The organism is Flavobacterium sp., from assembly GCF_013822155.1.
In the GTDB taxonomy this organism is placed as follows: domain Bacteria; phylum Bacteroidota; class Bacteroidia; order Flavobacteriales; family Flavobacteriaceae; genus Flavobacterium.
This window is the reverse complement of the sequence record NZ_PNJW01000016.1, coordinates 1-50,754: the sequence shown is the minus strand read 5'-3', so window position 1 is coordinate 50,754 and position 50,754 is coordinate 1. Positions and strand designations below refer to the sequence as shown.

The 50,754-nt window shown below is 33.7% G+C and carries 42 protein-coding genes and 1 riboswitch; of the genes, 13 read left to right on the top strand and 29 right to left on the bottom strand.

What is annotated here, in order from left to right:
• Positions 1–83: 83 nt before the first annotated feature.
• Entirely contained in the window at positions 84–1,319 is a 1,236-nt protein-coding gene (locus C0512_RS06165) for an FtsX-like permease family protein (RefSeq protein WP_290859774.1), read from the bottom strand.
• Positions 1,320–1,322: 3 nt separating this feature from the next.
• Here C0512_RS06165 and C0512_RS06160 point away from each other — a divergent pair, with 3 nt between their 5' ends.
• Positions 1,323–2,597 carry a DUF1343 domain-containing protein gene (locus C0512_RS06160; protein ID WP_290859773.1) on the top strand — a complete coding sequence of 425 codons (1,275 nt, stop codon included), beginning with the start codon at positions 1,323–1,325 and terminating at the stop codon, positions 2,595–2,597.
• 1 nt (position 2,598) lies between these two features.
• On the opposite strand, the gene C0512_RS06155 is transcribed toward C0512_RS06160, so the two are convergent.
• The gene (locus C0512_RS06155) at positions 2,599–2,988 is read right to left on the bottom strand and encodes a PH domain-containing protein (RefSeq protein WP_290859771.1); all 390 of its coding nucleotides are present in this window, start codon (positions 2,986–2,988) and stop codon (positions 2,599–2,601) included.
• Position 2,989: 1 nt separating this feature from the next.
• Positions 2,990–3,484 carry a YkgJ family cysteine cluster protein gene (locus tag C0512_RS06150; RefSeq protein WP_290859769.1) on the bottom strand — a complete coding sequence of 165 codons (495 nt, stop codon included), beginning with the start codon at positions 3,482–3,484 and terminating at the stop codon, positions 2,990–2,992.
• A gap of 72 nt (positions 3,485–3,556) precedes the next feature.
• Here C0512_RS06150 and C0512_RS06145 point away from each other — a divergent pair, with 72 nt between their 5' ends.
• Entirely contained in the window at positions 3,557–4,273 is a 717-nt protein-coding gene (locus C0512_RS06145) for a class I SAM-dependent methyltransferase (RefSeq protein ID WP_290859767.1), read from the top strand.
• Here the strand turns inward: C0512_RS06145 and C0512_RS06140 are convergent.
• Both C0512_RS06140 and C0512_RS06135 read right to left on the bottom strand, forming a co-directional pair.
• The gene (locus C0512_RS06140; protein WP_290859765.1) at positions 4,266–4,640 is read right to left on the bottom strand and encodes an energy transducer TonB; all 375 of its coding nucleotides are present in this window, start codon (positions 4,638–4,640) and stop codon (positions 4,266–4,268) included. The two genes, C0512_RS06145 and C0512_RS06140, sit on opposite strands and share 8 nt — an antisense overlap.
• A 3-nt stretch (positions 4,641–4,643) precedes the next feature.
• On the bottom strand, positions 4,644–5,276 hold the full coding sequence (locus tag C0512_RS06135) for a 7-carboxy-7-deazaguanine synthase QueE (protein ID WP_290859763.1): 633 nt from the start codon (positions 5,274–5,276) through the stop codon (positions 4,644–4,646).
• Between the two features lie 119 nt (positions 5,277–5,395).
• Here C0512_RS06135 and C0512_RS06130 point away from each other — a divergent pair, with 119 nt between their 5' ends.
• The 3 genes from C0512_RS06130 to C0512_RS06120 all read left to right on the top strand — a co-directional run bounded on the left by C0512_RS06130 (position 5,396) and on the right by C0512_RS06120 (position 7,773).
• A complete protein-coding gene (locus tag C0512_RS06130; protein ID WP_290859776.1) occupies positions 5,396–6,934 on the top strand; it encodes a helicase HerA-like domain-containing protein in 1,539 nt (512 codons plus the stop codon).
• Between the two features lie 67 nt (positions 6,935–7,001).
• On the top strand, positions 7,002–7,370 hold the full coding sequence (locus C0512_RS06125) for a DMT family protein (protein WP_290859761.1): 369 nt from the start codon (positions 7,002–7,004) through the stop codon (positions 7,368–7,370).
• Positions 7,371–7,410: 40 nt separating this feature from the next.
• The gene (locus C0512_RS06120) at positions 7,411–7,773 is read left to right on the top strand and encodes a cupin domain-containing protein (RefSeq protein WP_290859760.1); all 363 of its coding nucleotides are present in this window, start codon (positions 7,411–7,413) and stop codon (positions 7,771–7,773) included.
• A gap of 2 nt (positions 7,774–7,775) precedes the next feature.
• Here C0512_RS06120 and C0512_RS06115 read toward each other — a convergent pair whose 3' ends face one another.
• Positions 7,776–9,122, bottom strand: coding sequence for an NAD(P)/FAD-dependent oxidoreductase (locus tag C0512_RS06115; RefSeq protein ID WP_290859758.1), 1,347 nt, complete (start codon positions 9,120–9,122; stop codon positions 7,776–7,778).
• A gap of 149 nt (positions 9,123–9,271) precedes the next feature.
• Between C0512_RS06115 and C0512_RS06110 the strand changes: the two genes are divergently transcribed.
• The 4 genes from C0512_RS06110 (at position 9,272) to C0512_RS06095 (ending at position 13,027) form a co-directional block, all read left to right on the top strand.
• Complete coding sequence (locus C0512_RS06110; RefSeq protein WP_290859756.1) at positions 9,272–9,907, top strand: flavin reductase; 636 nt, start codon at positions 9,272–9,274, stop codon at positions 9,905–9,907.
• Positions 9,908–9,909: 2 nt separating this feature from the next.
• The gene (locus C0512_RS06105) at positions 9,910–10,071 is read left to right on the top strand and encodes a DUF2256 domain-containing protein (RefSeq protein WP_290859754.1); all 162 of its coding nucleotides are present in this window, start codon (positions 9,910–9,912) and stop codon (positions 10,069–10,071) included.
• Positions 10,068–11,360: a DASH family cryptochrome gene (locus C0512_RS06100; RefSeq protein WP_290859752.1), complete on the top strand. Its 1,293-nt coding sequence runs from the start codon at positions 10,068–10,070 to the stop codon at positions 11,358–11,360. Before C0512_RS06105 ends, C0512_RS06100 begins: the two co-directional genes overlap by 4 nt.
• A gap of 134 nt (positions 11,361–11,494) precedes the next feature.
• On the top strand, positions 11,495–13,027 hold the full coding sequence (locus C0512_RS06095) for a cryptochrome/photolyase family protein (RefSeq protein ID WP_290859750.1): 1,533 nt from the start codon (positions 11,495–11,497) through the stop codon (positions 13,025–13,027).
• Here C0512_RS06095 and C0512_RS06090 read toward each other — a convergent pair.
• From C0512_RS06090 to C0512_RS06025, 14 genes are all read right to left on the bottom strand, one after another.
• Positions 13,020–15,410 carry a penicillin acylase family protein gene (locus tag C0512_RS06090; protein ID WP_290859748.1) on the bottom strand — a complete coding sequence of 797 codons (2,391 nt, stop codon included), beginning with the start codon at positions 15,408–15,410 and terminating at the stop codon, positions 13,020–13,022. The genes C0512_RS06095 and C0512_RS06090 overlap by 8 nt on opposite strands.
• Positions 15,411–15,522: 112 nt before the next feature.
• Entirely contained in the window at positions 15,523–16,611 is a 1,089-nt protein-coding gene (locus tag C0512_RS06085; protein ID WP_290859747.1) for an agmatinase family protein, read from the bottom strand.
• A gap of 35 nt (positions 16,612–16,646) precedes the next feature.
• On the bottom strand, positions 16,647–17,936 hold the full coding sequence (gene kynU, locus C0512_RS06080) for a kynureninase (RefSeq protein WP_290859745.1): 1,290 nt from the start codon (positions 17,934–17,936) through the stop codon (positions 16,647–16,649).
• A 157-nt stretch (positions 17,937–18,093) separates the two neighbouring features.
• A complete protein-coding gene (queA, locus tag C0512_RS06075) occupies positions 18,094–19,143 on the bottom strand; it encodes a tRNA preQ1(34) S-adenosylmethionine ribosyltransferase-isomerase QueA (protein ID WP_290859743.1) in 1,050 nt (349 codons plus the stop codon).
• Positions 19,144–19,300: 157 nt separating this feature from the next.
• Positions 19,301–20,581, bottom strand: coding sequence for a 3-phosphoshikimate 1-carboxyvinyltransferase (locus C0512_RS06070; RefSeq protein ID WP_290859741.1), 1,281 nt, complete (start codon positions 20,579–20,581; stop codon positions 19,301–19,303).
• Positions 20,581–20,907 (bottom strand): multidrug efflux SMR transporter, encoded by a 327-nt coding sequence (locus C0512_RS06065; RefSeq protein ID WP_290859739.1) that lies wholly within the window; start codon positions 20,905–20,907, stop codon positions 20,581–20,583. The genes C0512_RS06070 and C0512_RS06065 overlap by 1 nt, the downstream gene beginning before the upstream one ends.
• Position 20,908: 1 nt before the next feature.
• Positions 20,909–21,235, bottom strand: coding sequence for a nucleotide pyrophosphohydrolase (locus C0512_RS06060; protein WP_290859737.1), 327 nt, complete (start codon positions 21,233–21,235; stop codon positions 20,909–20,911).
• Complete coding sequence (locus tag C0512_RS06055; protein WP_290859735.1) at positions 21,235–23,214, bottom strand: DUF3857 domain-containing protein; 1,980 nt, start codon at positions 23,212–23,214, stop codon at positions 21,235–21,237. The genes C0512_RS06060 and C0512_RS06055 overlap by 1 nt, the downstream gene beginning before the upstream one ends.
• A 1-nt stretch (position 23,215) precedes the next feature.
• Positions 23,216–25,234 (bottom strand): DUF3857 domain-containing protein, encoded by a 2,019-nt coding sequence (locus tag C0512_RS06050; protein ID WP_290859734.1) that lies wholly within the window; start codon positions 25,232–25,234, stop codon positions 23,216–23,218.
• An 8-nt stretch (positions 25,235–25,242) separates the two neighbouring features.
• A complete protein-coding gene (locus tag C0512_RS06045; protein ID WP_290859732.1) occupies positions 25,243–27,138 on the bottom strand; it encodes a DUF3857 domain-containing protein in 1,896 nt (631 codons plus the stop codon).
• 117 nt (positions 27,139–27,255) lie between these two features.
• A complete protein-coding gene (gene dtd, locus C0512_RS06040) occupies positions 27,256–27,708 on the bottom strand; it encodes a D-aminoacyl-tRNA deacylase (protein WP_290859730.1) in 453 nt (150 codons plus the stop codon).
• Between the two features lie 21 nt (positions 27,709–27,729).
• Entirely contained in the window at positions 27,730–28,698 is a 969-nt protein-coding gene (rsgA, locus tag C0512_RS06035) for a ribosome small subunit-dependent GTPase A (protein ID WP_290859728.1), read from the bottom strand.
• Between the two features lie 26 nt (positions 28,699–28,724).
• Entirely contained in the window at positions 28,725–29,807 is a 1,083-nt protein-coding gene (locus tag C0512_RS06030) for a bifunctional 3-deoxy-7-phosphoheptulonate synthase/chorismate mutase type II (protein WP_290859727.1), read from the bottom strand.
• A gap of 54 nt (positions 29,808–29,861) precedes the next feature.
• On the bottom strand, positions 29,862–30,695 hold the full coding sequence (locus tag C0512_RS06025) for a prephenate dehydratase (protein ID WP_290859725.1): 834 nt from the start codon (positions 30,693–30,695) through the stop codon (positions 29,862–29,864).
• 266 nt (positions 30,696–30,961) lie between these two features.
• Between C0512_RS06025 and gldA the strand changes: the two genes are divergently transcribed.
• Positions 30,962–31,861 (top strand): gliding motility-associated ABC transporter ATP-binding subunit GldA, encoded by a 900-nt coding sequence (gene gldA, locus C0512_RS06020; protein ID WP_290859724.1) that lies wholly within the window; start codon positions 30,962–30,964, stop codon positions 31,859–31,861.
• Positions 31,862–31,975: 114 nt separating this feature from the next.
• Here the strand turns inward: gldA and C0512_RS06015 are convergent, their stop codons facing one another.
• The 6 genes from C0512_RS06015 to C0512_RS05990 all read right to left on the bottom strand — a co-directional run bounded on the left by C0512_RS06015 (position 31,976) and on the right by C0512_RS05990 (position 40,899).
• Positions 31,976–33,922: a YCF48-related protein gene (locus C0512_RS06015; RefSeq protein WP_290859722.1), complete on the bottom strand. Its 1,947-nt coding sequence runs from the start codon at positions 33,920–33,922 to the stop codon at positions 31,976–31,978.
• Positions 33,923–34,283: 361 nt separating this feature from the next.
• Positions 34,284–35,021, bottom strand: coding sequence for a head GIN domain-containing protein (locus C0512_RS06010; RefSeq protein WP_290859721.1), 738 nt, complete (start codon positions 35,019–35,021; stop codon positions 34,284–34,286).
• Positions 35,022–35,024: 3 nt separating this feature from the next.
• The gene (locus tag C0512_RS06005; protein WP_290859719.1) at positions 35,025–36,110 is read right to left on the bottom strand and encodes an acyloxyacyl hydrolase; all 1,086 of its coding nucleotides are present in this window, start codon (positions 36,108–36,110) and stop codon (positions 35,025–35,027) included.
• 78 nt (positions 36,111–36,188) lie between these two features.
• Positions 36,189–37,145, bottom strand: a complete 957-nt coding sequence (gene metF, locus C0512_RS06000; RefSeq protein ID WP_290859717.1) for a methylenetetrahydrofolate reductase [NAD(P)H] — start codon at positions 37,143–37,145, stop codon at positions 36,189–36,191.
• 74 nt (positions 37,146–37,219) lie between these two features.
• Positions 37,220–39,910, bottom strand: a complete 2,691-nt coding sequence (gene metH, locus C0512_RS05995) for a methionine synthase (protein ID WP_290859715.1) — start codon at positions 39,908–39,910, stop codon at positions 37,220–37,222.
• Positions 39,910–40,899 carry a homocysteine S-methyltransferase family protein gene (locus C0512_RS05990; RefSeq protein WP_290859713.1) on the bottom strand — a complete coding sequence of 330 codons (990 nt, stop codon included), beginning with the start codon at positions 40,897–40,899 and terminating at the stop codon, positions 39,910–39,912. Before C0512_RS05990 ends, metH begins: the two co-directional genes overlap by 1 nt.
• 71 nt (positions 40,900–40,970) lie before the next feature.
• A riboswitch (SAM riboswitch) is annotated at positions 40,971–41,075 on the bottom strand.
• Positions 41,076–41,432: 357 nt separating this feature from the next.
• On the opposite strand from C0512_RS05990, the gene metK reads away from it, so the two are divergent.
• Positions 41,433–42,683: a methionine adenosyltransferase gene (metK, locus tag C0512_RS05985; protein ID WP_290859711.1), complete on the top strand. Its 1,251-nt coding sequence runs from the start codon at positions 41,433–41,435 to the stop codon at positions 42,681–42,683.
• Positions 42,684–42,739: 56 nt separating this feature from the next.
• Here metK and C0512_RS05980 read toward each other — a convergent pair whose 3' ends face one another.
• Together C0512_RS05980 and C0512_RS05975 are read right to left on the bottom strand one after the other, a co-directional pair.
• Entirely contained in the window at positions 42,740–45,466 is a 2,727-nt protein-coding gene (locus tag C0512_RS05980; protein WP_290859709.1) for a carboxypeptidase-like regulatory domain-containing protein, read from the bottom strand.
• 27 nt (positions 45,467–45,493) lie between these two features.
• Positions 45,494–46,411, bottom strand: coding sequence for a GLPGLI family protein (locus tag C0512_RS05975; RefSeq protein ID WP_290859708.1), 918 nt, complete (start codon positions 46,409–46,411; stop codon positions 45,494–45,496).
• Between the two features lie 118 nt (positions 46,412–46,529).
• Between C0512_RS05975 and C0512_RS05970 the strand changes: the two genes are divergently transcribed.
• On the top strand, positions 46,530–47,321 hold the full coding sequence (locus C0512_RS05970) for a hypothetical protein (RefSeq protein ID WP_290859707.1): 792 nt from the start codon (positions 46,530–46,532) through the stop codon (positions 47,319–47,321).
• Positions 47,321–47,935 (top strand): deoxynucleoside kinase, encoded by a 615-nt coding sequence (locus tag C0512_RS05965; RefSeq protein ID WP_290859706.1) that lies wholly within the window; start codon positions 47,321–47,323, stop codon positions 47,933–47,935. The genes C0512_RS05970 and C0512_RS05965 overlap by 1 nt, the downstream gene beginning before the upstream one ends.
• A 76-nt stretch (positions 47,936–48,011) precedes the next feature.
• Here the strand turns inward: C0512_RS05965 and C0512_RS05960 are convergent, their stop codons facing one another.
• Complete coding sequence (locus C0512_RS05960) at positions 48,012–50,552, bottom strand: sodium-translocating pyrophosphatase (protein WP_290859705.1); 2,541 nt, start codon at positions 50,550–50,552, stop codon at positions 48,012–48,014.
• Positions 50,553–50,754 lie beyond the last annotated feature (202 nt).

Genomic DNA, 50,754 nt, shown 5'->3' with positions numbered 1-50,754 from the left:
ATATGATAGCTAAATAATAAATATGATAATTAATAAAACTTGTGAGTTGGGAAAGCAAGAGCCTGTTAATGGTAAAAAAAAAATTAATCAAATCGAATCGCTTTGACAGGAGAAATTTTTGTAATAATATAAGAAGGCACCAACAGTACCAAAAAACTTATAATAATAGTTCCAAGGTTTAACAAAAAGATATAAAACCAATTAAAATAAATCGGTGCTTCACTCACGTAATAATTCTCCGGATTAAGTTTGATGACACCAAATTGTTGTTGAATTAACATTAGGGCTATAGCTATACAATTTCCCCAAAGTAATCCACGGAGAATAATATGGAAGGCATTAAAAAGAAATATTTTACGAACGGTCCAGTTATCAGCTCCTAAAGCTTTTAGGATTCCTATCATTTGGGTTCTTTCCAGAATGAGAACAAGTAGTGCTACAACCATGTTTATAGTGGCCACAACTATCATAATTACTAATATTACAATAATATTAAAGTCGAACAATTGCAACCATTCAAATATGTAAAAATACTTGTCAATTATGGTTTTGCTGTCCAACATATACGAGGTCTGCTCATAAACTTCTTCTCCTTTTTGCTCTATTTTGGTAAAATCATCAATAAATACCTCAAAAGCTCCAACTTCGTCAGGCTGCCAACGGTTAATTCGTTGTACATGGCGAATGTCTCCTAATATATATGTAGCATCAAATTCCTGAAATCCGGAATTATAAATTCCTGAAATAGTAAAAACCCGTAAGTTTGGCATTTCATTACTATCTTCTTTCATGAAAAAAGTATTGAACTTATCTCCTACTTTTAGGTAAAGTCGATTCGCCAAATACTGAGAAATGAGCACTTCCGGATTTAAGGCTCCAGAAACGTTGGGTGATTTTCCTTCAACAATATACTCCTTAAGATTTTCCCATTTATAATCACTGCCTACTCCTTTGAAAATAATACCTTCAAAAGCCTTTTCTGTTCGAATTATTCCAGCTTTACTGGCAATAGCTTGAATATGGTTAACTCCCTCGACAGAAGTAAACTTCGGATAAAAATCCTGCTTATTTGAAACGGGTACTTTACTGACTTCTGATTGATTATCATCAAAATTAGAAATAATGATATGACCATTAAATGCTGAAACTTTCTGGCGTATTTTTTGCTGTAAACCAAGACCGGTAGCCACTGAAACTATCATCATGATTATTCCAATTGCAATAGCGGTAATAGCAATTTTAATAATTGGTTTAGATATACTACTTTTATGGTGTTTTGCAGTAGTAAGTCTTTTGGCTATAAAATATTCTAATTTCAAGGTATGTATAATAAACGGATGTTCAAAAATACAGTTTTATTCTTTGTTTTGCTAATTGTTTTGAGCGGATGTTCAGTAAAGAAACAAGTTATTGCAGATAATAATAAAACCATTGTTATCAATGAAGCGGTTTCTACTGTGGATATCATCACAGGAGCAGAAAATTTTTCTGCCTACTTACCACTATTACAAGATAAAAAAGTTGGTGTAGTAACAAATCAAACAGGAATTGTAAACTATAAAATTCCTTATTCTACAACAATAGCAGATGGAAAACCACTACGACCTATTACAAAGCATTTAGTTGATTATTTATTGGACCATGGGATAGCTGTTGAAAAAATCTATGCTCCAGAACATGGTTTCAGAGGAGTTGCAGATGCAGGAGAGCTAATTGTAGATGGAAAAGACACTAAAACAGGCCTACCAATTGTATCTCTTTATGGTGATAATAAAAAACCAAAGCTTGAACAATTAGAAGGAATTGATATTCTACTCTTTGATTTACAGGATGTCGGTGCTCGATTTTATACCTACATTTCATCGCTACATTATGTAATGGAGGCATGTGCGGAAATTAATCTTCCACTAATTATTTTAGATCGGCCAAATCCGAACGGTGCTATTGTAGACGGTCCAATTTTAGAAAAAGAATTTACCAGCTTTGTTGGAATGCATCCCATTCCAGTTTTACACGGTATGACAATTGGTGAATATGGTAAAATGATTAATGGAGAAAAATGGCTAAAAGACAGTATTCAATGCAATTTGACAGTCATTCCTTGTTTACATTATCGCAGGGATATGGCCTATAGTTTGCCTGTAAAACCATCGCCAAACTTACCAAATGACCAAGCAATTAATCTATATGCAAGTTTGTGTTTTTTTGAAGGCACTAATGTCAGTGTTGGTCGCGGAACAGATAAACAGTTTCAAATTTACGGCTCTCCTTTTTTACCACAAGGCAATTTCAGTTTTATGCCATTGCCAAATTTAGGTTCAAAAAACCCACTCCACAACAATGTGGTTTGTCATGGAGAAGATTTGTCTGAAATTAGCCCAGTAAAACGACTCCGGTTAAAATGGTTGATTGAAGCATATGAAAATACTGCTGATAAATCTACTTTTTTTACTTCCTTTTTTACAAAATTGGCCGGAACAAAACTCTTGAGACTTCAAATTGAACAAGGTTTGTCTGAGAAAGAAATACGAAGCACTTGGGAAAAAGGTTTAGAGGAGTTTATAGAAATGAGAAAACCTTACCTTATTTATAATTAGCCTAAACGTCAACAATAATATCTGAGTTTATTTTTAATAGTTCCTTGATAAAATCTTCTCTGTTTTTAGGTGAAATATAAATTTCATCGTATTTATTATAAACTATCGCGATACGATCAAGCGATGCCGCGGGAGAACTCAATGGAATAGTTGTTTTATAAATTCTTTTAATAGTCTTAATTTCTATTTTATAAATCCATAATATTAAAACTTCACCTACAATTTTATATTTAATAGAATGTATTAACCACATTAAAACAGAAATAATTATAAAAAAAACAAGTGAAACTATATACTGTTTTTCAAGAATTCCATCTATTACAGGATACCCAAAAATACCCACAATCAAAGCAATTAACCACCAATCTACTTTTGATTTATATACTTTCATTTTACAAAGGCAATTTTTTCTTCATTTCTTCAACAATGGTAAAAGCAGCCGGACAAATAGCGACATTTTTCAACGTTAAGTCAGAAATTTGGTAAAACTTTTTTCGGTCAGTATGTGGAAATTCCCGACAGGCCTTTGGACGAACGTCATAAATCATACAATAATTTTCCGCATCAAGAAAAGTACATGGGACACTTTTCAAAACATAATCATTCTCATCATCGATTTGCAAATATTGGTCAATAAACTGCTGTGGTTTTTGTTTGAAATGTTTAGCTATTCGTTCGATATCAGCTGATGTGAATAATGGCCCGGTTGTTTTGCAACAGTTAGCACACTTTAAACAGTCTGTTCGTTTAAACTCGGCCTCATGCAAATCCTGCATGACATAATCTAAATTTTTAGGCTGCTTCTTTTTTAACTTATCAAAATACTTTTTGTTTTCGATATGCTTATCTTTGGCAAGTTTTCCGAGTTCGTTTAATGGTGGTTTCAAGTTTAAAGTTTAAAGTTGAGCTGCAAAATTAATCAACATTTAACTTGAAACCTTGAACTTTAAACAAAAGAAATGAAAGACCTTTTTGGAAAAGCCATTTTAGATTATCAAACAGGCAATAATCCTCAAGATTTAATTACAGAAACTTCCATCTCGGAAGCTGATGAAATGAGTGTTGCCTATTTATTTAGAGGATTCGAAAAAATGCCTAAAATGGAACAAAATGCCTTATTATTATCAAACGGTAAAGTTCTAGATGTAGGTTGTGGTGCCGGAAGTCATTCTCTTTATCTTCAGGAAAAAGGCTATGATGTGACACCTATTGACATTTCACCCAATGCTATTAAAGCCTGTCAGTTACGTGGATTAAAAAAAGCTACTGTAAAAGATGTAATGTCAATGAAAGTTGAACAATTTGACACCATTTTATTATTAATGAATGGTGCCGGAATGTGTGGGCGATTGAAAAATATTTCTCGCTTTTTACTTCAATTGAAAAGCCTGCTAACAGAGAATGGCCAAATTTTAGTAGATAGTTCTGATATCATTTATATGTTTGATGAAGATGAAGATGGCGGCAAATGGATTCCCGGTGATACTGATTACTATGGCGAATTAGAATTTAAAATTTCCTACAAAGGTGAAATGGAAAAACCTTTTGATTGGATGTATATTGATTTCAATACCTTACAAAACGCAGCTTTAGCAAATGGATTGGCATGTGAATTACTGGTAGAAGGAGACCATTTTGATTATTTAGCCCGACTAAGCCATCAAAAAATCACTTAAAAACGATAGGGATTTTTAATTCCACACTTACCGGATTACCTAATTTATAAGCCGGTTTCCACTTTGGGAAGTTCTTTAAGGCGTTCAAAATTTCAATCGCCGTCGTTTCATCTTTAAATTGAACCAATCTGATTTTTTTCATTTCTCCCAGTTCATTCACTGTAAAAGCGACAATCAATTTCTCACCTGATTTAATTTTTGTATGATCCAATCGTTTTATTAAATACGAGTAAAACATTTCCATTCCCCCTGGAAATTCCGGTTCTAATATTAAATTATTCAAATATACTTCGTCTTCCCCTTGAATTTGAGAAAAACTTTGAGTTGAAAAAAGTAAAATAAATATAACTGGAAAAATTAATTTCAATTTTTAAGGGATATTAAGGTATTTATGTGTTTGCAATGAAACTCGCCATTTAGGATTCTTCATAACATAATCCACAATTAGCGGCGTCATTTCTTCCCTTTTGCTCCATTCCGGCTGTAAAAAAAGAATAGCTTTTGGATTTGTTTGAGCTGCTTGCTCTTCGGCAAAAATAAAATCGTGTTTATTATAAATGATTACTTTCAATTCGTTGGCAATATCATAGGCACTTTTAACCGGCAATTTATTTTTTTTTGGCGATAAACAAAACCAATCCCAAAAACCTGTTACGGGATAACAACCAGAGGTTTCGATATGAATTTTTATTCCTGAATCTCTTAGTTTTTTTGTTAAAATAGACATGTCCCAAGTTAAAGGCTCTCCGCCTGTGACCACTACCGTATCAGCATATTTTTTTGCGTTTGAAACAATTAAATCTGTTGAAGTAGGCGGATGAAGTTCAGCATTCCAACTCTCTTTAACATCACACCAATGACAACCTACATCACAACCACCGATTCGAATGAAATAAGCAGCCGTTCCTGTATGATATCCTTCGCCTTGAATGGTATAAAATTCTTCCATAAGTGGAAGTTTTTCTCCTTTTTCAACGGCTAATTGGGTTTCTTTTTGAAGCATTTTTAATAAAATTGAGTGCAAAGATAGTTAATTTGAAAATGTAATAATTTGAAAATTTGAAAATGATAGTTTCAGATTTAGAATTGGTTTTGTTACATTTGATTATTAAAACTAATACGATGAGTAAAGTAGAAGAATTCAGTGCCCATATCAATCAAGGATATACTTGTAAAGGTGAATTTATAACCTTAGGAGGAGCAATTTTAAATGGAGAAGCCATTCCAAATACGCATATCAATATTCCCTTAAAAACATTAAATCGTCACGGATTGATTGCAGGAGCAACAGGTACGGGAAAAACTAAGACAATTCAAGTTCTCTCGGAACAATTGTCAAAAAACGGTATTCCGGTGTTGATGATGGATATTAAAGGTGACTTTTCAGGAATCGCGATGCCCGGAATTGAACAACCTTTTATTACTGAACGACATGCAAAAATTAATTTACCCTATGAAACCAAAGCATTTCCGGTAGAATTAATGACCATTTCCAAACAAAATGGGGTTCGTTTACGAGCCACGGTTTCAGAATTTGGACCCGTTTTATTTTCCAGAATATTAGATTTAAATGACACTCAAGGTGGAGTTGTTTCTGTAATTTTTAAATATTGTGACGATCATACATTTCCATTATTAGATTTAAAAGATTTCAAAAAAGTTTTACAATTTATCACCGAGGAGGGAAAAGAAGAAATTGAAAAGGAATATGGAAGAATTTCCACTTCTTCAACCGGTTCAATTTTAAGAAAAGTGATTGAATTGGAACAACAAGGAGCTGATGTTTTTTTTGGGGAATTATCTTTTGATATAGATGATTTGATGCGAATAGACGAAAACGGAAACGGATATGTGAACATAATCCGATTGACCGACATTCAAGATAAACCAAAACTATTTTCAACTTTTATGTTGAGTTTATTGGCAGAAATATACAATACTATGCCTGAACAAGGCGATTCCGGCAGACCTGAATTAGTGATTTTTATTGATGAAGCTCATTTAATCTTTGACCAAGCAAGCAAAGCATTACAAGATCAAATTGAAACAATTGTCAAATTAATACGTTCCAAAGGAATTGGAGTATATTTTATTACTCAAAATCCAATGGATATTCCAAATGGTGTTTTGGCCCAATTAGGATTAAAAATTCAACATGCTTTGAGAGCATTTACCGCTAATGATCGAAAAGCAATTAAAATGACAGCAGAAAACTATCCGTTATCCGAATATTATAAAACAGATGAAATTATTACTCAACTCGGTATTGGAGAAGCTTTTGTTACGGCTTTGAATGAAAAAGGAATTCCTACTCCACTTGTTGCTACGATGCTTCGTGCTCCTATGAGCAGAATGGATGTCTTGACTACACAAGAAATCGATTCGCATATTGCTACATCAAAATTAGCTAAAAAGTATAACGAAGTTATTGACAGAGAAAGTGCTTTTGAACTTTTGACGAAAAAAATTAATGCCGCACAAGAACAAGCTTCAAAGCAAGCCGAAGAAGCAAATAGAGAAAAAGAAGCTCAAAAAACAACTACTACCTCAACTCGTCGTGAACCGGAAAGTCAAACTACAAAAGCAGTTGTAAAAGTACTGACAAGTGCTACTTTTATTCGGGGAGCTTTGGGGATTTTGAGTAAGCTGTTTAAAAAGTAAAAACCTCTCCCCCTCCCGAAGTCTCGGGACTCTCCTTTGGAGAGGGAAGCAAGAAACAAACTAAAAAATGAAGGGATTCTTCACCATCGGATTACTTATACTTTCCAATGTTTTTATGACATTGGCATGGTATGGTCATTTGAAATTTAAAGATTTGAAATGGTTTGAAAATGCCGGATTGATTACGATTGTTTTGATCAGTTGGGGATTAGCTTTATTTGAATATTTTTTTCAAGTGCCTGCCAATCGGATTGGTTATGAAGGCTATGGTGGCCCTTTTTCACTTTTGCAATTAAAGGTAATTCAGGAAGTGATTACATTAGTCATTTTTGTGGTTTTTTCGATGCTTTTCTTTAAAACTGAAACCTTTAAATGGAATCATTTTGTTGGGATGTGCTTTTTGGTGTTGGCGGTTTATTTTATATTTAGAAAATAGAAGAAATAGGAAAGAAAATAGAAAATAGCGTATTGACTTTATGAAAAAATACAAAATTCAAAAATCACCATTCATCGTTCCAACAACCGATGGAAAACTAATCGAAGAACATTTTGGAAAAGCTTCTGATGGCAACAACGAAATTTCCATTGCTCATATGATTGCACCGCCACATTGGATCGAACCTTTTCAAACGCCAGAGTTTGATGAATATACTTATGTTATCAAAGGCAAAAAACAATTTATTATTGAAGACAAAGTAATTGTTTTAGAAGCTGGTCAATCCATCAAAATTGAGAAAGACACACGTGTTCAATATTCCAATCCGTTTGATGAAGTGTGTGAATATATTGCCATTTGTAAACCGGCTTTTAATTTTGAGAAGGTGCATCGGGAAGAGTAAAACTATTTTTGATTCAACAACGAAATAATCTTCTGTTCAACCGCTTCACTATCCCAAATTATTTCAATGTTTTCCATTTGCATCACTTCTTCCATGATTTTGTTTTGGAAATCACCAATGGCTAAAGCTTCGGAATAAGGTTGCAAACTAAACGTTACCCTACTATACAACGGCATCCACAAATCAGGATGTTTGTCTGAAAAACATTTTTCAATTTTCTTCTGTAATAAGAATTTTTCATCGGCCGTTTTGGCACTCATCTCCATGAAATTGCGATAGGAAAGTTCGGCAATGGCATCGGCATTTGGTTTGCGGGATTTTTGGTATTCCTCAAAAATGGTTTCCCAATCGTCGCCGTATTTTGAAATCATTTCACTCAAAACGGTAATATCCTCAAAACCGGCATTCATTCCGTGTCCGTAAAAAGGAACAATCGCATGACACGAATCGCCAATCAACGCAACTTTATCGTTAAATGTCCAAGGGTAACATTGCATGGTGACCAAATAACTTTTAGGGTTTTTGAAGAAATCTTCCACCAAATCAGGAATCACTTCTTTGGTATCAGGAAAATATTTTGCAAAAAAATCAACTAACGTTTTTTCGTCGTATAAACTTTCAAAGGAATTTTCTCCTTCAAAAGGCATAAAAAGTGTACATGTAAATGAGCCATCTAAATTAGCCAATCCCATCAACATGAAATTGCCGCGAGGCCAAATATGCAAAGAGTTTTTGTCAATTTTATACGTTCCATCTGTATTGGCAGGAATGTGTAATTCTTTGTAGCCAATTTTTAAAAATTTTTGCGAATAATCAAACATACTTTGGCGTTGCATGCGGTGACGAATTCTCGAAAACGCACCATCGGCACCAAAAACTTTATCATATTTTAAATCGGTCCACATGCCTCTTTCAGTTTCTCCGATGTGCAAAGTGGCATCGGATAAAGTAACATCCCAAATTCTGTGTTCAAAAAAGAATTCAACGCCTTCGGCTTCTGCTAAATCAATCATTTTTCGGTTCAAAACACCTCTGGAAAGTGAATAAATGGCTTCGCCCTCTTTACCATAATTTTGATAGGTGAGTTTTGAATCCTGCAAATGAATCGCTCGTTTATCGACCGGAATTCCAATTTTTTTTATTTCCTCGGTCAAGCCGATGTCATCCAACGCTTTCCAACCTCTATTTGACATGACCAAATTAATGGAACGTCCGGAAAATTCAACTGTTCGAATATCCGCACTTCGATCAAAAACATGAACCGTGTGACCTAATTTTTTGAGGTATATTGCCAATAAAGTTCCAACTAACCCGGAACCAACAACAGCAATTTTTTGAGGGGTTTGCATAAATGACTTTCAAAAATTCAATTACAAAAATAGCGATTATAATAAGAATTCACGATTTGAGAAACATATATTTCAGTAAAACTAAAAATTTTGTTTAACTTTTATATTATTTAATTAAACAAAAACTATCTTTGAAAAAAATTGCTTTAATGATTCATTTTTCGAAAAATACAATTGAACAGCTACCAAAAATTCCACGATTGAATTTAATCAATAGTTGTACCGGCTATAAATCGGCGAATTTAATTGCAACTAAAACCCTTGAAGGTGTTTCCAATGTTGCCATTTTCAGCAGTATAACCCATTTGGGAAGCGACCCTGCGATGTTAGGATTTATTCTTCGACCGACTACTGTTCCCAGAAATACGTATAAAAATATTAAAGATTTAGGTTTTTTTACGGTCAATCACATCACTGAAACCATGATTGCCGATGCTCATCATTCATCTGCCGGTTATGATGAAAGTATTTCCGAATTTTACAAAACCAGTTTGGAAGAAGAATATTATGACGGGATTTCGATTCCTTTTGTAAAAAATAGTCCGGTGCAAATTCTTTGTAAATACCTCAACGAATATGAAATTAAAGAAAACGGAACCATTCATATTATTGCTTCAATTGAACAAATAATTATCAAAGAAAATCTAATTCAAAAAGACAATTGGCTGCGATTGGATTTAGAAAATGTTGTTACGATTAATGGATTAAATGGCTACTGTGTCCCAAAATTAGTGGATCGTTTTGAATATGCCCGACCAAATGTTCCAACCAAATCAATGTTGTAAAAATGGCTCACAAAAAAGTACATCATCCTGAAAAAATCTGTAAAACCTGTAGATTACCGTTTGCTTGGCGAAAGAAGTGGGAGAAAAATTGGGAGGAAGTTTTGTATTGCGGTGAGCGGTGTAAGAGAAATAAAAATTCCAATTCTAAAAATCCAATTAAATGAACAATCTCGTTTGGTTTCGAAATGATTTACGAGTAAACGACAATGTTTCTCTCTTTCAAGCATGTCAAAAAGAGAGAAACGTTTTGGCTGTTTATTGTTTTGATCCGCGACATTATGAAGAAACGAAGTATGGTTTTAAAAAAACTGAAAAATTCAGAGCTCAATTTTTATTGGAATCCGTTTTTGAACTTTATTATTTTTTAAAAGAAAAAAATATTCCCTTGTTTATTTTTTATGAAAAACCAGAGGAGGTTATTCCGCAATTGATAAATGATTATGAAATATCGACTGTTTTTCTTCAAAAAGAATGGACAACTGAGGAGGTCAACGTCAATGACAATATCAATATCAACCTCAAAAATCAAAATTCAAATGTCAAATGGGTAGAAACTTATGACCAATTTTTGTTTCATCCGGAGGATATTCCGTATGCTGATTTTAGTGAAATTCCGGAAGTTTTTACGGTCTTCAGAAAAAAATGCGAAGCAACTGTAAAAGTCAGCCCAACTGTTTCAATTGAAAAACAACCTGATTCCAATTGGATTCAACCAAATTCTTTCAACATTACTTTAGAAGATTTCGGTTTGGAAAGTTTTGAAATTCATCCTAATTCAGCTTTTTCGTTTCATGGTGGCGAATTAAATGCGTTGAAACGATTGGAGCATTACTTCTTTAAAACAGAAAATTTGTCATCTTACAAACAAACCCGAAACGGATTGATTGGAACCGATTACAGTTCGAAACTTTCCGCTTGGCTGGCAAATGGCAGTATTTCTGCCAGAACAATTTATTGGAAAATTCAGCAATACGAACAAGAAATTTGCAAAAATGAAGATACGTATTGGTTGATTTTCGAATTGATTTGGCGAGATTATTTTAAATATATTTCGTTGAAACACGGAAATAAAATCTTTCAACTCGATGGCATTTTAGGAAAAAAATACGATTGGAAATTCCATCCCAAAGCTTTTCAACAATGGAAAAATGGCAACACCAATGAACCTTTTGTGAATGCCAACATGATTGAATTGCAACAAACCGGTTTCATGAGTAATCGTGGCAGGCAAAATGTAGCAAGTTTTTGGGCAAAAGAATGGAAACAAGATTGGCGAGTGGCAGCGGCTTATTTTGAAAGTATGCTGATTGATTATGATGTACATTCTAATTACGGCAACTGGATTTACAATTCCGGTGTTGGTAATGACCCGAGAGATCGAAAATTCAACATTAAACGACAAGCGGAAATGTATGATGCGAAAGGTGACTATCAAAAACTATGGTTTGAATAAATTTGTTTCAATTTACATTAAACATTTAAAGAAAAGTTGACACGGATTTCACGGATTAACACGGATTTAAAAATTTCACAGAGCTAATCTCAACTTGAAACCTGAAACCTGAAACTTGAAACAAAAGAACAAAAATGAAAACACTTCGACTTCTTCTCGGTGATCAACTGAATCACAACCATTCTTGGTTTCAAAAAACAGATGAAAATGTCATTTATTTAATGGCGGAAATGCGTCAGGAAACCGATTATGTGAAACATCACATTCAAAAAGTAGTAGCTTTCTTTTTAAGTATGCGAAATTTTGCTTCGGATTTGAAAAACAATAATCATCACGTCATTTATTTTGAAATTGATGATGAAAAAAATCCACAAAAATTAGAAGCATTAATTCAACAAACTATCGAGCAATATTCCATTGAAAAATTTGAATACCAATTACCGGATGAATTTCGATTGGATGAACAATTGAAGCAAATTTGTCAAAATCTTTCTATTCCAACAGAAGTTTTTGACACGGAACATTTTTATACGACTAGAACCGAATTAGCCGATTTTTTTCAAGGAAAAAAATTATTGTTGATGGAAAATTTCTATCGAATGATGCGAAAAAAGAACGACATTTTGATGATTGGAAATAATCCAATTGGCAATCAATGGAATTTTGACCACGATAATCGAAAAAAATACAAAGGCGAAGTTCCGATTCCGAATGCGAAATTATTTCCAAAAAATGTAGCCGAAATTATCCGTCAATTAGAAAAAATGGAGGTTCAAACCTTTGGTTCAATTGATGTTGAAAAATTCAATTGGCCAACGTCGAGAGCTGAATGTTTGCAGCAACTCGATTATTTCTGTCAACATTTATTGAAACACTTTGGCGATTATGAAGATGCGATGCACACGGATGAAAAGTTTCTGTTTCATTCGCGATTGTCGTTTGCTATGAATTCGAAAATGCTTTCGCCTAAAGAAGTGATTGATCAAGTGGTCCATTATTATCATCCAAAAGAAACTGAAATTACGCTTTCGCAAGTGGAAGGTTTTGTGCGACAAATTTTGGGTTGGCGGGAATATGTTCGTGGAATTTACTGGAAAGAAATGCCGAATTATGCTCAAATGAATTCATTAGAAAACCACAACAAATTACCTCATTTTTATTGGACCGGAAAAACCAAAATGAATTGCATGCAAAAAGCCATTTCGCAAAGTTTGGAGGAAGCGTATGCTCATCACATTCAGCGATTGATGATTATTGGGAATTTTTCGTTGCTCACGCAGATGCATCCCGATGAAGTCGATGCTTGGTATTTGGGCGTTTACATTGATGCGATTGAATGGGTGGAAATGCCCAACACACGAGGCATGAGTCAATATGCCGATAGTGGAATTTTAGCCACCAAACCTTATGTTTCCTCGGGCAGTTACATTAACAAAATGAGTAATTATTGTGGCAGTTGTCATTATAATGTAAAAGAAAAATTAGGCGAAAAAGCCTGTCCGTTCAACAGTTTATATTGGAATTTTTTGGATGAGAAAAAAGAACATTTCAAAAACAATCAACGCATGGCGATGATGTTGAATTTACTGAATAAGTATCCTGCGGAGGAAATGTATCAGATTAAAAAGAAAGCGAAAGATATTATGAAGAGTTTGTATACTATTTAGATTTTGGTTTAAACACCAACTTCCTTGAACTCGTTTCAATCTCCTTTTTATTCATTTTCATTTTTCTGAATTTGCCTTCATTATACATGGTTGCCTGGTCTTTGTAATGTTCACTTAACGGATTTCCGGATTGTCCTGTTGGTAGAATGCTCATACTGTTTTCAATATCTGAAAAATCGATAATGCGACGAGTCGAAGGACCGGCTTTTACTTGATACTTTCCTTCTTCGGTAAACGTAAACATTAAATTATTGATGACTTCGTTAGACCCATTTATTTCAAACGGACCCACATTAAAATAACTTCGTAACGCAGCTACTTCACCTAAAGGATGTTTGTGTTCTACTGAATGAACTTTATTCCATGTCCACGCATTCAAATCGTTTCCTAATTGTTTTTCAAGCTGCAGAATAGCTTCTTGGAAGGATTTTGTCAAAATATCCGTTCGGGTTTCTAATTTATCTTTTGTAGAAACATCATCCCACCAAGGTGACGATTCATTAGAAGTTTGAAAAGCAATCATTTGCTTCATGATGTGTGTATTCAACAAAACAGAAAATCGGTCTTTTCCTAACTCATCTTCAAAAGTGTTTTTTAAATACAAATACATCCATTTATTGTAAATAGTGGGTGCCACATCACTCAATGCATTGGAACCTTTCCATTTTGATAAAATTGAAATGGCTGCTTTTTCATTTTCAGACAAGACTTCTTGACTGATGGAATTAATCATGTTTTTGGCCACTATTGGAGCCACGGAAGAAGTTTCATCCGTAATCATATTCATAAAATCTTCTTTTGTCCAATCGTTTTTAGGTTCGAGCAATTGCACAATGCGTTTTGCACGATCTTGCGGTAAATAATAGCCCGGATATAAATAACCGTTTATTGGTTCTACTTGATTGTTGGAAGAATAGACATAGTTCCAATCCGGATTGATGGCATAGGGGTTTTGAGAAAACTCGTAGTATTCTTTTTGCTCATCTTTACCGTTTGCTCCATCAAGAATAAAATTGGCGTTGACATTTTCAGGCATTTTATATAATTTCCCGGAAGTAATCCATGCGATGTTTCCTTTGGCATCGCCATACATAATGTTTAATCCGGGAGCAGCAATTAATTCGATACTTTGATGAAAATGTTCTACATCTTTTGCATGCGAAAGGGCATAAACCGCATCTAAAATTTGATTCTTATGGTGCAAATAGGTCCACCACATTGATACGGGTTTGTCCTCTTTCAAACCATCCACCAAACCGTTCATTAAAGGTCCGTGATGTGATTTTTTGATTTTCAAAACCACATCGGAACTGTCTTTTACTTTAATAGTTTTTTCAGAAACTTGATAGTTTTTAAATCCTTCTGGTGTTTGGTATTGGTTTTCATTTTGGGGATTGTTGGTTTCCAAAAACAAATCCATGTCATCGTTTTCAAACATCGTTAAACCATAGGCATAATCGCGATTGTGACCTAATAGAGGAAAAGGCGTTCCAGCTAAATAGTAACCATACATTTCATAATCGGGCGTTATAATATGAGCTTCATACCAAGTGCCAGGTTGCGAAAATCCGATATGCGGATCGTTGGCAAACAATACTTTTCCGCTTTTTGTTTTTTGTGGTCCAACTACCCAACTGTTACTTCCAATGAAAGAAGGAATTGGAGAGTTTTCTAATATTGAAGTGACTGATTTTGAAATTTCAGCATACGCTTCTGACTTTCCTTTGAAACTTTTTAGTTTAGTATGAGCCAACGAGCCATCGATGCCAAAATCTTTTAAATAATCCATTCCGAATTCATCGCGAATATCGGTTAACAGCGGATCTGTTTTTTGAGACATTGCAAAACTGAAAGACATATAACCAAAAATATTATACACATCTTTGATGGTGAATTTTTCCTTAGTAACGCCAACCAATTGAAACTCAATTGGCGTTGGACCTTCTTCTAAAAACTGGTTAATTCCTCCAAGATAAGCTAATGTTAATTGATAACTTTCGCTGTTTTTATCCAACTGAGCAATTGCTTTTTCGGAATCTTCATCAATGCCTAAACCGGTAAAAAATTTGTCATTTTTAAGCATTACTGAACCAAAGAGTTCGGACAATCTTCCCGGAGCAATTCTTCGCATGAGTTCCATTTGCCACAATCGATCTTGAGCATGCACATAACCTAACGTAGTCATCGCATCTTTTTGAGAAGCGGCATAAATATGTGGAATTCCGTATTCATCAAAATAAACGGTGGTTTCTTTTTGGATGGAATTTAAAGCTAATTCTCCATCGTATTTAGGGGTTAAAAAATAACCGTAACTCACAACACCAATGGCTAAAATGACAAAAAGAATAAATATAATGACAACGATTTTTTTGAGTCTTTTCATGACAATTGAATTTGATTTAAAGTTACAAAAAACCATTAAGAAATTAAGTAACATTAAGTTTGTATGACTTAATTTCTTAACAGCTTAATGGTTTAAAATTTTGTATTTGCAATTAACTTCTTGGAAAATTTATTCTGTCACCGACATTCATTTTATTGTTTTTGGCTAAAACGCCACACATGTGAAATAACATTCGTGCACCAACGTTACCGTCCCAATCATCATTTTCTCCGGGAGCCACTTCTACTAAATCAAAACCAATGATTTCTTTTTCGGTTTCGGCTAAACGACTCAACAAATAAGCGGCTTGTTCAAATGAAAATCCACCCGGAACCGGAGTGCCTGTATTTGGACAATACCAAGGATACATGCCATCAATATCAAAACTGATGCAAACTTTTTGTGGTAAAACGGCAATAATTTGGTCACATTGTTGTTGCCACGTTTTCCCTTCAAAAGTTTCTCTCTTTAAATCAGAATCGGTGTGAATGACTACTCTACTACCTTGTTGTTTTGCAACTTCTACTTCTTGTTCGCAAAAATCACGAATTCCTACTTGAACTATTTTAGAAATATGAGGAATTTGCAAAGCGTTATACATGATAGAGGCATGCGAATAAGTGAAACCTTCATAGGCAATTCTAAAATCCATGTGAGCATCAAGATGAAGAATTCCAAAGCTATCGTGCTTTTCAGCTAAAGCTTGGTAATACCCAAGTGGCGTACTGTGATCTCCACCTAAAAGCACAACTTTCTTACCGTGTTCTAACCAATGTAACGTTTTTTCGCGAACAGCTTCCACCATATCAGAACAAGCGTAATTAATCTCGTCTAAATCTTTTCTTAGTCCAGGATGATGATCTATTATTATTCCACTTTCTAAAGCTTCAATGATAGGTGCAGCTTGTTTTTTATATTTTTTGGAATTTTTTTTAATCCCTTTTGGTGATTCATCTAAAAAGATACCTAATTTCCATAATTCCGGAAACTCCTGATGGTTTAAATCTACTTGAAAGGAAGCATCTAAAATGGCTTCCGGACCTTTGGATGCCCCGGAACCATAACTTACAGTTACTTCCCACGGCACAGGAATTACGATAATTTCGCTGTCTTCAATGGAAAAAGGTAATCCAAAAATAGTAGCATCGGCCAAACCGGGCTGGCTTGGATCGAAGGTTTTGAGTATTTCTTGTTTTGTCATTTTTTAAGGTACTAAGGTTCTGAGTAACTAAGGTGCTAAGGTTTTATACCTTGTTTTAAAATTTGTCCAAATTCGTACATGTCTTCAAAAGAAGAGTAAAATGGAGCCGGTGCTAAACGAATTACGTTCGGTTCACGCCAATCGGTAATCACACCGTTTTTCATTAAATACTCGAATAAACTTCTTCCTTGACCGTGGAGATATACTGATAATTGGCAAGCACGTTCTTCTTGGTTTTGAGGCGTAATAATTTCAAATTCGGTTCCATCAATTTCTTTGTCAATTTCGTGGAGGATGAATTCTAAATAGGCTGTTAAAAGATTTCTCTTTTTGATTAATTTAGTCATTCCCACTTCGGCAAACATTTCTACGGATGCCAAATAAGGGGCTAATGATAAAATGGGTAGGTTACTGATTTGCCAACCATCTGCTCCATAAACAGGGTCAAAATCAGGCTCCATTTTAAAACGACGTTCTTTGTTATGTCCCCACCAACCGGCAAACCGAGGTAAATCTTTGTCACCATGGTGTCTTTCATGTACAAAACAACCCGATGCATTTCCAGGTCCTGAATTCATGTATTTGTAGCTACACCAACAAGCAAAATCGACATTCCAATCGTGCAATTGTAGTTCGATATTTCCTGCGGCATGTGCTAAATCCCAACCCACATAAGCACCTGTTTTTTGAGCAGCAGCAGTAATTGTTTTCATGTCAAAAACCTGACCGGTGTAATAATTCACACCCCCAATTAGTACTAAAGCTAACTCATCGCCTACTTCTTCTATTTTTGCTAAAACATCTTCTAATCGAATGTTGTGTTCGCCATCTCTTCGTTTGATTTCTACAATAATATCATTTGGGTTTATTCCCAAATATTGAGAATGAAACTTTGCCTGACTATGAAACATATATTGGTCGGATGGAAACGCTTTTTCTTCACAAATAATTTTATATTTCTTTGCTGTCGGACGATAAAAGGAAACCATCATTAAATGAAGATTAACCGTAAGTGTGTTCATTACTGTTATCTCAGAAGGCTTAGCTCCAACAATTCCGCTTAAAGGAGCTGCAAAACGTTCGTGATAATCCCACCAAGGCTTGTCGGCATAAAAGTGACCTTCAACAGCAAGTTTTGCCCAGTCGCTCATTACTTCATCCACATAAGACTGTGCTCTTTTAGGTTGTAACCCAAGTGAATTTCCTGTAAAATAGATGACGTTTTTACCGTTTACTTTAGGAAAAAGAAATTCGTCACGGTACTTAAATAGTTCATCTTGTGCATCTAATTCTTGTGCAAATTCAAGTGTATTTTGAAAATTCATGAAATGTATATTTGTTAGGTAAAGATAATAATTTTTTAGATTGTAGTGACAAGTCATGACTTGTCTTTACACAGATTTTCAATTAAAAATGATAAAAAAAAATTCCCAACCTATCGATTGGAAATTTATAATTTTTAAAATCTGAAACCAGTTCAAATTAAATAATCAACATGGCATCGCCATAGGAATAAAATCTGTATTTTTCTTTGATAGCTTCTTCATATGCTTTCTTCATCAAATCATGACCACAAAAAGCAGAAACCATCATCAATAAGGTTGATTTTGGTGTATGAAAATTAGTAATCATACAATTTGCAATACTGAAATCATAAGGAGGATAGATAAATTTGTTTGTCCATCCTTCAAAAGGATTCATCGTTCTGGCAGAAGAGACAGAACTTTCAATGGCTCGCATAGAAGTTGTTCCGACACAACAAACGCGTTTTTTGTTTGAAATGGCATTGTTTACCACATCACAAGCATTTTGTTTAATAATCAGCTCTTCCGAATCCATTTTGTGTTTAGATAAATCTTCCACTTCCACCGGATTGAATGTTCCAAGACCAACATGTAAAGTTACTTCAGCAAAATCAACTCCTTTTATTTCGAGTCGTTTCATCAAGTGTTTAGAAAAGTGAAGACCTGCAGTTGGTGCTGCAACGGCTCCTTCCACTTTAGCATAAATGGTTTGATAACGCTCTTCATCTTCAGGTGTTACTTCACGGTTAATGTATTTTGGGATTGGTGTTTCGCCTAATTCCGTTAGTTTATTTCTAAACTCATCATATGAACCATCATAAAGAAAACGTAAAGTTCTTCCTCGAGAAGTTGTATTATCAATTACCTCCGCTACTAATGAATCATCATCACCAAAATACAATTTATTTCCAATACGAATTTTACGAGCCGGATCAACTAAAACGTCCCAAAGACGTTGTTCTGCATTTAATTCACGTAATAAAAAAACTTCAATTCTTGCCCCTGTTTTTTCTTTATTTCCGTATAAACGAGCCGGGAAAACTTTTGTATTGTTCATAATCATTACATCTCCATCATCAAAATAGTCAATGATATCCTTGAATAGTTTATGTTCAATTGTTTTTTTGGCTCTGTTGATAACCATTAATCGTGATTCGTCGCGGTTCTCAGCTGGATATTCTGCTAATAATTCCGTCGGAAGATTAAATTGAAAATGAGATAATTTCATGTACTTATTTTTGTTTAAAGTTCGATTTTTTAAGTAAATACCTAAAAACTTAAAGCCTGCAAATATACGGTTGTGAGATAGGGGTTGTCAAGTGTTTTAAGGTTTATTTTTAAAATAAGTTGCTGAGTAGCTAAGCCACTGAGTTTCTGAGAATATTTTATTGTAAAATTTGAAATCCAACACTTTTTAAATCTTCCCAAAAAGCAGGGTAGGATTTTGCAACAACTTCTGCATTTTCGATGATAATAGGAACTTTTAAGGCTAATGAGGCAAATGCCATAGCCATGCGGTGATCTTGATAGGTCGCTATGGAAACCTCACCCCCAACCTCTCTCCAAAGGAGATGAGAGCTAGCTTCGAGTGTTAATGAATCGTTTGTGACTGATATTATTGCTCGGAATTTTGAAAGTTCAGTTTTTAAGGCTTCTAAACGGTCGGTTTCTTTTATTTTTAAGGTATGTAAACCGGTCAAATGACAGCCAATTCCAAGGCCGAAACACGTTACGGCAATGGTTTGTGCGATGTCGGGGGAATCATTAAGGTTTAAGTTAATGGATAATGGGTAATCGGTATTTACTTTTGTAATAATTATTGAATTATCGCTATTGAAAATAGTTTCCACTCCAAAGCTTTTATAAATTTCGACTAAAGCTGCATCACCTTGAAGGCTTTTCTTTTTGAAATTTGACAATTGAAGTTTTGTTCCAATTTCAGAAAGGGCGACAATTGAATAGAAATAAGAAGCGGAAGACCAATCAGATTCAATTGTTATTGTATGCTGGTTGCGAGTTGCGTCCCGAAGTTTCGGGAGCGGGTTGACCTTTATAATACTATTTTCAAAAAAAGTTTCAATACCAATTTCGTTTAGCAACGCTAAAGTCATGTTGATGTAGGGAACGGAAGTTAAATCACCTTCAAGTGTTAATTCTAATCCGTTTTCTAATTTAGGTGCTATTAATAGTAAAGCTGAAATATACTGGCTACTGACGTTTACCGGAATTACAACTTTATTTTTTATAATTTTTTTTCCTTTGATTTTGATGGGTGGAAAACCTTCGTTTTCTTCGTAGGTGATTTCTGCTCCCAATTGATTTAAGGCATCCACTAGAATTTTAATAGGTCGTTCTTTCATTCGGGATGAACCAGTTAATACGACTTCTTTACCTTCTTGAATAGCAAAATATGCGGTCAAAAAACGCATGGCAGTTCCTGCATGGTGGATATCTATAAGTTGTGGGTTGTGGGTTGTGGGATTTGGAAATTCCAACGCCTTTATCATCACTTTTGAGTCATCGGAATTGGAGGCGTTTTCTAGTGTGATGTTTGGATATAATGCTTTCAATAACAACAACCGATTTGTTTCTGACTTAGAACCAGTAATTTTTAGTTGATGGTTGCGAGTTGATAGTTGCGGGTTATAGGTTAATTTTATATTCATTATTTAGTGACAACTTTTAATCCGACAATTGAAATGATTAGAGTGCTGATAAAAAATACTCTCCAAAAAGTCGCGGGTTCTTTGAAAACTACTATTCCTACTAATACACTACCAACGGCTCCAATTCCTGTCCAAACAGCATAAGCTGTTCCGATGGGTAATTCTTTGGTTACTTTTACCAAAAGCAACATACTAATGGTCAGGCAAACTAAAAATCCGCCATACCACAGCCACATGGCTGATCCTGAAGTTTCTTTTGCTTTTCCCAAACAAGTGGCAAAAGCTACTTCGAATAAGCCGGCAATAATGAGTAGTATCCAATTCAATTTATTTCAATTTTTCATTATTTTGATGTCTGTCATGATCGCGTTTGGTTTTTAAATCCATTTTTTTATCAAACGCATCTTGCAAATCAACTCCGGTTTGATTAGCTAAACATAATACAACAAAAACTACATCGGCTAATTCTTCCCCTAAATCTTTATTTTTATCACTTTCTTTTTCGGATTGTTCCCCATAGCGACGGGCAATTATTCGAGCTACTTCCCCTACCTCTTCCGTAAGTTGAGCCATATTTGTTAATTCGTTAAAATAACGGACACCATGGTTTTTAATCCAGGTATCGACATCAAGTTGAGCATTTTTGAGGTTCATTATTCGATTTTTTTTAGGATTATCTTTTCAGTATTTTTTTCTGCAACAGTATTAAATATTTTTTTTATGTCCTGGTATTCTTGTGGGTCGAAAAATATTGAATTTAAATCTAAAGATGTTGTTATTTGAATTTTATTTTTTTCGCTTTGAATAGAAAATTTATAAACTGCTCCGTTATCCGGAGTAGCCATTATAATTGATTTTGGCAAATATTCAACCTCAAAACCTGCCGGGATAGTAATATTTATGATAGTTTTGTCACTTTGCGGAAAAATAAAATCGATGGGTAATTTTCTGGTTTCTGCTTTTAGCGGATTGATCGATTTTGTTAAAAACAATAATGGATTAAATAGCATTTTTGAACCAATAAACTCACATGAATTTGCTTCAACAAATGAAAAACTTTCTACAATAGGTTTGTCAACTGCATTTTCGTTTTCTAATTTATACTCTGAAATAACCAAGTTATTGTAATCTTTTTCTAACTTCTCAACATAGGACTCTACACTTAAACCCGCAAAATCATCTCGAAAATCAAAAGCTAAATAATCTGTTTTAGATGTCCTTAATTTGCCTTTAAAACTTCCATTACTTTCTAATTTACCTTGAATCATTGTGGTATTTTTTGAGAGAAATGATGGGTTTAGTTGAATTTCTTCAGAAGTTCCATTTTGTCGAATCAATCTCCCTATTCCGTTCAAACAATGAATAGGTAAAATATTAATAGCTGAATTTGCATCAGTTGCATCTAACAATAATTGCTTTCCATCTATATCAACTGCAGCAATAACATAATTAAATCCATCTCTGCTGGGGAAGGGGGCAGTACCATTTCTTCTTGTACTTAATAAAACCGGATTAGCATTAAACCTTGCGTGATTAAGCATTGAAATGAGGATAAAATTAATTTCAGCTATATTTCCGGTTCTTTCTTGATATGCCTCTTTTACACCATTTTTTGGAAAATAACCATAAAAACCATCCCATTTCATTCTCAATTTTACGTATTTTAGAATGCTTTTAATTTTATTTTCATTTGAAAGTGTGTCAGAAACATTTATTTTTAAATCCTTTTCAAAATAGTTTCTTTCATTTAATTCATCTTTAAATTTTTCATTAGCATAAATATTTTTTGCTATATCATCCCAAGTTTCAGAGAATTTTCTAGGTTCGGTTTCAGGAAAAACAATTAATTCTAATTCATTTTCTAATTTGGACCTATAATTTTCTATGTTATCAATAAAAGATTCTTCTTCTAGTTTAGGAACATTTTTTAAAATATAGTTCTGTTTTCGAAGTAGATAATTCAAAAATTTTGTTTGATTGTATTTATCATTAAATGATTGTGAAAAATTTTCATCTTTAGAAGTATGTTCCACTTGTAAATACCCTCTAAGCATTGTTTTATATTGATAATTTACCGGAATTTCACTTGTGAATTTAGCATAATTTACCGGAATATAATCTTGAAACTCGAAATCAGGTAATTTTGAAATATTCTCAGAAATGATTTTATATTTGAATTCGAAAACGGATCCAACTTTTACATTGGGCATTGTTATTGTTTTCTTACTCCAATATTCGTTAAGGTTTACTTTTAAAATGCCTTCCGAGTTAAGTTTGGTTTTTTTAATTTCGTCATTTTCAAGATTATAGGTCACTGCTTCTGAAAAATAAACATTATCCTTATTAAGTTCATTCCAACCCACATAATAAGGCACTTCATAATTAGCCCATTTAAGTCCTTCTTTAGAATAAATTTTTATTTTTATTTCAAATTCTGTTTCGCTAACAAATCCTTTGTTTTCAGTGTAATAAAAATATGTTCTTGCCTTTTTAAACAAAAAAGCAGCTATTGCAGTAGAATCAAGTGGATGTTGTTTTTCTAAAAGTTCTGCTTTAGAAACTTTTCCCATCTCATATTTTTGAGCATTAGAAACTAATGAGAAGAATAAAAACAACAACAAATACTTATTCATACTATAATTTTTTTAAGACAACTTTCTCAGCCTCTTTGTCAACAATTTGCTTAAAAAAATCTTTTACGAAATCATAATAATCTTGTGAAATATAGGCTTTATTAATTTCGTATTGAACTACTAACTGAACCGTTGTGTCTGTTTTTTGAATAGTGTATCGGTAACTTCCCAAATTTTCTGGCATGGCAATATTGAGAGGTGCAGGAATACTTTCTATGGCATAACCTTCCGGAATAGTAACCGTGAATGTTTGTCTCGATTTTATTGGATATACAAAATCGATGGGGTATTCCCGTGTTTCAGACTTGAACGGATTAGTGCTTGTAGCTAGAAAAAACATTGGTGAAAACACTATTGTATTGCCAATTTTATCTGCTACATTGGCCATTTCAAAATCATACGTTTCAGAAACCGGTTGATACAATTCTTTATCATTTGTCACTTCATGATTTGAAATATCAATCCCTTCATAATTACTTTCCATTTTTTCTAAATAACTTTCTTTTGAAACATTTACATATTTTTCACGAAAGTTCTTGGCCAAATAAGAGGTGTATTGTACTCTTCTTTTACCAATTATTTTGGCATCTTCTTTTAGTGAAAAACTTACAATACTGTTTTCCTGAGAAGCTGTTGATGGGAACAAAGAAACTTCTTCATAGCCGCCGGATTTTTTAATCAATCTTCCACTCCAATTGATAGCTCTTTCGGGAAGTACATTTACGATAGAAAATTTATCAGAAGCATCCAATAAATAAAAACTGCCATTTAATTCAACTCCGGCTACAACATAATTAAAACCTTCTAAAGTTGGAAACAAAGGTATGCCATGACTTTTCGTACTTACTAAAATTGGGTTAGCAATTAATCCGGCGTAATTGAGCATATTAATCAAATTCAAATTGATGTCTCCAGAATTGCCAACTCCTTTTTTGTAAGCATCTTTAACACCATCTCGTGAATAAAAACTATAATAGTCATTCCATTTAATTCTGCTTTTACAAAATTCTAAAACGGCAGCCATCCTATCAGTTTGAATAGGAATGTCACTGATTACTTTGTCTAAATCTTGTTCAAAATAACCTGTTTTTTTTAATTCTCCACCAAAATTTTCACTCTCATAAATTGATTTTACAACATCATCCCATGTTTGAGCATAACTTTTATACAACTGACCAGGAAATTGATATCCAACCACTTCCATATTTATTGTAGCCTTATAATTGCTTAAGTTATCTACATAAGGTTCTTGTTTAATGGCAGGAACATTAGACATGGTTACACTATAAACATTACTAGTATAGGTATAATTATCCGCATAAGTTTGACTTGAAACAGTATTAAAAGTTCCTCCTGAATTAGTTCTTTCTGTACTCATCAGCGTAAAACTTGTATTTTCCTTAGATTGCTTTAAATTTATGGGAAAATAGCCTTTTGTTGAAGGTTTAACAGTGTAATAATCAGGAATAGAAATTTTCACGTCTAACTTATTCAAAGGAATTTCATATTGACATTCAACTTGGTCAATATTTTGCTCAAAAGGTGAGCGTATTTCATATTTATATTCCAACACGGAACCCGGCTTCACATTAGGCATCGTGAATTTTAGTTCAGATCTATATTTAGTAACTTCATTTTCAAATACTTGGTCACTTTTTAATTTTGTCTCCGTGATTTTACCGCTTTCCAAATTATAGGTAGTCCCATTTACTTTAGAAACCGTTTCTCGGGCACTTTTTGAGTTATAAAAAGGAGCCATATAATCAGCATATTCAAATCCTTCTTGCGTATAAATTTTTATTCGCATGGTTATTTCCCGAATTTGAACAAAACCTATATTCTGCTGATATTCATACTTCACCGTATATTTTTTTGATAAAATAGCGGCTGGTGCATTGGGATCTAAAGGGTGTTTTGTTTCTTCAAGTTCTTCTTTTGAAACTTTACCAAATTTGAGTTCCTGTGCAAAATTCATTGTTTGAAAAACAACTAGAAATACTACTAAAATTACTCTTTTCATGCGTTTTGTTATTTAATGATTAAGGATGCTTTACTATTATCAAATTTATTTATTTCTGTCATAAAATCTCTGTAAAGCAAATAATCCTCTTTAGAATAGTCACCTTCATTGATTTGTATTTTTCTGCTGTATTGCATTATATTATTTTTCATGGTTACTTTAGCTTCATAAGAACCAAATTTATTTTGAATTAGAACCGGTTCCGGCAAAGCTTCTATTGTAAATCCATCCGGAATTTCAATTTCTATTTCGTCCGAATCAACATAACCTCTTAAAATTTTAAGCGGCTGTTTTCTGTTTCTTGTTTTATCAGGAATAGACACATCTCTACTAAAAACATTTAATGGAATGAGATAACGATTCCCTAAAACAGAAGCATATTTTTCAATTTCTAAATCAAATTTTTCTTCCCATGTTGATTTATCTTGATTTCTTTGGGTTGTATACGATTTTATTTTTAAGGAATTATAATAATCCCAAACTTTTCTATAATATTCTTCTTGCTCTCTAGGTGTTTTTGATTCTAAATGTGTTCTAAAATCTATTTGTGAACCTTGAAAAGATCTATTCATGTTGACTTGAAGCGTGCCTGAAATATCTAATTTACCTTTTGCTTTAGTAATCTGTTGATTGTCTTTCGTCAAATATTTTTTTGTAGTCACGATTTGACCTCCTTCCGGGGTTACTATCAACACTTTTCTGTCTTCGTTTGATCTTCCAATGTAGCCTAAAGCATTTTTTTGACTAGTACATTCTACCCAAATATTATCTTTTGCCGGAATACATAAAATCATATGATTCCCTTGAATAATTGGAAAGTCTTCATCAAAATCATATTTATAAATATCGTTTTGAATGACAGTGTGATAGGATGTAACTCCAACTGCTTTTAACAATGAATAAGTATAATTAGTAAGTGCTTTACAATCTCCATACCCAAGACGGTCAACATCTTTAGCTAACATGGGTTGCCAACCTCCAATTCCTAGTTGAATGGAAACATATCTAGTTTTATCTTGCACATATTGATAAACAATTCTAGCCTTTTCCTCATCTGTAACAGCATTTGCGGTAAGTTGTTTAATTTTTGTGACTGTTTCAGGAGATAATTCGGTTTGTGATTTATACAATTTTTCATAAAACCATTCACCTAATTCTTTCCAAGTAGAAGCGTTCCCTTCATAACCTTTCAGGTAAAAATGATTCAAAGCGAAAAATACTTTTGGAAAATATTCATCAGGTGATAAACCATAAGGCTCTCTTTTTTGAGCCTGCAAATTGGAAAGTGTATATTTTATTGAATTTGATGTTTCAACTTTTTGAATTGTATAACCTTCAAAATTCTTTTCAGATTTTCTAAAACCTACTGATGAATCATAAATGACTTCCATACTGGCATTTTCAACACTTACTAAATAATCGTCAAACGGTGTCCAGCGAGGTAAAAAAGCAGTATCTGATGTTTCATAGGAATAAGTAAAGTGCAATAAATAAGGATACGTAGTGGCGGTATAATCAGCATATTTTATTCTACCATCTTGTTGTAATGAAAATCCATCTTGAGAAGCAACATCTTTAAAATCTGATTTTTTTATTTTTTTTATTTCATTCCCCATCATATTATACACTTTTACTTCAAGTGTTTTGATGTTTCTTTCGTTATTATAATAAATATAAGATGCTGCCGCTTCATCCCCTTTTTCATTCAGAACAATAATTTTTTTAGAAACCTGATAAACCATTTTTTTAGAGTTTATAATTTCTAATTTTTCTTTTGATTCTTTGACTATCGCATTTGCATTTTCTGACAATTCTTTAGGAATCAGAAAGTCAGTAATAGCTTGTGAAAATGTATTTGAATAGGCGAATAGTAGAAAAAAAACAATTCCGGTTTTAAATTTCATGATAAAAAATAGATAGGTTTAGCGAAGAAATTCTTCGCCTATGATAAAAAATAAATTGTTCTGTTTTTCGGAAATTGTGGTTTCCAAATTTAAAAGAATTCTGATATAAAACAAATTTTATTCTTTGTTTTTTGTATCAATAAGAATTGTCACAGGACCATCATTTATAAGGGCCACTTTCATATCAGCCCCAAACTGACCGGTTTGAACATTTTTGCCTAAATCGAGTGTTATTTGATGTATGAATTTTTCATAAAGCGGAATGGCTATTTCGGGTTTTGCCGCTTTTATATAGCTGGGTCTATTCCCTTTTTTGGTAGAAGCATGAAGTGTAAATTGACTAACTACAATCAGCTCTCCTGAAATTTCTTTAACCGAAAGATTCATCACACCATTAGTGTCATCAAAAATTCTGAGGTTTACAATTTTTAACGAAAGCCATTCAATATCTTCATTCGTATCAGATTCTTCTATTCCCAAAAGAACTACTATTCCATTTTGAATGGAAGCAACAATTTTTTCATCAATAGTTACAGAAGATTTTGAAACTCTTTGGAGGACTGCTTTCATTTTTTTGGTGATGGGAAAAGGTTACTCTAAATCCAGATTTCGTCCCTCAGCATAAATATCGTTGCGGTATTGTTCCTCGTCGCCTTCCAAAATTTGAAGGTAACTTCTGTAACGTGACCAAGCAATTTTGTCTTCTTCTAATGCTTTTTTAATTGCACAATTCGGTTCATCTTTGTGCAAACAATTGTTGAATTTGCATTGGTCTTCTAGTTTGAAAAATTCCGGAAAATAACCTTTTATTTCCTGTTTTTCCATATCCACAATACCAAAGCCACGGATTCCGGGGGTGTCGATTATTTTAGACCCAAAAGTCAAATCAAACATTTCAGCAAAAGTTGTTGTGTGTTGTCCTTGCTGGTGTAAGTCAGATATTTCTTTGGTCTTTAAATTTAATGTTGGTTCCAAGGCATTTACTAAAGTGGATTTACCAACACCGGAATGACCTGAAAACATACAAACTTTCCCTTGCATCATTTCTTTTAATTGGTCTAATCCACTTCCGTTTTTTGCAGAAACCCGCAAACAATCGTATCCAATTTGAGTATAAACATGTTGTAAAAACAATTGTTCACCCGACATGGCCTCATCAAAAGTGTCAATCTTATTAAAAAGCAACACAGCTTTGATATGATAAGCTTCCGCAGTAACTAAAAATCGGTCGATAAAACTTGTTGTGGTAATTGGGTTATTGATAGTAACAATCAAAAAAACAATATCAATGTTCGAAGCAATGATGTGTGTTTGTTTAGAAAGATTGACTGATTTTCGAACAATATAATTTTTTCGATCATGAATATGATGAATGGAGCCGGTGATAGCATCGGAAGTTTCGTCAATTTCAAAATCAACCACATCTCCTACTGCAATTGGATTTGTGCTTTTAATTCCTTTCATGCGGAATTTACCCTTAATCCGACAATCATAGATTTGATTATTATCGGCTTTAACGGTGTACCAACTTCCGGTAGATTTATAAACGATTCCTGTCATGAAGCAAATATACGAGTTTTAAGGAATCAGGAATTGATAATCTTTTCTTGGTGACTGATACTTTCTTGGTGAATTGCTTTGAATAAATGAATAATAAATTCTTCGCTTAACCCTTTTTGGTTGCCATCTAAAATCATTTTTTCTAATAATTCCTGCCACCTTTTGTTTTGTAAAACAGCCACATTTTTTTCTTTTTTCAATGCTCCTATTTTATCTGCAATTTTCATTCTGCTTCCCAAAGTTTCCAATAACTTTCGATCAAAATCGTCAATTTGGGTTCGCAATTGATTCATTCGTTGATTAAATTCATCGGCTTCATCGGATGTTTTTCGAACTTTTAGGTCTTTAAAAATCTGTTTTAAAACAGTTGGAGTCACTTGTTGAGCCGCATCACTCCATGCGTTATCGGGATCAATATGTGTTTCAATGATTAATCCGTCGTAATTTAAATCGAGTGCCTGTTGTGATATTTCCTGAATCATATCTCGCCGACCTGTAATGTGTGAAGGATCACAAATCAAGGGCAAATCAGGGAATTTATTTTGCAAATCGATAGCTATTTGCCATTCGGGATTATTGCGGTATTTTGTTTTCTCATAGGTAGAAAAACCTCTGTGAATTACTCCCAGTTTTTGAATATTCGCTTGGTATAACCGCTCCAAACCACCAATCCATAAAGACAAATCAGGATTTACAGGGTTTTTTAATAACACTATTTTGTCAGTGTTTTTTAATGCATCCGCTATTTCCTGAACCGCAAAAGGGTTTACGGTTGTTCGTGCTCCAATCCAAAACACATCAATATCATGTTCAAGTGCTAATTGCACATGATTGGCATTAGCCACTTCAACAGCCATGAGTAATCCGGTTTCTGCTTTTGCTTTTTGCAACCATTTTAAACCAATGGCTCCTACTCCTTCAAATCCGCCGGGTCTGGTTCGTGGTTTCCAGATTCCCGCTCGAAAAATACTGACATCTGAATTTTTTAATTCATGAGCTATTTTTAATACTTGGTCTTCGGTTTCAGCACTACATGGACCGGCAATCACTAATGGATGTGATAATTTAAAGTCGTTTAACCAAGTTCTTAATTCAATTTTATTTTCCATAATTATAATTCTGTTGTAAAAATAAGGTGTTTTTTTGATTCCTCTTCAATTAATCTATTGCGTTTGATTTCCTCTTTTATACTCTCCTAAAACCTTAAAATGAGTAGTCATAATTTCCAATAATTTTTTTGCTTTTTCATAGTGCTTGTATTTTTCAAAAACAGCATCCACAAAAAAAGAATATTGAAAAGGGCTTTCGATAATTGGCATTGATTGGATTTTGGTTAAGTTCAATTTACAATTATTCATCACATTTAAAACCGTTGCTAAACTTCCGGGAGTATCATCTAATTCAAATTTTATAGATGCTTTATTGATTTCTTCTTTGGGTAATTCTTTATTTTTTGTTTTCAACACTACAAATCTTGTTTTATTGCTTTTGACAGTATGAATAGCCGAAAACAAGGTTTCCAATTCATACAATTGAGCTGCAACCGGACTTGCCAAAGCAGCTATGCCTTTTAAATTATTCTGTTTTATATTTTGTGCCGCAGCCGCAGTATCACTACTTTCTACTAATTTAATAGTTGGATATTGACTCAAAAAAACGCCACATTGCAACAAAGCTATGGGGTGCGAATGAATTTCTTTTATATCATCTATAGATTGTCCCTTTAAGACCATAAAATCCAATTGAATATCTAAATAATGCTCGCCAATGATATGAAGATTATTTCGATCGATTAAAGCATAATTTGGGATAATTGAACCTGCAATAGAGTTTTCTAATGCCATAATTCCGTTATTCGCTTTACTTTCCACCATAGATTTCACAACGGATTCAAAAGAATTACACTCCAAAATAGTACCCTTCTTTTTAAAATATTCTTGAGCCACCTGATGGTGAAACGACCCTTTAATTCCCTGAATTGCAATTGTAATATCCATATTTTGAGCATAAAAAAATCCCGACTCAATGAATCGGGATTTATATTGTTTTGAATTAAAAAATTTACCTTACATAACACAATACCAATCCCGACTTTTTCCCAAAGAAAAAATAAAAGAAATTAGTATAATAAAACGTGTTGTGTGAAATCATCTTTATGTTGTGATTTAGTTTTGCTAATATAGGGAAATATTCTAACAAAAATACTTTTCTGAAAAAAAATGAGTTAAATAAAAAACTATACTTTTGCTGTAAATCTGTAATTATGTCTATTGAAGTCAAAAATATTTCTAAAATTTATGGAGATCAAAAAGCATTGGACAACATTTCATTTTCTGTAAAAAACGGAGAAATTGTTGGCTTTTTAGGTCCAAATGGTGCCGGAAAATCTACTTTAATGAAGATTTTGACAACGTATATCACAGCTGATGAAGGAAGTGCTTCTGTAAACGGCTTAGATGTTATTTCATCTAAAAAAGAAGTTCAGAGAATAGTTGGTTATTTGCCGGAACACAATCCATTATATTTAGACTTATATGTCCGCGAATATTTAGCCTTTAATGCTGATGTGTATAAAATTGATAAATCCCGAATCCAAGAAGTGATTGAATTAACCGGATTGACTCCAGAAAGCACTAAAAAGATAGGTCAATTGTCAAAAGGTTACCGTCAAAGGGTTGGATTAGCCACGGCACTATTACATAATCCTGAAGTTTTGATTTTAGATGAGCCCACAACAGGTTTAGATCCAAATCAATTAGTAGAAATCCGAGAACTCATCAAGAATATCGGAAAAGACAAAACAGTTTTTCTTTCCACTCATATCATGCAGGAAGTAGAAGCCATTTGCGACCGTGTGATTATTATCAATCACGGAAAAATTGTGACGGACAAAAAATTGGATAAACTTATTTCAGAAGAACAGGAACAAGTGATTGAAGTAGAATTTGACAAAGCTATTTCAACAGAATTATTGGCTTCGTTGCCAAATTTTAAATCGGCTACAAACACACATGATTTAATTTGGGAATTAACCTTTATCTCTGCTGAAGATATGCGTTCTAAATTATTTGATTTTGCTACTGAGAATGGTTTAAAAACCTTGCAATTGAATTTAAAAAGCAAGAACTTAGAGCAGATTTTCAGAGAGAAAACAAAAAAATAAATCTATTTAAACTTATTTTTTTATAAAAAACAAAGGGAATCGCTAAATTCCCTTTGCAAACTTCTAAATCAAAAACCTAAACAAAATAACTTATTTCTGTTTGTTTAACTTATATTATTTAATCAATATTTTTTCTTTGTAAATGTTTTCACCATCATAAATTTTGATGAAATACATTCCTTTTGACTGAGGTTCAAAATATATTTTATTTGTTGTTATATTATCAAAAATTGTTGTTTCATATACTTTTTGACCTAAAAAATTGACTATTTCAATTTGTAGTTTAGCTTTTGGTTCTTTCAATTCAAAATAGAAAATACCGTTATTTGGGTTTGGGTAGATAGTGATGTTTTTAACTTCATCGTTATCATTAATACCCAAATTATCAGAGCGAACTAAGTTTGAAGTTGTATTAGTACAATTTGGATTTTGTGAGTCATCGTCTAATCCCAACTGACCAACTAAATTATTATTACTATAGTATCCCATGATAGATAATTCACCCCAATGTGAATCATTTCCTTCACCGGTAGTCATATGTCCGATATAAACACCTAAGTCAGTATAAACTCTTCCAACAACTGGTCCTGTCAAACCTGTGGCAGAAGTAATAATTCCGTTGTTATCAATGTTTAATGTAACATCTCTTGAACCACAACCGTCAGTTGTTAATGTTCCAGTTATTTTATCTTTCAATGCACCTGGATTTGCAATTTTGTGTAATCTCCAATTTTGTCCAGCTATTTGAGCCGTAACTTCAGTAGCGGAAGTAAGTAGACCGTTAAAAGGGAAACTTTCACTTCCGTTAGTAATTGTTCCATTTAGAACTCCACTTGAATTTACACTATAACTACTACCTATCCAAGGACCACCAAAACCGTTAAAGTCAGTTATATTTCCATTGCCATCAAAAACAAAATAATTCAAATTGTTATTAAAAGGGTCAATTGGAGTTACATCTGTGAAAAAAAGCCATGGACCATTTAAAGTAGCATTGGTGTAAGTTCCTGCTGGATCATATAAATATTTTGCAATTTGACCAGGGTAATCTTCTTCATTTATATTATAAGAATCAGATGTTGCCCAGCCATTATTGGCATCCCAAAAATACATACTGTACACTTTAGAGTTAAATGGTAATTCTTGTGTTGACCAAGTTGAACCACCATTTGTTGTGTGCAACATAAAAGGAATATTATCATCTGAATTATCTCTTGTAGAAATCCATCCTTCATTATTATTGATAAAGAATACGTGATTAAATCTATAATTAGAATTGTAAACAGAAGCATTCCAAGTTGTTCCACCATCTGTAGTTTTAAAAATTTTTCCATTTTCACCAACTATCCAACCATGAGTAGCATCGGTAAAATGCATTGAATTTAATTCTCCTGCTGTATTATCCACATATTGTGGAGTCCAATTAGTTCCTCCATCTGTTGTTTTGTAAATAGTGTAGGGAGGTAATATATTTGGGCCAGCTGGAAATGCCCAACCTGTAGTTGAATTTACAAAATTAAAGATACCGCCTCCATTTGTTGGTGTCCAAGTAGCACCACCATTGGTGGTTTTTTTAAATATAATAGCCTGTGTATTGTCATTATAAATTGAAGCCCAACCATTATTAGCATCAACAAATTGTAATTGAATACCCACATCACCAAGTGTGTTCGAAACTACGGTTCGATTCCAAGTCGCACCACCATTTGTTGTTTTGTATACAACAGCACCAAGTGCATCTTGATTAGCATTTGATAGTGTTTTCATAACCCATCCCGTTGATGAATTGATAAAACTCAATGTTTTTCCAGTTGCATCATATCCAAAGCATATATCAGTAGCATTAGGTACTACTACATTCCAATTGGCACCTCCATTTGTGGTATGAAGTAACGCATTTGAGGATAGATTTATCCATCCTTCAGTAGCACTTACAAATTTTGTAGATTGCCCTTCATTCGTAGTTGGATTGTTTTGTAAGTACCAACCTCCTTGACTAAAAGCATCAAAATTTGATAATCCGGTGATTATCATCCCTAAAAGTAAAATAAAATTTTTCACGTTGATAAATTTTAAATCTTCCTACTCGTATGGTTTTTCGGATCTACCCCGTTTTTTAGTGTGGTCTCTGGATTCCACTTATAATGTAATAAGTGATATCATAAGATGGTCGGTCTAAGAATTGACCAAAAAAAGTTAAATTTAAAATAGCTTTATATAGCTTGTTAAATTCATGATAGTCAGGACAAGAGCCATCAAAACTCTACAATAAAGTTACTCAATTTTAAATATGTTTCCAAATAAAAGGGTTATTTTTTTAAAATTAAATATAGATTAATTAATTTTTTTGATGATTAAGGCTTGTAGAAAAAATGCACCAGTAAAAATAGCTCACTCAAATTTCAAATTTTCTTCTTGAAGACTAATTATAAATAAGTTTACCGTAATAATGTTGTATTACATTAACCGTTGGTGGTGCATTATAAAGTACTAAATTACCGGTACTGAATAGCTCTCCTTCGACACTTTCAATTGGATTAATATGCATGTCATTTGAACCACGATGAAATAGTTGCACGTTTTTTATTTCTAAATTTTGTGCCTCAATACGACCATTTCCATCATAAAAATTGAGTAAGGCCTCTTGTGTCTTTCCGGAAATATAAAACCTCGAAACATTATTATTCTCAATCACTAATTGTCCGTTATCAAGTTGAAAGATAAAATCACCCGTTCCTGCACCTTCACTTAAATCCATTGAAATAAGCCGTAAAATTGGGAAGGTAATTATTCCATCCGATTTAATTTCCTGTTCGGTTCTCGAGTGAATTTCAACAATATTTGGAGCAGTTATAAAAACAGTGGTTTCCCCATAATCGCGTACCCAATTACAAGTTGTATTATCTCTAAATGTCAATACATTCTCTTGAAAAACAGCTGAAATATCATCAATCAAATTTTCACCTGAACGAATTTCAACTTTATATTCGGGCCCTTCTTTAACTACTAAACCAATTCCGGCATAAACATAAATCACATCAAATGGCGTTGCCGGGATTTCCTTTGTGACCATTTGCCCGGTTGATTTTATACAATCTCCGGGTTTTTCACAACTGAAAAGTAAAAATGAAACAACACTGATAAAAAATATCTTTTTCATAAATTATAATCTTACACCAACAACAAATTCCATTGCTTCTGCTAAAAAAATATGTGTTTTTACAGATAATCCAGTATATATTTTTTTAGTTATATAGTATTTCATTCCTAGCCGATCATAAACAGGAATATCCGATTTATAAGGTTGATAAACATAAAAGCCCAATTGTGCTTCGAGTGAAATTCGGTTTATAAATAATTCATATCCAACGAAAATACCTCCCCTTTTAAAATCTGTATCGGTTGTTACATTCTCTTCAGGATAAGCAATTGATTGGTATTTTATAAATTCTTTATACGAATACGTTAAGAAAATTTCTGTTCCAAGTTGAATGGCACTTTTTCTGCTTAAGCGTTTGTCAGCATAAAAACCAACGTGAAAAAATGGCTTTTGACCACTCGCAATTATTGGACTTTCACTTATTCCCGTTCTTAAAACAACATTATATTTTATTGGTTCTATAAATTTAACTTTTGGAAGGGTATCAATTTGTTTTTCTAATGGTTCCTCAAAGTTATAAGAAACACCGACATTTATTGCATACGCATTGACCCCACTATTAGGAGACTTAATTCTTCCATTTGAAAAATGAGTAAATAGTAATCCAGCCTGAAAATCAACCTTATCAAAAAGACGCGTTTTGTAATTTATGGCAAAATTAGTATTAGCTACAAATTTAGACCCAAATGCTGAATTTTTACTATTGGTTTCTTTATCGTGTGGGTTGGTTGTATATGCAATTCCCTCCCCTATTTTGAAATATACTTTTCTATTCAAAAAATAGAAATGATATTGAGCTCCAACACCATAAACTTTACCTAAAATATCATTTTTATAGTCCTGATAAATAAAATAAGCTCCATAATCCGGAAAGTCAAATTCTCTTTCCCATTCTTCGTAGCCGTATGTTTTTTTGTACAAACTAACTAAAACACCATCCGGATGACCATTAAGAAAGTGCTGTAAATCATCGGTATGAGGCATTACATTACCGGTAAAATAATGCACATCCAATGCCGTAGTTTCTGTTTTTTCCTGAGCTAAAAGAGATGCCGAAAAAAGCAGCAAAACAAAATAAAATTTCCTCATTCTAAAAGTAATTCCGACAAATATAACAGAATATATTTGGTTCGGAAATTTTAAAGCGTTCTAATGCTGAGTTATGAATTAAAAAATTTCTTTTGCGATGGATTTGATATTTTCTGCTTTCCCCATCGAATAATAATGCAACACCGGAATTCCCGCCGCCACTAATTCTTTACTTTGTTGCAAACACCATTCTATACCAATTTGTTTAACATCCTCATTATCTTTAGCTTTTACAATAGCCATTATTAAATCGTCCGGCAATTCAATACTAAAGCGATGCGGAATTAAATTCAATTGTTTTTTGGTAGCAATCGGTTTTAAACCCGGAATAATAGGCACAGTAATACCTGCTGCTCTACATTTTTTAACAAAATCGAAGAATCTGTTGTTGTCAAAAAACATTTGTGTAATGATATAATCAGCTCCATTTTTGATTTTTTGTTTCAAAAAGTGAATATCACTGTCTAAACTTGGTGCCTCCATGTGTTTTTCAGGATAACCTGCCACACCAATACAAAAATTAGTTTTAGCTGAATTTTTTAAATCTTCATCCAAGTAAATCCCATTATTCAAATTACTGATTTGTGACACCAATTCTGTTGCATATTCATTTCCTTCTTTTTCAGGTCTAAAGTAGGTTTCATTTTTCAACGCATCACCACGAAGGGCTACTACATTGTCAATTCCCAGAAAATCTAAATCGATTAATAGATTCTCGGTATCTTCTTTAGTAAATCCGCCACACAAAATATGCGGAATGGCATCTACATCATATTTATTTTGAATTCCGGCACAAATTCCAACCGTTCCCGGGCGTTTTTTTACAATTTTCTTTTGTAATAATCCGCTCGGTAATTCTTTGAATTCGTATTCTTCCCGATGATAGGTTACATCAATAAAAGGTGGATTGAATTCCATCAACGGGTCAATGGAATCAAAAATGGATTGAATATTTTGACCTTTTAAAGGCGGTAAAATTTCGAAGGAAAATAAAGGTTTTCCGTTGGCGTTTTCGATATGTTGGGTTACTTTCATAATTTTAAAATTGCGAGTTGCGAGTTGCGAGCTGAAGGTTAACTTTGAACCCGCAACTCGCAACCATAACCAAATTAATCTGCGATATTCGGCGAAAGCCATTTTATCGCCATTTCTGTACTTATATTTCTTCGTTTGGCGTAATCTTCTACTTGGTCTATTTTAATTTTTCCTAAACCGAAATACTTACTTTCCGGATGAGCAAAATAATAACCCGAAACGGAAGATGCCGGCCACATTGCCATACTTTCAGTCAATCTTACGCCTATTTTTTCTTCTACATTTAATAGTTTCCAAATCGTAGGTTTTTCCAAATGATCCGGACAAGCGGGATAACCCGGAGCGGGACGAATTCCTGTGTAATTTTCTTTGATTAAATCCTCCTTCGATAATTTTTCATCCGAGGCATAACCCCAAATTTCTTTTCGCACTTTTAGATGCAAATATTCAGCAAAAGCTTCTGCCAGTCGGTCGCCCAAGGCTTTCACCAAAATGGAATTATAATCGTCTAATTGTTTTTCAAATTCTGATGCTTTTTCATCCACACCAAAACCGGTGGTGACACAAAAACAACCGAAATAATCTTGAATTCCGCTTTCCTTCGGAGCAATAAAATCGGCTAATGCGATGTTTGGAGCACCGGCTGTTTTTTGACTTTGTTGACGAAGAGTTAAAAAGGTTGCGGGTTGCATCCCGAAGCTTCGGGAGCAGGTTACTTCTATGTCATCATCATTAATTGAATTTGCCGGATAAATTCCGAGAATTCCTTTGGCAGCTAGCCATTTTTCTGAAACGATTTGTTGCAACATTTTTTGTGCATCGGCAAATAAATGAGTGGCTTGTTCGCCAACCACTTCATCGGTTAAAATAGTCGGGTATTTTCCAAATAATTCCCATGATTGGAAAAAGGGTGTCCAATCTATAAAATCAACTAATTCGGACAATTCAACATCAACAACTTTGGTTCCAATAAAATTGGGTTTCGTTGGATGATAATTTTTCCAATCGAGTTGTAATTTATTTTTTCTGGCTTCGTTTATTGATAAAAAATTCTTTTCTCTACTTCTGTTCAAATAACCTTCCCGAAGTTGGTCATAGTCCTCACGAACAGTTTTAGCATAACTATTCTTGGTTTCCGGTTGCAATAAATTTGTAGCCACGGTTACGGCTCTTGATGCATCGTTTACATGTACTACTGTTTCGCGGTACTCTGGTGCAATCTTAACTGCGGTATGAGCACGAGAAGTAGTTGCTCCACCAATCATGATTGGGATTTTGATGTTTAACTTGTCTAATTCTTTGGCTAAATAGACCATTTCATCCAAGGAAGGCGTAATTAACCCACTTAAACCAATGATGTCCACTTTTTCACGAATGGCGACTTCAATTATTTTTTCCGGCGGAACCATTACGCCTAAATCGATGATTTCAAAATTGTTACACCCTAAAACGACTGCTACAATATTTTTACCGATATCGTGCACATCACCTTTCACTGTTGCCATCAATACTTTTCCTGCAGATGATGATGCGGTTGAATCTTTCTCTTCTTCAATGAATGGAAGCAAATAAGCCACAGCTTTTTTCATCACTCGGGCAGATTTAACTACTTGTGGTAAAAACATTTTTCCACTCCCGAATAAATCACCCACCACATTCATTCCTGCCATTAAACTGATTTCGATAACTTCAATCGCTTTTGTAGCATTTATTCTTGCTTCCTCGACATCAATTTCAATGAATTCATTAATTCCTTTCACCAAAGAATGCGTCAATCGTTCCTGAACAGAACCATTTCGCCACTCTTGAATGGCTTTTTCATTGACTTTGAAATCGCCTTTGTAGCTCTCAGCTAATTCCAAAAGTCTTTCAGTAGCATCTTCTCTTCGATTTAATAAAACATCTTCAACGTGTTCTAATAAAATAGGATCAATTTCATCATAAATCTCAAGCATTTCCGGATTTACAATTCCCATTGTCATTCCATTTTGAATAGCGTGATAAAGGAAAGCCGAATGCATGGCTTCTCGTACTTTATCGTTTCCACGGAAAGAAAAAGAAACGTTACTTACCCCGCCGGAAATATTGGCAAACGGTAGATTTTCACGAATCCATTTAGTAGCTCTAAAAAAATCTAACGCATTTAGTTTATGCTCCTCCATACCGGTTGCAACCGGGAAAATATTTGGGTCAAAAATGATGTCTTCGGCTGGAAATCCAACTTTATCAACTAAAATATCATAACTTCTTTTGCAGATTTCAATACGTCTTTCATACGTATCTGCTTGACCCTTTTCATCAAAAGCCATCACAATTACAGCAGCTCCATATCGTTTGACCAACTTGGCATGATGAATGAAAATTGCTTCACCTTCTTTCAAGGAAATGGAATTTACGACACCTTTTCCTTGAATCACTTTTAATCCGGCTTCGATGATTTCCCATTTGGAACTGTCAATCATCACAGGAACTCGCGAAATATCGGGTTCGGCTGCAATCAGATTTAAGAATTTGGTCATGGCAAAAACGCCATCCAACATTCCTTCGTCCATATTGACATCAATAATTTGAGCTCCACCTTCTACTTGTGCTCTGGCAATGTCAAGAGCTTCATCGTATTTCTCTTCTTTGATTAAGCGAAGAAATTTTCGAGAGCCTGTCACATTGGTTCGTTCGCCCACATTAATAAAATTGGATTCCGGAGATACAATCAACGGTTCCAATCCTGAAAGTTTTAAATATTTTTTACAATCTGATTCAGGCATTATATCTTTTCTAAAATTTGTCTGGGTTTAAATTCGTTGGCAACTTCGGCAATCAATTTAATGTGTTCCGGAGTTGTACCGCAACAGCCACCGATAATATTTACCAAATTATCTTGTAAATATTCACGGATTAATGCTTGCATTTCTTCGGGAGTTTGGTCATAGTGTCCGAAAGCGTTAGGCAAACCTGCATTGGGATGAGCTGAAATATTTAACTGTGTATTCATCGCCAAACGTTTCAAGTAAGGCTTCAACTGGTCGGCACCTAACGCACAATTGAATCCGATGCTTAGCAATGGAATGTGTGAAATTGAAATTAAAAAAGCTTCCACGGTTTGACCGGAAAGTGTACGTCCGGAAGCATCGGTGATTGTGCCGGAAACCATAACCGGAATGTCGAGGTTACGTTCTTCTTTGACTTCTTCGATGGCAAAAAGAGCTGCTTTGGCATTTAATGTGTCGAATATTGTTTCTACCAATAATACATCACATCCACCATCGATGAGAGCTTCCACTTGTTGTTTGTAAGCAATTCGTAATTCATCAAAATTTACAGCACGAAATCCAGGGTCATTTACATCCGGACTCATGGAAGCGGTTCGATTGGTTGGTCCGATAGAACCTGCTACAAAGCGAGGTTTGTCGGTAAATTCATCAGCAACTTCTCGAGCGATTTTGGCAGATTCATAATTGAGTTCATAAACCAAATCTTCTAAATGGTAATCGGCCATTCCGATAGTGGTTCCTGAAAATGTATTGGTCTCTACAATATCCGCACCCGCTAGGAAATAGGCCCGATGAACAGCTTTTACAGCTTCCGGTTGGGTAATGGAAAGTAAGTCGTTGTTTCCTTTCAATGGATGTGGAAAATCTTTGAAACGTTCTCCGCGAAAATCTTCTTCGGAGAAATTGTAGCGTTGCAACATGGTTCCCATGGCTCCATCAAGGACAAGTATTTTACTTTTTAATTCTTCTTCAATTTTTGACATAAATTATTTTTAACCCATTAAAGGATTTGGTCTTTAAAATAAATGTTATCAGAAAAGGAGAGAATTTCTCGTGGTTATCTGTTTCGCCGTAGCGAATAGAATGTAGCACCTTCTACTAAGTTGCAGGGTTGCTAAGCTTTCACAGGGTCTAGTCCCTCCGGCTTTCGTGATAACAAACAGCATATATAAGAACGCGTCAAAGGTATAAAGAAAAATTAGTTTATGAAATATTTTCTAAAATAATTATATTTCAAGATTAAAATAATTTATAAATCTATAATACTGCGTTTTAATAAATTTATTTTCTGTTTTATTAAACTTGACAGATTAAATAACTCCATACATTAAAATCATAAAAATCAAATATTGTTTTTTCAATTCAAATAGTCTTTATACATTTGCACTCGAAATAAAGAGGAAAAATTTGAACTGATTGCAACCTCGTAAAAAAATGCTAAAGCAGAAACTCTCCTTTAGTCATTCCTTGCAATTCATTTTTTTCTTTAATTTAATTAATTAATAAAAATTACATTATGGCTTATTTATTTACGTCAGAATCAGTGAGTGAAGGGCATCCTGACAAAGTAGCTGATCAAATTTCAGACGCATTAATCGACAATTTTTTAGCTTTCGACCCTGAATCAAAAGTGGCTTGCGAAACTTTGGTAACAACAGGACAAGTAATTCTTGCCGGAGAAGTAAAATCAAATACTTACCTAGATGTTCAAACTATTGCCAGAGATGTTATCAAAAAAATAGGTTACACAAAAAGTGAGTACATGTTTGAAGCTAATTCTTGTGGAGTACTTTCGGCTATACATGAACAATCAGCAGATATTAATCAAGGCGTTGACCGAGCAAGTAAAGAAGAGCAAGGTGCGGGTGACCAAGGGATGATGTTTGGATATGCTACGAATGAAACGGAAAATTATATGCCTTTGGCGTTAGATATTGCCCATGCCTTATTAATTGAATTGGCAAATTTGAGAAGAGAAAATTCTGAAATTACTTATTTACGTCCCGATGCAAAATCACAGGTTACTTTAGAATATTCAGATGATAACAAACCTCAACGAATTGATGCAATTGTCATTTCAACGCAACATGATGATTTTGCTCCTGAAGCGGAAATGTTAGCTAAAATTAAAAATGATTTAATTTCGATTTTAATTCCGAGAATAAAAGCAAAATATCCTCAATATGCTCATTTCTTCAATGATAATATTACTTATCACATTAATCCAACCGGTAAATTTGTAATTGGTGGACCACATGGAGATACAGGATTAACCGGCAGAAAAATTATCGTAGATACTTATGGCGGTAAAGGAGCTCATGGTGGTGGAGCATTTTCAGGGAAAGACCCATCAAAAGTTGACCGTTCTGCTGCTTACGCAACTCGTCATATTGCTAAAAACTTAGTTGCTGCAGGATTGTGTGACGAGATTTTAGTTCAGGTTTCGTATGCCATTGGCGTTGCAAAACCAACTTCTATCAATGTGAATACGTATGGCACATCAAAAGTAAATTTAAAAGATGGAGAAATCAGTAAAATAGTTGAAGAAATTTTTGATATGCGTCCCTATTTTATTGAACAACGATTAAAATTAAGAAATCCTATTTACAGTGAAACTGCGGCTTACGGCCACATGGGAAGAACACCGGAGACAGTTACCAAAACGTTTAAACTGCCAAATGGTGAAGATAAAACAATGACTGTTGAATTGTTTACTTGGGAAAAATTAGATTTTGTCAATCAAGTGAAAAGTGCCTTTGGATTATAATTCAAAGCCAATTATTTATAGAAAAACCCTGAATATTTATATAGTCAGGGTTTTTTTTATAAATTATATTTTAAAGAAAACACAACATATCTTGGTTGGACTAAATATTCTGAAGTTCTAAAACTTGTTTGATTAAAACTGTCATCGTTTAATGATTTTGTATCTAATAAATTAGTTACACCAACCCTATATTCCATTTTTGCTTCTTTTTTTCGATAACTCAAACTGGTGTTTAAAAAATCATAGGTGTTATTTACCGTTTTGGATGAATTTGTATATTGATAATAATCATAATCTGCATTAAAAGAAAAAGCATCAAGAAAAAAGTAATCTAACTTTGCAAATGGTTGTTGCGTTTTAAAAGTTGTTCCCTGGTAATCATTAAGCGTTACGGTATATCCTAGTTCTAGATTTGGCCAAGTTTTAAATTGAGTCCCCAATGATGCACGATACGTTTGACTAAATGATTCTGTTGTTTGAATAAAATCAAATTCCGGATTAGTTGGATTTGATGGATTGACCCGTAGCGTATTAAATTTTGACCAATTCATGTTTAAACCAATATTTCCTTTATAATATTTCAAAAATGAACGCTGATAACCTACCATTCCATTGATGCTTTCATTTTCGAAATCGGCATTCATTTTTTCACTGGTTTGGTAAATTCCGTTAAAATAAGCTCTATTGATAACCGGATCTGTAGTTTTTACATAATTTAAATTTCCGAAAATCGTCGTATAATTGAACAAATTATATTTAAAATATCGTAGGGCGTGAGTTTGTTGCAATGCATTTTCCAGCATACGATTTCCTCTGTTAATGGAATTAAAATTACTAAAAGTAAATCCTTGAGCAAATGAATTGATATCACTAAAAACATTGTTCATTCTGTACGTATATGTCAGCGATTCTGATTTTTTTAATTGATATTGAGCAAAAACATCAGGTAAAACTCTTGAAAAATCATCTTTCACTTTTGTTTCTAATTGCTCATTAAAAGTAGTATATTGGTGAAAACTTATTCCCGGATTGAAGGTAAATTTACCGGTTATAAATTTATAATGTGCTCCTAGATAAGCATCATTAAAACTATACCGAACATCATTTTTATAGGCCTCATCTTCCAATGTCAAGGAGGATCCATTATCTAATATTTGAAAAATAGATGAATTATAACTTTGGTAAGAATAAGTGTTTCCAACAGTGATATTTAAGTTGCTTTTAGCAGTAAGGGAATAATAATAATCTGCTTTGGCATCAATTCTATTTGTTTTGACAAAACGGGTTTGATTGATGTTATAAAAACTTTGATTATCATCAAAACCTACAAGAAATGGAAACGGATTATTTACCAATTTTGGATTGTACAAAGGGTCTTCATCCTGATATAAATGCTGTACTTCAAATGCCCAAGTACTTTTTTCGTTTTGTGTCCAAAATATATTTAAACTTTGATTTAACGACAAAGGGTCTTGTTTTTTGAATGAATTAATCGAATTAAACGTTTCTACATTATTTGTAATAGAAGTTGTTTCTACCAAATTTGTTTCTTCTTGATTTGAACGCTTTAAGGATATGTCATAATCAAACTGAAAACTAGCACTAGGTTTATATTTTGAACCAATTTTAAAAATAGCCAAATTGTTAGTCAAATTAGAAATGTCACTTCTGTTTTCCTTTGTTTCGACTTCAGTAGAATTTGGCTCATAATACTCATTTCTTGATTGTGTATTCATCTTTGTTTTATCAGATGAAATAACGGCAAATCCACTTAGATTCCAAGTTTTAGACATTTGTTGGGTTACGTTTGCAGCCCCAAATTTTGTATCAATTTCTTCTGCCCGGTCGTTTCGTTGAGTAGAAATACCTAAATCATTAGAAGAAACATTGAAATTAGTTCCATTTCTACCAATCGTGTTTCGAGAACCGCCTGTCAATCTAAAATAATCCCTCAAAGAAAAGGGTACATCGCCAATATTATTGAAATTACTCAAAACATTGATGCTTGTTTTCGGGCTGTAATAAAACAATTTTGGATTGATTATATAACGCTCATCAGGACCAATTCCGGCAGAAATATCTCCAAACCAGAATTTATTTTTCCCCTTTTTAAGTTTGATATTGATTGCGATGTCATCGTTATTATTTTCTAATCCACGCAACTGGCTAACTTCCGAATAATTTCTTAAAACCTGTACTTTATCTACAGCATCAGACGGAATATTTTTGGCTCCTAACTTTGTGTCACCTTCAAAAAACTTTTTCCCATCAACGAGTAATTGCGTTACTTTTTTACCTTCTACTTCAATTTCACCGTCAGCGTTTACTTCAACTCCCGGGAGTTTTTTCAACACATCTTCCAGTTTTTTTTCTGTTCCGGTTTTAAAGGAATCAGCATTATAAATAATAGTATCTCCTTTGATGGAAACCGGCATTTCATGAACCACTTCTACACCTTCTAAATTTACATCTCCCTCTTTTAAAGTAAATGCCTTTTGAAAATTTTCGGTTTTTGTTTCAATTGAAACATCTAAGGTTTGAAAACCAATGTAGCTGATTTTTATTTTATAATTAGAATTCGGCTTTAGATTGAGTTGAAATCGTCCTTTATCGTTGGTTATTCCATACGAATCCATTGCTTTTGTCTCTTGATTAATAGCCATCACATTAGCCATTTCAAGCGGTTTTCGCAATGTATCCTGAACAACACCTTCTAATCGAATGGTTTGACCTTGAACAATTAATGAAGTAAGTAAAAAAAGAAAAAGTAGTTTTTTAGTCATTCCTAAAAAAATTGAATTTGATTTAAATTATTGTCCGCCCATTCTATATTGCATGGTTCTTCCGCCACCTTGTCCTTGATTCATTTCACGCATTTCTGCCATTTTTTCGGTTACAATTTTATCATATTCAGCTTGAGTAACTTCTTTTCCTTTTGAGGGAGCTTTGATTTCTTTTTTCTCTTTGGTATTCATCACAATTTTTGAACATAAAATAATGGTTTTTCCTTCATTAACTTCTAAAATTAAACCCGGTAAGCCCCAATAATTCTCAGGCCCTTGGTTAATTGGAATATCCGGCGTATACCAAGCTGTAACAACAATTTCTTTCGGTACATCCCAACCATCAGTCAAATTAGTGGTTTTTGTAGTTTCTGTTTTACCCTCCACTTTAACTTCTTCTTTTTTATCGCTTTCCTTTTTATCCTCTGTTTTTCTTCTGTAATTTTTAAAATCAGACTGACTTACGGGCCGAACAGCTGTGGCTTTAAAACATGTGTAGTTCCCAATTTGTTTCGTTTCTCCTTCTAATTTCCATGCTAATTTTGGCAACGTATCCTTAACCAAAAATTCTTTCCCGAAAAATTCTTTATCCACGGTAAATATTTTTTCTTTCACGTTTTTATAGTGAGTTCCGCCTCCGCCCATCATGTTTGACATCATTCTCATTCCACCACCTTGTCCGGGTGCGTCTAATTTTTCTTCTTCTTTATAAATTGATGCATTTTTATCAAAATTTAATATGAATGTTTTTTCAAACATTTGCTTCATACGTTCTTCAATCGTTTTTTGCATCTCCGGTGTAATATCCCGATTTCCGGCAAAATTAGATTTAAAATCAGCTGTGCTTGTTTTAGATTCATACACCGCCATTCCTTGAAAATCTTGGGCAAATGCACTAATAACCGCGGTGAACAATGTAAGCAAGGTGACAATAATTGTTTTCATTTTTAAACGTTTTATAGTTTTACAAAACAAATATGACGAGTTTATTAGATTTTTGTTACCAATGTTTTGTTAAATATACCATTTTAATATTCGACAGTTTAATTGTACTTTAGCCATTATGAAGTTAGTTCAATTCTCGTTTTTTTTCTTATTTTTTATTTCCGTTACCGGACAGGAGAAAAAAATAATCCCTCAATTTGTTTCATCAACTGCGATTGAAGCGAATGAATACATTGATTCTGATATTTTCGGATTTCATTACTACATCAAAAACAATGTTTTCTACAAACAAAAAGGTGCTGAATTATTTCAATACAAGAATCTTTATTTGGGAAAAATCAGTAAAGTAGATTCGCAAAATCCATTAAAAATAGTCCTCTTTTATGAAGGTTTTAATACTGTCGTTACCTTAGATAATCAATTGAGTGAATCCCAAATTATTTTGTTTTCAAAAAATTCAACAACAATTGTTGCTTCAGCCATCGGATTAGCTTCTCAAAATCGACTTTGGGTATTTAATTCGTTAACGATGCAATTGGGTTTGTTTGATTTGTTAAAATTAACCCATCAACCCTTAGCACAACCTTTTCAAAAAACTATTCAATATTACCAAGCAGATTTCAATCAATTTTATTGGATTGAAGACACACAACTTGTTTATTCTTGTGATGTTTATGGAAAAGTTTTTAGCTTAGGAAAAGTACCTGCTTTTACTTCTATTCAATTTTTATCTGAAAAAGAAGTAATTTATCAATGGGAAAACAAACTATATTATTATAATCTTAAAGAAGACAAAAGTACTTTAATCGAATTAGATAAAAAAACCTTTCAAAGTTTTCGGTTTAAAGACCAATTTTTGATTATTTTTACAGACAACGAAATTAGTACTTACCAAATTAGATTACCATAATGCACATAGCAGTAGCAGGCAACATTGGAGCCGGAAAAACCACCTTAACACGATTATTAGCCAAACATTTTAAATGGGAACCTCATTTTGAAGATGTCGTTGACAACCCTTATTTGGACGATTTTTATCACCAAATGGAACGTTGGTCATTTAACTTACAGATTTATTTCTTAAACAGTCGTTTTCGTCAAGTTTTACAAATTCGTGAAAGTGGAAAGAAAATCATTCAAGATAGAACAATTTATGAGGATTCACATATTTTTGCTCCTAACTTACACGCCATGGGTTTAATGACAAATCGTGATTTTAACAACTATAAATCGTTGTTTGAGTTGATGGAAAGCATGGTTCAAGCACCTGATTTGTTAATCTATTTAAGAAGTTCTATTCCAAATTTAGTGAATCAGATTCACAAAAGAGGCCGAGAATATGAAAACACCATTTCGATTGATTATTTGAGTAGACTAAACGAACGTTATGAAGCTTGGATTCAAAGTTATGATAAAGGAAAACTTTTAATTATTGATGTTGACAATATCAATTTTGTTGACAATCCGGAAGATTTAGGGATGATTCTTAACCGAATTGATGCTGAACTAAATGGTTTATTTTAGAACGAACACAATAATTTACATATAAAAAAATGCCTCATAAATTTATGAGGCATTTTTTATACTTGAACTTTAACTATTATTTCAAAGCATCAATCTTAGCTTTCACTTCTGCTTCTGTTCCTTCAAAAGTTTGCGTTTCAGTTTGGCCATTTACAGTTGTTGTAACTGTCGCTTTTGCCGTTTCATCTGTTTTGATTATTTCAACCCTAACATCTTTTGAAACTTTTTCATTTGAACCACCAACATACTTTCCTTCTGCATCATATTGAGACAAACATTTTGCTTTACATTCCTCTGAACAACCATTTTTCTCGCACATAGCTGCACATTCATCCTTGGTCATCGTGGCACATTTAGACAAATCACATTTACCTTGAGCACAAGTCATTTCAGTTTTAGCATCAGTAAAACAACAAGGCATATTTGCTTCATCGGCATGACCATTACCTAAAATTGGGGCAATTACTAAACCTATTAAACAAGTCAATTTAATTAAAATATTCATAGATGGCCCAGAAGTATCTTTAAATGGATCACCAACAGTATCTCCTGTTACGGCTGCTTTGTGAGCATCGGAACCTTTATATGTCATTTCACCATTAATCATAACACCCGCTTCAAAAGATTTTTTAGCGTTATCCCATGCACCACCGGCGTTGTTTTGGAAAACAGCCCATAGAACACCGGAAACGGTTACCCCAGCCATATAACCACCTAACATTTCAGCAATTAATTGATTATTATCCGCATAAACTAACTTCCCTAATAATACAATTGCGATAGGAAAACCAATGGTTAAGATACCAGGCAACATCATTTCACGCAATGCAGCTTTTGTAGAAATCTCCACACATTTGCCATATTCTGGTTTACCGGTTCCTTCCATGATTCCCGGAATTTCTTTGAATTGACGACGTACTTCATATACCATGTCCATAGCCGCTTTTCCAACTGAATTCATTGCTAATGCAGAAAACACAACCGGAATCATACCCCCTACAAACAACATCGCTAATACCGGAGCTTTGAAGATATTAATTCCATCAATTCCTGTAAAAGTTACATAAGCAGCAAATAAAGCTAACGAAGTTAACGCAGCAGAAGCGATTGCGAAACCTTTTCCTGTTGCAGCAGTTGTGTTACCCACAGAATCTAAAATATCTGTACGCGTACGAACTTCTTTAGGTAATTCACTCATTTCAGCAATTCCTCCTGCATTATCAGAAATAGGACCAAAAGCATCAATTGCTAATTGCATTGCTGTTGTAGCCATCATAGCAGATGCCGCTAGAGCAACTCCATAAAAACCCGCTAAAGCATACGATGTCCAAATTGCACCCGCAAATAATAATACGGTTGGAAAAGTAGAAATCATCCCTGTAGCTAAACCAGCAATTACGTTTGTTCCAGCTCCAGTTGACGATTTTTGAACAATTGCCAATACTGGTTTTGTACCAAGTCCGGTATAATATTCTGTAACAGATGAAATAGCTCCACCCACAACTAATCCAATTAAAGTAGCATAAAACACTCTAAGTGAAGAAATTTCTTGAGCTTCTTCTCCGAAGAATTTCATGGTCATTACCTCAGGTAACATATATTGTACTAAGAAAAAACAAGAAATAGCAGTTAAAACAATTGAAACCCAGTTTCCTACGTTTAAAGCACCTTGAACTTGTTTTTCTTTGGCATCATTACTATTGATTTTTACCAACATCGTTCCGATGATTGAAAATAAGATTCCGAAACCGGCGATTGCCATTGGTAATAAAATTGGGCCAATTCCACCGAAACCTTGATCAACAATGTTTCCGCCCATATCTTTGATTACATAATTACCTAACACCATAGCTGCTAAGACAGTTGCAACATACGAACCGAATAAATCGGCACCCATACCGGCAACGTCACCTACGTTATCACCTACGTTATCTGCAATAGTAGCAGGATTTCTTGGATCATCTTCAGGTATACCTGCCTCTACTTTTCCAACTAAATCAGCTCCAACGTCGGCCGCTTTGGTATAAATACCACCACCAACACGAGCAAATAATGCAATCGATTCAGCTCCAAGAGAAAAACCGGCTAATGTTTCAAGAACCACAGTCATCGCTTCAGTATCTTGCCAAACACCTCCGGAAAGAATGTTAAAGAAAATAATAAAAAAGGCGGTTAAACCTAAAACAGCTAAACCTGCAACTCCTAATCCCATTACTGTTCCGCCTCCAAAAGATACTTTTAAGGCTTGAGGTAAACTTGTACGAGCCGCTTGAGTAGTTCTTACGTTAGTTTTAGTTGCAATTTTCATCCCCATATTTCCTGCTAAAGCAGAAAAGAAAGCTCCAAAAACAAATGCAACCACTATTAATAAGTGAGTTTTAACGCCAGGTAAAAAAGTTATACCGGCCAAAACAACACTTGCAATAACAACAAATATGGCTAATAATCGGTATTCTGCTTTCAGGAAAGCCAAAGCTCCTTCATAGATGTAATCTGAAATCTCTTTCATTTTACCATCACCGGCATCTTGTTTTAAAACCCATGCTCTTTTGAAAGCCATAAAAGCTAATCCTATTAATGCCATCACTATTGGCACATAAATCATAATTGAATCCATAAAAATGTATTTTATAATTTTTTTAACGGTTGCAAAAGTAACAAAATAGGAATAAAAAAAAGCAACATTCTTAATAGAATATTGCTTAATAGATATATAAAGTAAAAATTAACTTAAAAATAGAACCCAAATGAACCTTTTATAGTAAAATTATTGGTATCCGGAAGTTTTCTGTAATTTCCTTTCTTTTAATAAACTTGAA

What these genes read in the sequence shown, in the direction of transcription:
- C0512_RS06010 (WP_290859721.1), bottom strand. Translation starts at nt 35,021, where the DNA reads ATGAAAAAGATATTTTTTATCAGTGTTGTTTCATTTTTACTTTTCAGT.
- C0512_RS05980 (WP_290859709.1), bottom strand. Translation starts at nt 45,466, where the DNA reads ATGACTAAAAAACTACTTTTTCTTTTTTTACTTACTTCATTAATTGTT.
- C0512_RS05975 (WP_290859708.1), bottom strand. Translation starts at nt 46,411, where the DNA reads ATGAAAACAATTATTGTCACCTTGCTTACATTGTTCACCGCGGTTATT.
- C0512_RS06050 (WP_290859734.1), bottom strand. Translation starts at nt 25,234, where the DNA reads ATGAAAAGAGTAATTTTAGTAGTATTTCTAGTTGTTTTTCAAACAATG.
- metK (WP_290859711.1), top strand. Translation starts at nt 41,433, where the DNA reads ATGGCTTATTTATTTACGTCAGAATCAGTGAGTGAAGGGCATCCTGAC.
- C0512_RS06005 (WP_290859719.1), bottom strand. Translation starts at nt 36,110, where the DNA reads ATGAGGAAATTTTATTTTGTTTTGCTGCTTTTTTCGGCATCTCTTTTA.
- C0512_RS06060 (WP_290859737.1), bottom strand. Translation starts at nt 21,235, where the DNA reads ATGAACCTCAAAAATGCTCAACTTGATGTCGATACCTGGATTAAAAAC.
- C0512_RS06055 (WP_290859735.1), bottom strand. Translation starts at nt 23,214, where the DNA reads ATGAATAAGTATTTGTTGTTGTTTTTATTCTTCTCATTAGTTTCTAAT.
- C0512_RS05990 (WP_290859713.1), bottom strand. Translation starts at nt 40,899, where the DNA reads ATGTCAAAAATTGAAGAAGAATTAAAAAGTAAAATACTTGTCCTTGAT.
- C0512_RS06115 (WP_290859758.1), bottom strand. Translation starts at nt 9,122, where the DNA reads ATGCAAACCCCTCAAAAAATTGCTGTTGTTGGTTCCGGGTTAGTTGGA.
- C0512_RS06090 (WP_290859748.1), bottom strand. Translation starts at nt 15,410, where the DNA reads ATGAAAAGACTCAAAAAAATCGTTGTCATTATATTTATTCTTTTTGTC.
- C0512_RS05965 (WP_290859706.1), top strand. Translation starts at nt 47,321, where the DNA reads ATGCACATAGCAGTAGCAGGCAACATTGGAGCCGGAAAAACCACCTTA.
- metF (WP_290859717.1), bottom strand. Translation starts at nt 37,145, where the DNA reads ATGAAAGTAACCCAACATATCGAAAACGCCAACGGAAAACCTTTATTT.
- C0512_RS06100 (WP_290859752.1), top strand. Translation starts at nt 10,068, where the DNA reads ATGAACAATCTCGTTTGGTTTCGAAATGATTTACGAGTAAACGACAAT.
- metH (WP_290859715.1), bottom strand. Translation starts at nt 39,910, where the DNA reads ATGCCTGAATCAGATTGTAAAAAATATTTAAAACTTTCAGGATTGGAA.
- C0512_RS06030 (WP_290859727.1), bottom strand. Translation starts at nt 29,807, where the DNA reads ATGGAAAATAAAATTGAATTAAGAACTTGGTTAAACGACTTTAAATTA.
- queA (WP_290859743.1), bottom strand. Translation starts at nt 19,143, where the DNA reads ATGAAATTATCTCATTTTCAATTTAATCTTCCGACGGAATTATTAGCA.
- C0512_RS06025 (WP_290859725.1), bottom strand. Translation starts at nt 30,695, where the DNA reads ATGGATATTACAATTGCAATTCAGGGAATTAAAGGGTCGTTTCACCAT.
- C0512_RS06045 (WP_290859732.1), bottom strand. Translation starts at nt 27,138, where the DNA reads ATGAAATTTAAAACCGGAATTGTTTTTTTTCTACTATTCGCCTATTCA.
- rsgA (WP_290859728.1), bottom strand. Translation starts at nt 28,698, where the DNA reads ATGACAGGAATCGTTTATAAATCTACCGGAAGTTGGTACACCGTTAAA.
- C0512_RS06105 (WP_290859754.1), top strand. Translation starts at nt 9,910, where the DNA reads ATGGCTCACAAAAAAGTACATCATCCTGAAAAAATCTGTAAAACCTGT.
- C0512_RS06160 (WP_290859773.1), top strand. Translation starts at nt 1,323, where the DNA reads ATGTATAATAAACGGATGTTCAAAAATACAGTTTTATTCTTTGTTTTG.
- C0512_RS06155 (WP_290859771.1), bottom strand. Translation starts at nt 2,988, where the DNA reads ATGAAAGTATATAAATCAAAAGTAGATTGGTGGTTAATTGCTTTGATT.
- C0512_RS06085 (WP_290859747.1), bottom strand. Translation starts at nt 16,611, where the DNA reads ATGACAAAACAAGAAATACTCAAAACCTTCGATCCAAGCCAGCCCGGT.
- kynU (WP_290859745.1), bottom strand. Translation starts at nt 17,936, where the DNA reads ATGAATTTTCAAAATACACTTGAATTTGCACAAGAATTAGATGCACAA.
- C0512_RS06095 (WP_290859750.1), top strand. Translation starts at nt 11,495, where the DNA reads ATGAAAACACTTCGACTTCTTCTCGGTGATCAACTGAATCACAACCAT.
- C0512_RS06130 (WP_290859776.1), top strand. Translation starts at nt 5,396, where the DNA reads ATGAGTAAAGTAGAAGAATTCAGTGCCCATATCAATCAAGGATATACT.
- C0512_RS06070 (WP_290859741.1), bottom strand. Translation starts at nt 20,581, where the DNA reads ATGAATATAAAATTAACCTATAACCCGCAACTATCAACTCGCAACCAT.
- C0512_RS06145 (WP_290859767.1), top strand. Translation starts at nt 3,557, where the DNA reads ATGAAAGACCTTTTTGGAAAAGCCATTTTAGATTATCAAACAGGCAAT.
- dtd (WP_290859730.1), bottom strand. Translation starts at nt 27,708, where the DNA reads ATGAAAGCAGTCCTCCAAAGAGTTTCAAAATCTTCTGTAACTATTGAT.
- gldA (WP_290859724.1), top strand. Translation starts at nt 30,962, where the DNA reads ATGTCTATTGAAGTCAAAAATATTTCTAAAATTTATGGAGATCAAAAA.
- C0512_RS06110 (WP_290859756.1), top strand. Translation starts at nt 9,272, where the DNA reads ATGATTCATTTTTCGAAAAATACAATTGAACAGCTACCAAAAATTCCA.
- C0512_RS06125 (WP_290859761.1), top strand. Translation starts at nt 7,002, where the DNA reads ATGAAGGGATTCTTCACCATCGGATTACTTATACTTTCCAATGTTTTT.
- C0512_RS06135 (WP_290859763.1), bottom strand. Translation starts at nt 5,276, where the DNA reads ATGCTTCAAAAAGAAACCCAATTAGCCGTTGAAAAAGGAGAAAAACTT.
- C0512_RS05960 (WP_290859705.1), bottom strand. Translation starts at nt 50,552, where the DNA reads ATGGATTCAATTATGATTTATGTGCCAATAGTGATGGCATTAATAGGA.
- C0512_RS06120 (WP_290859760.1), top strand. Translation starts at nt 7,411, where the DNA reads ATGAAAAAATACAAAATTCAAAAATCACCATTCATCGTTCCAACAACC.
- C0512_RS05970 (WP_290859707.1), top strand. Translation starts at nt 46,530, where the DNA reads ATGAAGTTAGTTCAATTCTCGTTTTTTTTCTTATTTTTTATTTCCGTT.